Below are 56,580 nucleotides of genomic sequence, written 5' to 3' on the forward strand. Positions count from 1 at the left end.
CGGCACGCCGGGAACCGGGTTCAGCTCGGCACGCAGACGGCGGTAGGTCTCAGCCTGCAGGATTGCCTCGAAATCCTCCGGCAGGGTCAGGCCGTAATGGGTGCGCACATGCTCGAAGCAGCTCGGCAGGCTCAAGCCTGTGAGGTCGCGCGCGATGGTCGCTTCATCGAAGTAGGGATCGAGCCCCAGCGCGACCAGCTTTTCGAAGAAGACGCGGTTCGCCACCGGCTCGCTGTCCACCAGCGTGCCGTCCATGTCGAAGATGATGAGGTCGAATGCCATGACGAGGGGATAGCGCAAAAGGAGCGGCCTGGCATCCCTCGGGCGCGTAGCGACGAGAGGGTGAGGAGGCTTACATGAACAGCTTCTCGCCGCTCTTGTCCTTGTAGAGATCGGCGACGAATTCGCCGTAGCCGTTGTAAAGCAGGGTCGGCACGCGCTTGCCGGTGCCGATCACTTCCTCGGTCGCCTGGCTCCAGCGCGGATGCGGCACCTCGGGATTGACGTTGGCCCAGAAGCCGTATTCGGTGGGGCCAAGCGCTTCCCAGAAGGTTTTCGGCCGCTGATCGGTGAAGGTGAAGCGCACGATCGACTTCACGGATTTGAAGCCGTATTTCCACGGCACGGCGAGCCGCAGCGGCGCACCCATCTGCTTGGGCAGCGGTTTGCCATAGACACCGATGGCGATGAAGGCGAGGTCGTTGCTGGCTTCTTCCATCGTCAGGCCTTCGGTATAGGGCCAGGGATACCAGAATTGCCGCTGGCCGCCCGCCTCGGCGGGGCGCTGGAAGGTTTCCATGCGCACATATTTGGCGCCGGATTGCGGCTCGGCGAAAGCGAGCAGCGCCTTGAGCGGAAATCCGGTCCAGGGTACCGCCATCGACCAGGCCTCGACGCAGCGATGGCGATAAAGCCGCTCTTCGACCGGCATCTTGCGGATCAGGTCTTCGGCGTCGATGGTGATCTCCTTGGCCACCATGCCGTCGATCTTCACCTGCCAGGGCTGGATCGTCAGCTTCTGCGCCGCATTGGCGATCTGCTTATGCGGGCCGAATTCATAGAAATTATTGTAGGTGGTGGCGACCTTCTCGGCAGTGATGTCGCGGTCGAGCGTGAAGGACGGATTGCGCTTGGCGGGATAGAGCTCAGGAGCCACCTCGGCTCGTGCGAAACGCGCGGCGCCGAGCGCGAGGCCTGCTGCGCCGATGCCAAGCAGCAGCTTGCGGCGGTTGAAGAACACAGCCTCGGGCGTTGCCATCGATTCCGGCAATTCCCAACCCTTCTTGCGCTTGATCAGCATAACCGCCTCCACATGACGACAACCGGGCGACAACGAACTGGCGCAAAAAGAAAAGCGCCCAGCCATGACCCTAGCGGGCCAGCGGCTGGGCGCCAATCAAGCCTTGGTGAGGCGTAAGCCGCTCAGATCACTTCTTCTCCAGCAGGCTGCGCAGCATCCACGCGGTCTTTTCATGGATCTGCATGCGCTGCGTCAGCAGATCGGCGGTCGGCTCGTCAGCAGCCTTCTCGACGACCGGGAAGATTTGGCGCGCCGTCTTGGTCACGGCTTCGTTACCTTTCACCAGATTCTTGATCATCTCCTGCGCGGTCGGCACGCCGTTCTCCTCCTTGATCGAGGAGAGCTTGGCATATTGCGCGTAGGAACCCGGCGCATAATGGCCGAGCGCGCGGATGCGCTCCGCAATCAGGTCCACCGCCAGCGCGAGTTCGGTGTACTGCGTCTCGAACATCGTATGCAGCGTCTGGAACATCGGGCCTTCGACGTTCCAGTGATAGTTATGCGTCTTCAAATACAGCGTGTAGGTGTCGGCCAGAAGGCGGGACAAACCTTCAACAATTTTCTTGCGATCCTTTTCCGCAATGCCGATGTCGATGGCGACAGACATGGGACAACTCCTTTTGGTTTTCTTTTCCAGTTTTTGACGTCGATATTTACTCTAGAACGGTTCTACAAAACTGCAACCGGCTTAAACGAAAGGCTAGCATGCCGTTACTGCAACATGGTTGCAGTGAGGCAAATCAATTCTCCGGCCATAATAAGACGATGGTATGGCACGCAAAGAAGAATCGGTGCGGGGAACACGAAATGGCCTGGCGCCACCGCGCCTATTCGGCGGCCGGCTCCAGAGTGGCGCCTTCGCCTGAGAGCAGCTTTTGCTTGCGCGGCAGGCCCCAGCGATAGCCGCCCAGCCCGCCATCGCTGCGCAGTGCGCGGTGACAGGGCACCAGCACGCCGATGATGTTGTTGGCGCAGGCCGAGCCCACGGCGCGGGCCGCTTTCGGCATGCCCAGGGCCTGGGCGATTTCCAGATAGGTACGGGTCTCGCCCGGCGGGATCGCCTGCAGTGCCGTCCAGACACGGATCTGGAAGGGCGTGCCGCGCAGATCCAGCCGCAGGCCGCGCGGCAGCGGCCGGCCTTCAAGCATGGCTTCCAGTGCTGTGAAAGCCTGTTCGCCCGCTTTGTCGTCCAGCTTCAATTGTGCGGCGGGGAATTCGCTGCGCAGCTCATCGAGCAAAGCGGCTTTGCTCTCGCCAAACAGAAGGGCGGCGATACCGCGCGGGCTTTCGGCGACCAGCGTCAGGCCCAGCGGCGTGCGTCGGATGGCCACTGTCAGGGTCAAACCCTCGCCGCCGCGCCGGTAGTCGGCAGGCGTCATGCCAAGCCAGCGGTCGGCCTTTTCATAGACGCGGCTGGCGGCCCCGAAGCCGGCGCCGTAGATCGCATCGGCCACGCCGTTGCCGGTGCGCAGACCGCGTTTCAGCGCCGCGACACGCTGTGCCTCGGCATAGGCGCGCGGGCTCAGGCCATAGGCAGCGGCAAAGCGGCGCTGCAAATGGGTCGCGCCCATATGCACCACGCGGGCGAGCTGAGCCAGCGTCGGCACAGGTTCACCGGCGGCAACGCGCTGGTCGATCAGCAGGCGCGCGCGTTCCAGCCGCGCATCGGCTGCGGGTGCCTTGTCGGGCCTGCAGCGCTTGCAGGGCCGGAAGCCGGCGGCGATTGCCTCATCGGCGGACGAGAAGATGCGAATATTGTCACGTTTTGGAACGCGGCTGACACAGGAGGGCCGGCAAAAGATCTTTGTGCTGCTGACCGCATAGAGGAACTGGCCGTCGGCCGCGCTGTCATTGGCGCGGATGGCGGCGAATTCGGCATCGGTCGGGCGGCGGGCGCCGGACAGAGGCTTTGCAATGGCCGGCTTTGCGACGGTCGGCTTGGTGATGGTCTTGGCCAGGGTCTGTGTCATGGTCTGAAAGATAGGACCAGGACGGCCACCCCGCTATCCGGCTTTTGCGCAGCGATTGAAGAATTCGGTCAAAGACTCCAGGAAACCGGCACCGGAACCGGGAAATCCAGCAACATCTGCGCATAGGCCTTGCCCTGCGGATCGTTGCGCAAGGAGGCGATGCCGCCGCCGCAAAGGGCCTGATGCAGCAGGAAATTCAGGCCATGGATGCCCGGCCATTCGAAGCGTTCGACCGGGCCCTCGATCAGATGGGCGAAGTAGTTTCGGACGGCCTCTTCGGTCAGTGCAGCGCGGATCGCCGGCAGGTACTCGGGCTTGCGCGCAATCACGCCGATATTGCTGTCATCGCCCTTGTCGCCCGAGCGCGCATAGGCCAGGCGGATCAGCGGCACGGTCTGGCGCGGACCATCGGCAAGCGGCGTCAAATCGGGCTTGCCGGCCGGCGCGCCAGTCGTGTCGCCTGCGATGAGCGGGATATCGAGCGGCTGCGGCTTGCCGTCGAGATCGAGCGCGAGCTTCAGCGCCGTCTTGTCGATGAAGCAGGAGAAGAGCCGCACGATGGGCTGCGGCGTCGGGCGGCCGCCGAAGAAGCCGGTGGTGCCCGGCGAAAACGACGTGCCGGCAGGCGCGATTTCGCGCGCGAAGATGTCCAGCGCGGCCTTCTCGGCATGGCTGACAGAGAGTTTCAACACGACTTCACGGCTGGCGCACGCACCTTCTGTGGCATGCGGACCATACATCGATTCGGCGCCAAGCACTTCAATTGAAGTGGCGCGGTAATCGCCGAGATTGAGCATGGTGAACAGCCGCCGGGTGCGTTTCAGGATCGCTTCCGCCGTGCGCTCGGCTTTTCCGCGCGCCTCGATGCCGCCGATGGTCAGATGCGCCACCGCGCGATAGCCGTCGAGATAGGTGGCCGAAACCTTGTAACGATCCGAGGGCGGCCGGCCTTTGGCGCCGGCGACGCGCACGCGATGCTCGCCGATCTCTTCGATCTTCACGGCCGTGAAGTCGCAAGTGACATCCGGCAGACGATAGCAGGCAGGATCGCCGATCTCGTAGACGAGCTGCTCGGCGACAGTGCCGAAGCTGACCAGGCCGCCGGTATTCTTTGGCTTGGTGACGATGAAGCTGCCGTCTTCGGAAATCTCGGCGATGGGGTAGCCGATATTGTCCCAGTCAGGCACGTCGCGCCAATCGGTGAACAGGCCGCCGCTCGCCTGCGCGCCACATTCGATGATGTGGCCGGCAAGGCTGCCAGCCGCGAGGCGGTCGAAGTCCCGCATGTCCCAGCCGAATTCATGGATCAGCGGGCCGAGGCAGAGCGCGCTGTCGACGCAGCGGCCGGTGATCACGATATCGGCTCCGGCCTTCAAGGCGGCGGCAATCGGCGCTGCACCAAGGTAAGCATTGGCCGACATGAAACGCTCTGGCGCCGTCTCATTGGCATTCATCGGCTGCAATTGCGGCTTCAGCCGGTCGATCTCAGGGATGAGGTCATCACCCAGCACGACGCCGACTTTCAGATCGAGATTGGCCTGCGCGATCAGCTCGCGGATCGCCACCGCGCAGGAGGCGGGGTTTACACCGCCGGCATTGGCGACGATCTTCACCTTGCGTTGCGCAATCTCGGGCAGCAGGCGTTTCATCGTCACCGCGACGAAATCGGTGGCATAGCCCTGGGACGGATCTTTCGCCCGCATGCGGGCCATGATCGACATGGTGATCTCGGCCAGATAGTCGAAGATCAGGTAGTCGACTTCGCCCAAGTGCAGAAGCTGCGGCGCCGCCACCATGGAATCGCCCCAGAAGGCCGATGCGCCGCCGATCCGTACGGTCTTGCCGCTCATACTGCCGTTTCCTCCGTCATCGTTTTCAGCCACCATAGCGGCGCGCAGGCGGCCCGTCATGCGTTCCCATCGCCTGCTGCATGCTGCCGTTGCGTCATTCGTCGCTTAGTTCTTTTCCTGCGTTGCAGTGAAGACATGTCGGAAACCGGAGCATCCCTGGGATTGCTCCTGCGCGCGGCGCGGCTTAACTGGCGCGGCTTCGTCGCCTCGCTGCCGCAATACATACTCTGTCATGCAGAGACCGACGATCCCGGCTGGCTTTATGCCGAGTGCATCTCCGAGCCTTACTGCCTAAGTTGCGGCGCGCCTTACATGGTCCGGTGCCGGCGGGTCTGGTCTGCGGCGCCTGCCTGCGCCAGCCGCTGCGCTTCAGCCGTGCGTGTTCGGCTTTCACTTACGGCGGCAATGGCTGCCAACCGGTGCTGCACTTCGAGCGTGGCGACCGCACCGATCTGATGCCGGGACTGGCGGCGATGCTGCGGGTGGCAGGGGCGGAGCTGCTGAAGGATTGCGGCATGATTGTGCCGGTGCCGCTGCATCGCTGGCGGCTGTGGTGGCGGCGGTTCAACCAGGCCGTCATGCTGGCGCAGGCGCTGGGGCGGCTGACGGGAAAACCGGCAATGCTTAAGTTTCTGGAACGGCGGCGGCCGACGCAAAGCCTGGGGTGTTCGGTGCGCGTCGAGCGGCGGCGGATTTCTGGCCGGCGCGCTGCGGGTTAGCTGGGCCGGGAGGCGGAGGTTGCCGGCCGGCGCATCCTGCTGGTCGATGACGTGCTGACCACCGGCGGCACCGCCAATGCCGGCACCCGGATTTATTGCAGGCCGGGGCCTCCGCGGTGGACGTGTTGACCCCGGCGCGGGTTGTTCGGCTCGATTAGCGCCCAATATAATGGGGCGAGGGGCCTCCCAACCCATAAAGGCGATTTATGACCGACATCGTGATTTATACGACTTTCATGTGTCCGTATTGCGCGCGTGCCAAGGCGCTGCTGGAAAAGAAGGGCCAGACCTATACCGAGATCGATGTCTCCTACGACGCGGCCAAGCGCGAAGAGATGACCCAGAAGGCCGGTGGCCGCCGGACAGTGCCGCAGATATGGATTAACGGCCAGCATGTGGGCGGCTGCGACGATCTTTATGCGCTGGATCGAGAGGGCAAGCTCGATCAGATGCTGGCGGCTTGAGCACGATGGCGCGGCGGGTCAAGATCGGACTGGTTCAGCCGAATGTCTGGGACGACATGGCGGCCAATATCGGCCATGTTTCAGCGCTCGTGCGCAAGGCGAAAGCCGACGGCGCGGAATTCATCGCCACGCCGGAGAATTCCGGCTTCATGGGCGCGAATGCGGCAGCCAGCGTCGCCGCCGGCCAGCCGGAAGAGCGCCATCCCGCGCTGCAGGCCTATCGCGATGTCGCCAAGGAACTGAGCTGTTGGCTGCTGGTCGGGTCGCTGGGCATCAAGCCGGAAGGCGCCAACCGCAACTTCAACCGCTCATATCTCGTGGCGCCCGATGGCGGCATCGCTGCGCGCTACGACAAGATCCATCTTTTCGATGTTGATCTGCCGAGCGGCGAAACCTATCGCGAGTCCAATTCCATCGCGCCGGGCAGCGAAGGTGTGGTCACAGACATGCCGTTTGCCAGGCTGGGCATGTCGATCTGTTACGACCTGCGTTTCCCGGGCCTCTATCGCGGCCTGGCGCAGGCGGGCGCTGAGATCATCTCGATCCCGGCGGCATTCACGCGCACGACGGGGCAGGCGCATTGGCATGTGCTGCTGCGCGCGCGGGCCATCGAGACCGGCGCCTTCGTCATCGCGCCGGCGATGTGGGGCGATCATCCGGGCAACCGACAGACCTACGGCCATTCGCTGGTGGTCGATCCCTGGGGCAAGGTGCTGGCCGATGCCGGCGAGGGCGTCGGCGTCGTCACCGCCGAAATCGATCTGGATGAAGTGGCCAAGGCGCGGGCGCAGATTCCGGCCTGGCGGCACGATCCGAATTATACCTTGCCGGCCCGCGCCGGATAGGCGACCGCGCTGGCGGGCGTGAACATCGGCAGCGTGACGCCGGTGGCGGCCGAGAAGGGCGCCCATAGCGCGGGCGTGAGCCCCAGCACCGGCTCGGCCCGCATGAAGCCGTCCAGCCCTTCGTAATCGTTGGTCACACCGCCAGCCTCGCGGATCAGCAGCAATCCGGCCAAGGCATCCCACGGCTTCATGCGCGCTTCGTAAAAGCCGTCCAGCGATCCATCGGCAACCAGCGCCAGCAGCAGCAATCCGCTGCCTAGGCGGCGATACTGGCAATGCGCATCAAGCAGATGCTCGATCAATGCCGCATGCGGCGCGCCGGCTTCGCCATGGCCCAGCCCCAGGCCGATGCAGGCGCGGTTCAACTGTGCCGTGCCGCTGACTGAAATCGGCTTGCCGTTGCAGAAAGCGCCATAGCCGCGCCGGGCGGTGTAGAGCCGGTCACCCGTCACGTCATAGATCAGGCCAAGCTCCAGCGTACCGCCAACCACCAGTGCAATGGCGGTGCACCAGTAAGGCAGGCCGCGCACGAAATTCGCCGTGCCGTCGATCGGATCGATCACCCAGAGCGCGTCTGTTTCGCCGCCGCGCCGGCCGCGTTCCTCGCCGAGGATGCCGTCATGCGGAAATGACGCCAGCAGCCGCGAGGTGATCAGATCCTCCGTTTCCGCATCGGCCTGGCTGACGAAATCCTGCACACCTTTCAGCTTGACGACAAGATCGCCGCGATTGTCGAAAAAGCCGCGCGCCAGTTTGCCCGCTTCGCGGATCACCTGTTCTGCATGGCGCAGACGTTGCTCGATATCGACGGTCATGGACATACTCGTGAACGGATGAGAACGGAGATGAAGCAGGAAAGAAATTAGCGCTGCCCGCGTACTCCGCCCAGAAAAAACGAAGCAGGTCGGGAGAGGCCTAAAGCATCAGCCGGCGGCGGGCCGCCATTGCTCGCGCGGCAGGGTGAACCAGCAGACGATGCGCTCCCATAGCGGGCCTTCGCCGGTGTAATCGAAGCCGAGCTTGCCAAGCACGCGCTGCGACGCTTTGTTCTCAGGCGCAGTCAGCGCGATCAATGCGTTCAATCCGGCGGAGCCGAAGGCGAAATCGAGCGCTGCCCGTCCGGCCTCGGTGGCGAGGCCCCGGCCCCAGACTGTCTTGGTCAACAAATACAGCAATTCGGTCTGTTCCGCTTCCGGAATCCAGCGCAGGCCGCATTGCCCCAGCAGGCGGCCGGTGGCCCGGTCAGTCACTGCCCAGACGCCGTAGCCGCGGCGATCCCAGTGGTCGTTGAAATTGTGAATGTTACTTTTGGCCCGCTCGGCGGCGGCTTTGCGCTCCAGGCCGCGGCCGGGCAGCATATGGCGCATGACGGTATCGTCGGCATAGAGCCGGGCTAGGTTTTCCCAATCCCCTCCGGCGAAGCGGCGCAGCACCAGACGTTCGGTCTCTATCTCGCTCATCGTTTGATCGCGCAAATACGTTGCCGCATGGCGGGGCTGGGGGTGTTGTCCTCGCCCTGCTCGAAGGCGCGGATGTCGAAGGCGTCCTTGCAGCGTTCGAAGAGTTCGTCCGGCGCCAGCAGGAAATCCGGATTGCCGGGCTTTCCGAAGCGCTCGTTGCCGCGCATGAAGGTTTCGTAGAGCAGCAATCCGCCGGGCGCGACCGCGCCGATCAGGGCAGGAAGCAGCGGCCGCCACAGATAGTTGGTAACCACCACGGCGGCGAAACGCCGGCCGGGCAGGGGCCAGGGGCTGCCATCTTCCAGGTCAGCCTGGACGAGGGTGGCATCGGGTTGGCTGGCTAAATCGGCAAGGCCGGAAAGGTCGCGGTCCAGGAAGGTGACCGGGTGCTGGCGGGCCAGGAACAGCCGGCCGTGGCGCCCCCCACCGCAGGCAAGGTCCAGGACGGGCCCGCCCGCCGGCACCAGCGGAGCGAACCGCGAAACCCATGGCGAGGGCGCGGGGCTAGAGCCGGGATGGTGTTCCATACCGGTTCCCCGCCACTGTCTGCCCCTTGTTGCACCTGCCTAACAGCACCATGTATAAGAGAAATTCTTAGTATAAGAGAAATTCTTACTCTACTGGGGTTTGAGCAAAACCGAATCGTCGCCGCGCATGATCAAGTACGAATTGAAATGCCGCAAGGACCATGTCTTCGAAGCGTGGTTTTATGACAGCGCCACCTACGACAAGCAGGCGGCAGGCGGAAAGGTGGTTTGCCCGGTTTGCGGTTCCCGCAAGGTGACCAAGGCGCCGATGGCGCCCCGCATCGGACGCTCCAAGGCCGATCAGGCCGCCGAGGAGGTCAAGCGCGCGGCTGCGGCCCGCAGGCTGCTGGCCGAGCTGCGCGACCATGTCGAAAAGAACGCCGATTACGTCGGCGACCGGTTTGCCGAGGAAGCGCGGCGCATCCATTACGGCGAAACCGATCCGCGCAGCATCTATGGCGAAGCCAGCCCCGACGAGGCCAGGGAACTGGTCGAAGAGGGCGTCGATGTCGCCATTATCCCCTGGCTGCCGCGCGGGGATGCGTAAAGCTTCTCAGTCTTCATCATAAAAACCTCACCCTTCCATAGCTGACGTGATGGACCCCTTCGGCTTGCGGGAGGGTGAGGGTTTCTACGCCGCCTGAATCTTGCCCTTCGCCGCCTTCGCATCGCGCACCGGCGGCAAGCCGAAGAGGCGGCTATATTCGCGCGTGAACTGCGACACGCTTTCATAGCCCACGGCATAAGCGGCGTTGCTGGCGCTCATGTCTTCGGTCAGCATCAGTCGCCGCGCCTCGATCAGCCGCAGGTGCTTCTGGAACTGCAGCGGCGACAGCGACGTCACCGCGCGGAAATGCTGATGGAAGGAGGACGGGCTCATACCCGCCGCATCGGCGAGTTCCTCGACCGGGATCCTGCGAGCGTAATCGTGGCGCAGAATCGCAACCGCGCGCGCGATGCGCTGCACAGGGCTGTCGGGCCAGCCAAGCCGCCTGATGGCAGAACCATGGCGTCCAGCCATCAGCCAGTAATGCATCTCGCGCAAAAGCTGGTTTTTGAGCACGGGCAGCGATGCCGGGCGATCCAGCAATCGCAGAAGGCGCAGCGCGGCATCAGCCACTTCGGCATCGGTCGGATCGATGCGTACCGGCGCATCGTCGCTGACCAGCATGGCCCTTACCTCCGCCGCCAGTTCCGCGATGATCGCAAGATCGAGTTCCAGGACGAACGACAGATACGGCGCAGCGGTGCTGGCGCGCGTGATCTGACTCATGATCGGCACATCCGCGGTGATCAGCAATGAATCTCCCGCGCTGAAAGAATACTCCTGCAAACCCATCGTCACACGCTTGCTGCCCTGCAGGAGCAGGCAAGCCATCGGCCGTGATACCGTGTGCACGATATCGCTGGGGGCGGTGGCGTACACCAGCATCAGACCGGGGATCGGCATCCGCACCAGGCCATGCGCATCGGCATGAGCTTCGGCGTAACGGCGTGCGGCGTTCAGGAGCGTGGTCATGACGTAAGCCTATAGGGGCGTGACAGGGCATGCACACGGTTTCGGAGGATCAGGCAAAAAACCTCCAGCTTCGGGCAACAAAGCCCCGGTTTTGAGGCCGATATTGCGGTCGTCAGAAACGTTATCAGCCACCCAGGAGACCGACCATGACCAAGATCACCCTCATTACCGGCGCCAGCCGCGGCTTGGGCCGCAATACTGCTCTCAGCATCGCCCGCCGCGGCGGCGATGTGATCATCACCTATCAAAGCCGCGCCGATGAGGCGAAAGCTGTCGTCGCCGAGATCGAGAAAATGGGGCGCAAGACGCTGGCTTTCCGGCTCGACAGCGGCAACGTATCCGCCTTCGCGCCATTCGCCGAGCAGTTGCGCACAGCGCTGCACGAGACGTGGTCGCGCGACACGTTCGATCATCTCGTCAATAATGCTGGCCATGGCGATACGGCCCGGATCGGCGAAACCACCGAAGCGCAGTTCGACGGATTGGTGAATGTCCATTTCAAGGGCGTTTATTTTCTGACCCAGACACTGCTGCCGCTGATCGTCAATGGCGGCCGCATCGTGAATATTTCCTCGGGTCTGACGCGGATGGCCTTCCCCGGCTACGCCGCCTATGCGTCGGCGAAGGCCGCCGTCGAGACGCTGTCGGTCTACATGGCCAAGGAGCTGGGATCGCGCGGCATCGCGGTGAATACCGTAGCACCGGGCGCGATCGAGACCGATTTCGGCGGCGGTGCCGTGCGCGACAACGCTGACTTCAACAAGGCCATCGCGGGCATGACGGCGCTTGGCCGTGTTGGCCTGCCAGACGATGTCGGGCCGGTGATCGCCAATCTCCTGTTGGAGGATAGCCGCTGGATCAACGCGCAGCGGATCGAGGTCTCCGGCGGCCAGGGGATCTGATCAGACGGCCAGAGCAGCCTTCGAGAGGGCGGCGGCAGTCAGGGATTTGCGGAAGCTATCTGGCGATTCCTGACTGCCGCTGTTTCATTTGCTGCTGGCGGTTAAGCCTTCATCGCCACCATCATGTAATTCACATCGGTGTCGCGGCTGAGGCTCCAGCGGTCGGCCAGCGGGTCGTAGCTGATGCCCGCGATGTCGCGCACGGTCAGGCCCGCATGGCGCAGGCCCGCGGCAAGCTCATGCGGTCTGACGAATTTCTTCCAGTCATGGGTTCCGCGCGGCAGCCAGCGCAGGATGTATTCCGCCGCCACGATGCCAAGTGCGTAGGACTTAATCGTGCGGTTCAGCGTGGCCGCAATCAGCAGGCCGCCCGGCTTGACCATCTGGCCACAGGCAGCGAGGAAGCCTTCCAGGTCGGCGACATGCTCGACCACTTCCAGGGTCAGCACGACGTCGAACTGCTCGCCGGCGGCCGCCAGGGCCTCGGCGCTGGTGCAGCGGTAGTCCACCGCCACCCCGGCATCCCGCGCATGGGTGCTGGCGACCCCGATATTCTGTTCGGAGGCGTCGACGCCGACCACCGAGGCTCCCAGGCGGGCCACCGGCTCGGCCACCAGGCCGCCGCCGCAGCCGATATCGAGCAGTCGCAGGCCGGAAAGCGGGGCTGGCGCCGCCGAATCGCGGCCGAAATGGCCGGCGATGCAGTCGCGGATGAAACCGAGTCGCACCGGATTAAACTTATGGAGGGGGCGGAACTTGCCCACCGGATTCCACCATTCCGCCGCCATGGCGGAAAAGCGGGCGATTTCAGCCGGATCGATACTGGCGGCGGTTTGCGTCATGGTGTCCAACAATGCCCTGGCGGAAGCTGGAAAAGGGGTATTTTCCCGACCGGTCGGCTTGCCTTCCGGACGGCGCAAAGAGTATTAAGTACCCGCCTTCTACCGGCAAGTTCCGGCCGGTCAGCTTACGACAACGGATAGTAAAATAGGATCGAGCGACATGGCGCGCTTGGTGATGAAATTCGGCGGCACGTCGGTCGGTTCGGTCGAGCGGATCAAGAATGTCGCGGCAAAGGTGAAGCGCGAGGTCGAGGCCGGCAACCAGGTTGCCGTCGTCGTCTCGGCGATGTCGGGCGAAACCAACCGCCTGGTGGACCTTTGCAAGCAGATCGACCCGATGCACGACCAGCGCGAGTACGATACCGTGGTCGCCTCGGGCGAGCAGGTGACGACCGGTCTTGTCTCGATCGCGCTGCAGGCTGTGGGCGTCAAAGCGCGCTCCTGGCAGGGCTGGCAGGTGCCGATCCGCACCAATGACATGCATGGCAAGGCCCGCATCGAGACCATCGAAGGCGACGCCATGCTCAAGGACATGGAAGCCGGCGTGGTGCCGGTGGTGGCGGGCTTCCAGGGCATCGCGCCTGGCGACCGCATCGCGACCCTGGGCCGCGGCGGCTCGGACACCTCGGCGGTGGCGCTGGCGGCTGCCCTGAAGGCGGACCGCTGCGACATCTACACCGACGTGGACGGCGTATACACGGCCGATCCGCGCATCGTGAAAAAAGCCCGCAAGCTGGATAAGATCACCTACGAGGAGATGCTGGAACTCGCCTCGCTGGGTGCCAAGGTGCTGCAGACCCGCTCGGTCGAGATGGCGATGAACCATCGCGTGCGGACGCAAGTATTGTCGAGCTTCGCCGATACGCCCGGCACGCTCGTTGTCGATGAGGATGAGATCGTGGAAAAGCAGATCGTTTCCGGCGTCACTTATTCGGCCGACGAGGCCAAGGTCACCCTGATCGGCGTGGCCGACCGTCCCGGCATCGCCGCCAGCATCTTCGGTCCGCTGTCGGACGCCGGCATCAACGTCGACATGATCGTCCAGAACATCTCCGAGGACGGCAAGAAGACCGACCTGACCTTCACCATGGGCCGCGGCGATCTCGACCGCGCCGTGAAGATCCTCGAGCAGCAGGAAAAGAGCCTGGGCTGGGCCAAGCTGGTCCCCGACAAGAACGTCGTCAAAGTCTCGGTCGTCGGCGTGGGCATGCGCAGCCATGCGGGCGTGGCGCATACCATGTTCAAGGCGCTGGCCGAGAAGGGCATCAACATCCTCGCCATCACCACGTCGGAGATCAAGGTGAGCGTGTTGATCAGCGCGGACTACACCGAACTCGCGGTGCGTGCCCTGCATACCGCCTTCGGACTCGACGCCGAATGATCGCGGGGGGCCGATGCACGGAGGGCGCGCCAGATCAGCCGCTCCGATAGTTAGCGGAGATAGGCCGTGACGCCGGGCCGGGCACCGCCGCCCGGACCGCGCGGCCTGTTGCGCCGCCTTCGCGAAGTGATGGCGGAGGCCGGCACCGTCGATGAACGGCTGGGCCGGGTGGTGCGCAACATCGCCGCCAACATGGTGGCGGAAGTCTGCTCCGTCTATCTGCTGCGCCGCGACGAGCTCGAACTCTACGCCACCGAAGGTCTGAACCCCGATGCCGTGCACAAGACGCGGCTGAAAGTGGGCGAGGGTCTTGTGGGCGACATCGCCGCCCATGCACGGCCGCTGGCGCTGGCAGATGCGCAGAACCATCCGCAATTCGCCTACCGCCCGGAGACAGGCGAAGAAATCTATCACTCGCTGCTGGGCGTGCCGATCCTGCGCGACAATCGCGTGATCGGCGTACTGGTGGTGCAGAACCAGACCCGCCGCCAATATGCCGACGAGGAGGTCGAGGCGCTGGAGACCATCGCCATGGTGCTGGCGGAGATGGTCGCCTCGGGCCAACTCAGCGGCGGCGAGGATCTGGCGGTGTCCTCGCGCGCCTCCACGGCGCCGTTCCGCGCCGATGGCCGCATGCTGGCGGAAGGTCTGGCGATTGGCGTCGCCGTGCTGCACGAGCCACGCGTGCATGTCGAAAAGACGATTGCCGACGACATTCCTTATGAGAAGGAGCGCCTTGATGCGGCGGTGACCTCGATGCGCGATCAGGTCAACCGCATGCTGGAGGCGCCCGATAGCGACATCGTCGGCGAGAGCCGCGAGGTGCTCGAAACCTACAAGATGTTCGCGCATGACACCGGCTGGCTGGCCAAGCTGCACCAGGCGGTGGAATCCGGCCTGACAGCGGAGGCAGCCGTGCTGCGTGTGCAGGGCGATACGCGCCACCGCATGCAGGCGATCACCGATCCCTATCTGCGCGAGCGGCTGGCGGACCTGGACGATCTCGCCAACCGGCTGCTGCTGCATCTGGCGGGCAAGCCGGCGCATTCGGCGGCCGAAAACCTGCCCGACAATGCGATCCTACTGGCGCGCACGATGGGGCCGGCGGAATTGCTCGATTACGATAGGCGCAAGCTGCAGGGCGTGATCCTGGAGGAAGGCTCCAGCGTCAGCCATGTCGCCATTGTCGCGCGCGCGCTGTCGATCCCGGTGATCGGCGGCGTCGAAGGCGTGATCGACCGCGTCGAGCCGGGCGATCCGGTCGTGGTGGACGGCGATCATGCGCAGGTCTTCGTGCGTCCGGCGCCCGATGTCGTCACCGCCTTCCAGCAGGCTCTGAGCCTGCGCAAGGCGCGGCTGGCGAAATACGCCGCCCAGCGTGACGATCCGGCGGTGACCAAGGACGGCGTGCCGATCTCGCTGCTGATCAATGCCGGCCTGCTGATCGATCTCAATCATCTGGACGAGACCAATGCCGAAGGCATCGGGCTTTATCGCACCGAGCTGCAATTCATGGTGCGGCCGACCCTGCCGAAGGCGGAGGCGCAGACCGCAATCTACCGCCGCGTGATTGAGCATGCCGGCGACCGACCGGTGGTGTTCCGTACGCTGGATATCGGCGGCGACAAGGTGCTCCCTTATCTGGTGAAGCATCCGGAAGAGAATCCGGCGATGGGCTGGCGCGCGATCCGTCTGGCGCTGGATCGTCCGGCCCTGCTCAAGGTGCAGCTCCGCGCGCTGCTGGAAGCGGCGGCGGGCCGCAGCCTGCATGTCATGTTCCCGATGATCGCCGAGGTGGACGAGTTCCGCCGCGCGCGCCGTCTGCTGGACAAGGAGATCCAGCGTCTGGTTGCCTTGAAGAAGCCGGTGCCGATCAAGGTGTCGGTGGGCACCATGCTGGAAGTGCCGGCGCTGGCCTGGCAGCTGCATGCGTTGCTGCCGCTGGTGGATTTCATCTCGGTCGGCTCGAACGACCTGATGCAGTTCCTGTTCGCGTCCGACCGCGGCAATCCGAAGCTGGCGGACCGTTACGATCCGCTCAGCCCGGCCATGCTGAACTTCCTGCATTGGGTGGTGCAGCAATGCGATGCGGCTGGCAAGCCGATCACCTTGTGCGGCGAAATGGGCAGCCGCCCGCTGGAAGCAATGGCGCTGATCGGGCTTGGTTTCCGGCGGCTTTCCATGCCCGCCAATGCCGTGGGCCCGGTGAAGGAAATGCTGCGCAGCCTAGACGTTCAACGGCTGCATGAATTCATGTCTACGCTTTACCAGTCATCCGAGCGAAGCCTGCGCGCGCCGCTTGAAGAATTCGCTCGCGAAAACGGTGTAATTGTTTGAAAAGGCTGACCCCGCCTCATCTTTCCCTTAAGATGGGCCAGCATGGCAGACATGCCAATGAGGGGTGGGTGGAAGATCATGACAACGCAGTCTGCGAACCAGCTAACTGCTGCAGGCGCGGCTCCTGAAGAGCGCTACGAGGGGGTTGGTCATAGCCTGAAGGTGGTGCGTGAACGGCGCGGTCTTGCCTTGACCGATGTCTCGTCGCGTCTGCGTATCCGCCGGCCTTATCTCGAGGCCATTGAAGAAGGCCGTTTCTCCGAATTGCCCGGCGCCGTCTATATCAGCGGTTTCCTCCGTCAGTATGCGGAGTTTCTTGGCCTCGACCCCGAGCAGGTGCTGAAGACCTATCAGGCCGAAGCCAGCGACGCGCCGCACCGCCCGGTGCTGAATTTCCCGATGCCGCGGCCGGAAGAGCGCACGCCGCGGCTGTGGCTGGTAATGGGTGCGCTGGTGCTGGCCGGCATCGTCTATACGTTGTGGTACCGGCATCAGGAGGCGCTGCGTTTCGGCCATGAGCTGATCCAGGCGGTGCCGGCTCATTTGGCCGATCTGATCCCCGCCTCGCAGCCGATCGCGCCGGCGACGCTGCCGCAGCCTGCGCCTGCCGCGCCGTTGACTGCGCCTGCCGTTGCGCCGTCGCCTGAACCGCCGGTTGCCGCCGTGCCGCAGGCTTCCGTGGCGCCGCCGCCGGCTGCCGCCACCGATGCTCCGTCGCTGCCGGCTGCATCGGCCGTTGTGGCGCCATCGCCGGCGCCCGCCGCGCCGCCGGCAGAATCATCGGAGCAGCCGCAGACGGAAACCGCATCTGCAACCGACGCGGCCCCGGCGCCAGAGGCTGAGGCCACTGCGTCGACTGAGACGGCGGCGGTGAGCGACCCCCCGGCCACGGAGGCTGCTGCATCGGCTACCGACCCGGCCAGCAGTGCCCCGGCCAGCTATGGTGTATCGGAAAGCGAGGCGCGTATCCGCGTCGAGGCCACGGCGCCATCCTGGATTCAGGTCCGCGGCCCCAATAACGAGCAGATCTTCACCCGGCTGCTGAATACCGGCGAACGCTATCTGGTGCCGAACCGCGAGGGGCTGACGCTGCTGACCGGCAATGCCGGCGGCGTGCGGATCGTGGTGGACGGCCAGGCCCTGCCGGCTTTGGGGGCGAGCGGCGAGGTCAAGCGCGGCATCGTGCTGGACCCGGAGCGGCTGAAAACCGCCATGACTGAACAGCAGGGCTGAGGCTGGGCTAAAGCAAGGGCGGACGGCCACTGCACTTGCCACGGCAGGACAAAGAGGCCATGTTACGCGCGCCGCGCAGGCCGACGGGGCCTCGCGGACTGAGCCCATGAGCATTCGACCCTATCGCGATATCCAGCGCCGCAAATCGCGGAAAATCTTCGTCGGTTCCGTACCGGTGGGCGGCGATTCGCCGATCACCGTGCAGACGATGACGAATACGCCGACGCCCGACGTGAAGGCGACGGTGGAGCAGATTCGCCGTTGTGAGGAGGCCGGTGCCGATATCGTGCGCGTCTCCTGCCCCGACGAGGATTCGACTAGGGCGCTGAAGCAGATCGTGCGCGAAGCTCGCGTGCCGATCGTCGCCGACATCCATTTTCACTACAAGCGCGCCATTGAGGCAGCCGAGGCGGGCGCAGCCTGCCTGCGTATCAATCCCGGCAATATTGGCAGCGCTGAGCGCGTACGCGAAGTGGTGAAGGCCGCCAAGGACCACGGCTGCTCGATGCGCATCGGCGTCAATGCCGGTTCGCTGGAGAAGCATCTGCTGGAGAAATACGGCGAGCCCTGCCCGGAAGCGATGGTGGAAAGCGCGCTGGATCATGCGCGCATCCTGGAAGACCACGACTTCCGCGAATTCAAGATCAGCGTCAAAGCGTCCGACGTGTTTCTCGCCGTTGCCGCTTATCAGGGACTGGCGGAGGCTTGCGACTATCCGCTGCATATCGGGGTGACTGAAGCGGGCGGCCCGCGCGCGGGCACGGTGAAGTCGTCGGTCGGCCTTGGCATGCTGTTGTGGTCGGGCATCGGCGATACCTTGCGGGTGTCGCTGTCGGCGCCGCCGGAGGAAGAGGTCAAGGTCGGCTTCGATCTTCTGAAGTCGCTCAACCTGCGGCATCGCGGTGTCAACGTGATTTCCTGTCCGTCCTGCGCGCGGCAGAATTTCGACGTCATCAAGACAGTTGAAGTGCTGGAGAAGCGTTTGAGCCATATCACTACGCCGATGACCTTGAGCGTGATCGGCTGCGTGGTGAACGGCCCGGGTGAGGCGCGCGAAACCGATATCGGCTTCACCGGCGGCGGCAAGAACACGCATCAGGTCTATCTCGCCGGCCAGCCGGCGCACCGGTTGCAGAACGAGGATATCGTCGAGCATCTGGTCAAGCTGGTCGAAGCCAAGGCAAAGGCCATCGAGGCCGCTAAGGCAGCAGCCCAAGATTCTGATCAGGCGGCCGACGCCGCCTCTTAGCCACTTACCAACCCATCGGAGACACGCCGTGGCCCAGTTGCAGCCCGTGCGCGGCACGCACGACATTCTGCCCGACGAATATGCCCGCTTCCGCCATGTGGTGGATACCGCGCGGCACGCCGCGATGCTGTTCGGCTATCGCGAGATGGCGACGCCGATCATCGAATTCACCGATGTCTTTGCCCGCTCGATGGGCGAGACGTCGGATGTTGTGTCCAAGGAGATGTATTCCTTTACCGACAAGGGCGGCGAGGAGCTGACGCTGCGGCCGGAATACACCGCCGGTATTTGCCGCGCCTTCATCTCCAACGGCCTGCAGCAGCATGTGCCGTTCAAGGCCTTCGGCTGGGGCCCGATGTTTCGCTTCGAGCGGCCGCAGAAAGGCCGCCAGCGCCAGTTCCACCAGATCGACGTCGAGGTGATCGGCGCCGCCGAGCCAGAGGCCGATGTGGAGGTGATTTCGGTGGCTGCCGAAATCCTGCGCCGTTTGGGCATTCTCGACAAATGCGTGCTGGAGCTGAACACGCTGGGCGATCCGGAAAGCCGCGTCGGATACCGAAAGGCTCTGGTCGATTACTTCAGCGCTCATGTCGACAAGCTGTCGGAAGACAGCCGCCGCCGCCTGGAGAAGAACCCCCTGCGCATCCTCGATTCCAAGGATGAGGGCGACAAGAAGCTGGTTGCCAATGCACCGCTGATTGAGGAATTCCTCACCCCCACGGCGCGCGATTTCTTCAACGCCGTAAAGGACGGCCTTGGCAATGCCGGCGTGGAATTCACTGTCAGCCCGCGTCTGGTGCGCGGCCTGGATTACTACACGCATACGGCGTTCGAATTCACCACCACGATGCTGGGGGCGCAGGGCACCGTTCTCGCCGGCGGGCGATACGATGGCCTGATCGAGCAGCTTGGCGGACCGCCGACCCCCGGCATCGGCTGGGCCGGCGGCATCGAGCGTCTGGTGTTGCTGAGCAATCCGCTGCCGGTGCCGCCGCGGGTGATCGCTGTGGTTCCGATCGGCGCCGAAGCGGAAGCTGAAGCGTTGAAGATCGCCACCGAACTGCGCCGCAACGATATTCCGGTCGAGCTGGCCTATAAGGGCAATGCCGGCAAACGCTTCAAGCGCGCCGACAAGCTCGGTTGCTTTGCCGCGGTGGTGATCGGCGGCGATGAGATGGCGAAGAATGTCGTCGTGCTGCGCGATCTTGCCAGCGGCGCGCAGACTGAAGTGCCGCGTGACATGCTGGTTGGACAATTGAAGCGTCTGCAGGCTTGATCATGGAAAATTCCGGCCTGCCGGAAGCCAAGCTCGACAAGGTGATCGAGCGTTACGAGATGCTGCAGGCGCAGATGGCCGCCGGCGGCCAGGATGCCGACACCTTCGTCAAGCTGTCGAAGGAATATGCCGAGATCGAGCCGCTGGTGCAGGCCATCCGCGACTGGCGAAAGATGCGTCAGGATGTCGCCGAATTGGTGGCGATGCGCGACGATCCCTCCGCCGATCCGGAGATGCGCGAGCTGGCTGAAGCCGAATGGAAGGAAGCGCAGGCGGCGCTGCCGGAACTTGAAAAGCGGGTGAAGATCCTGCTGCTGCCCAAAGACGCAGCCGACGAGAAGAACGCCATTCTGGAAGTGCGCGCCGGCACCGGCGGCGACGAGGCGGCGCTGTTTGCGCGCGATCTGTTCGAGATGTATCGCGGCTATGCCGCACAGCATGGTTGGCGTTTCGAGGTGGAGAATATCGCCGAGACCGAACTGGGCGGCTTTCGCGAAGCGGTAGCGACGATCTCGGGTCGCGGCGTGTTCGCACGGCTGAAATTCGAATCCGGCGTCCATCGCGTGCAGCGCGTGCCGGAAACCGAGGCCTCGGGTCGCATTCACACCTCGGCGGCAACCGTCGCCGTGCTGCCGGAAGCCGAGGATGTCGATATCGAGATCAATGAAAGCGATCTGCGCATTGATGTCTATCGTTCGTCCGGCGCCGGCGGCCAGCATGTGAACACCACCGATTCCGCCGTGCGCATCACACATATTCCGACCGGTATCGTGGTGGCGCAGCAGACCGAGCGCTCGCAGCACAAGAACAAAGCCAAGGCGATGAAGATCCTGCGTGCCAAGCTTTATGAGGCCGAGCGCGAGAAGACGGAAAGCGCCCGCGCCGCGCAGCGCAAGGGGCAGGTCGGCTCGGGCGACCGGTCGGAGCGCATCCGCACCTACAACTTTCCGCAGGGCCGTGTCACCGATCATCGCATCAACCTGACGCTCTATAAGATCGAGCAGGTGATGACGGGCGAGGCACTGGACGAGATCATCGAGGCGCTGATCAACGAGGATCAGGCCAGCCGGCTCGCCGAGCTCAACGCATAAATGGCAACAATCGGTGAGGTCCTGACCGAGGCGACCGCGCAATTGAAGGCGGCGGGCATCGACGGGCCGCGCCAGGATGCCGTGCTGCTGCTGGCAGAAGCCGCAGGCCTGGATGCCAACAGAATCCGCATCGAGCTGGATCGCGAGATTGCGCCTGAAGTCCAGGCGAGTTTTGCGCAGATGCTGGCTCGCCGCCTTCAGCGTGAGCCGGTATCGCATATCCTGGGACGGCGCGAATTCTGGAGCCTGGAATTCTGTGTCAATTCCGATGTGCTCGATCCCAGGCCGGATAGCGAAACGCTGATCGAAGCCATACTTGCGCAGATTGCGGATCGTTCGGCCCGCTTGCGGCTTGTGGATTTCGGCACCGGGTCGGGCTGTCTGCTGCTGGCCCTGCTGCATGAATTGCCGGAGGCGACGGGACTGGGTATCGACCGTTCGGCTGCTGCTTTGGCGGTGGCGCAGAAGAATGCGCAGCGTTTAGGGCTGGTGCATCGCGCACAGTTTCAGGAAGGCGACTGGGGCAGTGGCCTGCATGAGTCTTTTGACATTCTGCTCAGCAATCCGCCATATATCGAGGCGGCGGCTATCGCCAAACTTGCGCCGGAAGTGGCATTGCACGAGCCGAGGCTGGCTCTGGATGGCGGCGCCGATGGCTTGGATGCCTATCGCCGACTGATCCCCGATATCGTTCGTCTGGCCAATCCCGGCGCGATCGTCGCGCTGGAAGTGGGACAGGGACAAGATGTCGCAGTCAGCGGCCTGCTGCAGGCAGCAGGTCTGGTGGAAATCGCGGTCAAGCCCGACTTGGCCGGGATCGGACGTACGGTGACGGCGCGCAAAGTGGTCTAGATTCCTGACAAAAAAGGGTTGGCAGCCGCCCCGGCGGCGCTTATCTTGGGGCTGTGGGATGACGCGGCCCCAAGGAATCACGCCCAAGAGCAGTGACCGGGGGGTGCATAAGGCAGGCGGCGTCATCGCCTCTTCACATCGTGTGATGTGTCGGATCGGCAAGGAACCGATCTCAAGAGGCCGTCCGCTTCGCGCGCGAGTTATGCGCTGCGATGCGTGTGCGCAATCCGCCTGAATGCGCTATTTGCTGAAAAAAGCGAGATGAACCTGTGAACAAGAATCGTCAACGTGGCGGCCGCCCCCAGGGCCGTCGGCCACACGGTAACGGTGGTATGAATGGGGCCCATCGGAATTTCGATTCCAACGGCCCCGATGTGAAGATTCGCGGCACCGCCAACACCATTTTCGAGCGGTATTGCCAGTTGGCCCGCGATGCCAATTCCGCCGGGGACCGGATTGCAGCGGAGAATTACCTCCAGCATGCCGAGCATTACTACCGGATCATGCTGGCACAGGGTATCGCTCCGATTCAGCGCGCTGCCAATGGCGGCGGCGGCAACAACAACCAGCAGCCCCAGCAACAGCAGCCGCAGCAGGCGCAGGCGCAAGCCTCCGGCGATGGCGAGCAGCCGAGCCTGGAGATGGAGCTTGAGGCTGCGTTGGAAACGCCAGCCGAAGGCGGAGCCAGCGAACGTGACGAAGCCACGGCCGCCTAAGGCCGACCTTCAAGCCTGTTTCAATCCTGAAATGGAAAGGCCGCCGAGACGATCGGCGGCCCCCATCTTTTAATCTGTTTTTTGCTAGGTCAGTTACTCGGGGCAGCCTGACGTTCGCCCCGCGCCCAGAGCATTTCATCCGCAATGGTGAGTTCGCGGATCGGCAGGCTTTCGCTTTCGGCCACCACCGGCGCCAGCGCGATATCAAGCTCCAGTTCCTTGTCCAGGAGGCCGCGGTCGGTGCCGAGATACTTCTCGAAGAAGTCGACCGTGCGGGTAATGCTGTCTTCCCGCGCATCGCCGCGGAAGGTGTGCCCTTGGCCCTTGTAGATCATCACCTCATGCTCGGCGCCGATCCGATCCAGCAGACTGGCCAGCTCATAGGCACGGCGCACCGGCACGGTGGCGTCCTTGTCTCCATGCAGCACCAGCGTTGGCGGCATGTGATGCACGCCGCGGCGCTGCACCTCCGCCGGCATCGCGCCGACGACATTCACCACGGCCTGGATGCGTGGATCGCGGCTGCCCAGGCTGAGCGCATGGAAGCCGCCCAGCGACAGGCCGAACACGCCGATCCGGTCCGGGTCGATGTAATCCTGCTGGGAGACGTAAGAGACGGCCTCGGCAATAACGCGCTCACGCTCGTCATGCAGGGTGGGCGCCGCCTTGTGGCTGTGTGGAATGCCGTCGAAATAATGCACCACGAAAGCCGAGATGCCGCGTTCGGCCAAAGCCTTGGCCTGCGGGTAGAACAGTGTGCCGTCGCCTAAGCCCCGGGCGCCATGCAGGATCAGCACGGCCGGCGTCTTCTCGACTTCGGACGCATTTTCTGCTTTCACGACGTCGATGCGTACCCGGCGGCCGTCGATGCTGAAATCGATATTCTCGGCATTCACGGCGCGGCGCGCCGGCTCGGCGGATTTCTGCTTGCGCGGGGCGGCGGCGGGCTTGGCGCCCGGCACCGGCGCGGCCGATTTCTTGCCGGATTGGCTTTTGCCCGGCTGGTTGCCGGTGGCGCGGGGCTGGGCCTGGACAACGGGCGCCCATGCCACCGCCATGCTGGCGCTGAGCGCCAGAGCCAAGGCAGAAGCAAGCGCGACCTTACGGCCAAAAGCCAGCAGATTGCGGGTTGGCCCCCCGGCCATCAAACCCCCTGACGGCGCGCCCTCCGCGCCGGTTAAGACCTTCACAAGCTATTTCCGTTTGTAACAACCCGGCAGAGCCGAGTCCAGCCCATTTTTCCGAAATTTTCCAAATCTACACAATAAATCAAATATTTATCCTATGCTTGACGGTGTGGAGTGCGGTTCTTACCTTTACTGCCATCGCCGGATTCGATCCGGCCATTTCATTCAACGAGGAATTCCGCATGTCCGCACCGACCAAAGTTACCGATGCCTCTTTCGAAAGCGATGTGCTGAAGTCCTCCCAACCGGTCCTGGTCGACTTCTGGGCCGAGTGGTGTGGTCCGTGCCGTCAGATTGCGCCTGCGCTGGACGAGATCGCCGGCGAGATGGCCGGCAAGCTGACAGTTGCCAAGGTCAATATCGACGAGAACCCGATGACGCCGTCGAAATTCGGCGTGCGCGGCATCCCGACCATGATCCTGTTCAAGGACGGCAAGCCGGTGTCCACCAAGGTCGGCTCGATGCCGAAAAGCCGCATCGTCGAGTGGCTGAATTCGACGATCTAGGAATTCTCGGCCAGCACCCGGCCTGCCAGATAGAGCGAGCCGGTGATGACAACCCGAGTATGAGTATCCAGAGCATGATTATCACGGGCCGGGGTGGCGGAAGCTGCATCGGCCCGAATGCTGTCTGACACAGCCTGCATGGCGGCCAGCAGGCTCGCCGCCGGCTGAGCATCGAGGCCGGCCGCCAGCGCTGCCCTGGTCAGGTCGTCTGCTGGCAGGCTGTTGGCTTCGCCGGGAATGGCGATGCAGAAGGCCTGGCGCATTAGCGGCGCCAGCGGGCGCAGCAGACCGGTGGCATCCTTGGTGTTCAGCACGCCGGCCACCAGCCAGGTCGGCTTGGGCGACAGTTCCCGCAGGGCTTCGGCCAGAGCCTCGCCTGCCATCGCATTATGCGCGCCATCCAGCCACAATTCGGTGCCGGCGGGCAGCGCCTCGATCAGCGGGCCTTTGGTCAGGCGCTGCATGCGCGCTGGCCATTCGACACAGCGCAGGCCTGTCGCAAGCGCAGTTTCGGGGATGCTGAAGCCATCTAGCTGCTGCGCGCAGGCGATGGCGACGCCGGCATTGCCGATCTGATACGGGCCCGGAAGAGCCGGGCGCGGCAGGCGGAAGGCATGCGCGCGATCCTCCCATAGCAAGCTGTCGTCGCTGGCCTGCACCAGCCATTCGCGGCCATGGCGGTAAAGCGGTGCATGACATTCGGCCGCTCTCGCCTCGATCACGGCCTCTGCTTCCTCGGGCTGCGGCCCGACCACGCAGGGTACATTGGGCTTGATGATGCCGGCCTTGGCGATGGCGATCTCGCCTACCGTGGAGCCCAGAAACTGCACATGGTCGATGCCGATTGGCGTGATCGCTGTCAGCAGGGGCCGCGGCACGACGTTGGTGGTATCCGCAATGCCGCCAAGCCCGGTTTCCAGCAGTACCAGATCGGCAGGCGTTTCGGCAAAGGCGAGGAAAGCCGCTGCCGTCGTGATCTCGAAGAAGGTGATCGGGTTGCCGGCATTGACGCGTTCGCAATGCTCCAGCAGCACGATCAGCCGGGCATCGTCGATCAGGCTGCCGTTCAGGCGGATGCGCTCATTGAAGCGCACCAGATGCGGCGAGGTATAGACATGAACGCGATAACCCGCGGCTTCGGCGAAGGCGCGCAGGAAGGCAGTGGTCGAGCCCTTGCCCTTGCTGCCGGCGACATGGAAGACCGGCGGCAGATGCAGATGCGGATCGCCGAGCTTGGCCAGCAGCGCAAGGATGCGGTCGAGCGAGAGATCGATCGCCTTGGGATGCAGCGCCATCAGGCGCTGCAGGATCGCATCGAGCGCGGCGCTGCTATCAGCGGCGGCGTCGGCCGGGGGCGCCATGCGGAATCTCCCCGGTTGGCGGAATCTCCAGGCCCGGCCGCGGCAGGGAAACGACATCCGCCTTCGGCGCCGGATCGAGCAGCAGGCTGACGATGCGGCCCAAGGTCTCGCGCAACTGGTGGCGATGCACGACCATGTCGAGCATGCCATGCTCAAGCAGATATTCGGCGCGCTGGAAGCCTTCCGGCAGCGTTTCACGGATGGTCTGCTCGATGACGCGCGGGCCGGCAAAGCCGATCAGCGCGCCCGGCTCGGCGATCTGGATGTCGCCCAGCATGGCATAGGAGGCGGTGACGCCGCCGGTGGTGGGGTCGGTCAGCACGACAATGAAGGGCAGATGCGCTTCGCGCAGGCGCTGCACCGCAATTACAGTGCGCGGCATCTGCATCAGGCTGAGGATGCCTTCCTGCATGCGTGCGCCGCCGGCAGCCGAGAACACGATCAGCGCCGCGCGCTGGGTGATCGCCAGATTGGCAGCGGCGATCAGCGCCTCGCCCGTTGCCATGCCCATCGAGCCGCCCATGAAGGCGAAGTTCTGGACGGCGATGACGACATCCTGCTGCTGCAGCGTGCCATGAGCGACAGCGAAGGCATCCTTCATGCCGGTCTTGGCGCGGGCATCCTTCAGGCGGTCGGGATACTTCTTGGAATCACGGAAATGCAGCGGGTCCTGCACGACGTCGGGCAATTCGATGGTCTGGTATTCGCCATTGTCGAACAGAGCGGCGAAACGCTCCTTCGGCCCGATGCGCATGTGATGGTCGCATTTCGGGCAGACGCGCTGGTTCTCCTCCAGCTCTTTGGCATAGATCATCTGCCCGCAGTTCGGGCATTTGGTCCACAGATTGTCTGGCGTGTCCTTCTTGGTGGTGAATTCGCGGATCTTCGGAAGGACGGTGCGGGTGAGCCAGTTCATCGCAAAAACTCCTTACTTCAGGCCGCGGCCTTGACGACGCCGCGGACGGCGGCGCTCAACTCGCGCACCAGCTCCAGCACATGCTCGGCCGGATCGATATTCTTTTGCAGCGCCTCGGCGACGCGGTCGACCAAAGCGGTGCCGACGACGGCCGCATCGGCAACGCGGGCAATTGCAGCTGCACGGGCGCCGTCGCGGATGCCGAAGCCGACCGCGACCGGAATTTTGGTGTGCTGCTTGATCTTTGCCACGGCCTTGCCGACGGCATCCGGGTCCGGCGCCGCCGCGCCGGTGATGCCAGCGATCGAGACGTAATAGAGGAAGCCAGAGGTGTTGTTCAGCACCGCAGGCAGACGTGCCTCGTCAGTGGTCGGCGTGGCAAGCCGGATGAAGTTGAGGCCGGCTTTCATCGCCGGGATGCACAATTCGTCGTCTTCCTCGGGCGGCAGGTCTACGACGATCAGGCCATCGACGCCGGCCGCCTTGGCATCGCTCAGGAAGGCGTCGACGCCATAGGCCGAGATCGGATTGAAATAGCCCATCAGCACGATCGGCGTGTCGTTATCCTGCTTGCGGAAGTTGCGCACCAGCTGCAGCGTCGTCTTCATGCTGGCGCCGTTCGCCAGCGCGCGCAGACCGGCGGCCTGAATCGACGGGCCGTCCGCCATCGGATCGGAAAACGGCATGCCGAGCTCGATGACATCGGCGCCGGCTGCCGGCAGTTGCGCCAGCAGGCGCGCGCAAGTGGGCAGATCGGGATCGCCGGCCGTGATGAAGGTCACCAGTCCGGCGCGGCCTTCGGCCTGCAACGCAGCGAAACGCTTGTCGATCCGGCTCACAGCTGCACCCCCAATGCCTTTGCCACAGTGTAGATGTCCTTGTCGCCGCGGCCCGAAAGGCAGACCGCCATCAGGTGGTCCTTCGGCAGTTTCGGCGCCAGCTTGATCACATGCGCCAGCGCATGGCTGGATTCCAGCGCCGGGATGATGCCCTCCAGCCGCGACAGCAGCTGGAACGCTTCCAGCGCTTCCTTGTCGGTGGCGGAAACGTAGTTCACGCGGCCGATATCGTGCAGCCAGGCATGCTCGGGGCCGATGCCGGGATAATCGAGGCCAGCGGAAATCGTGTGCGCTTCCTGGATTTGCCCGTCGGCATCCTGCAGCAGGAAGGTGCGGTTGCCGTGCAGCACGCCGGGTACGCCCTTGGCCAGCGACGCTGCATGGCGGGTCGTATCCAGACCTTCGCCGGCGGCTTCGACGGCATAAATCTGCACGTCGCGGTCATCGAGGAAGGGATGGAACAGGCCCATGGCATTCGAGCCGCCGCCGATGCAGGCGACGAGGCTGTCGGGGATGCGGCCTTCCTTCTCGATCATCTGGGCGCGGGTTTCCTCGCCGATAACGCATTGGAAGTCGCGCACCAGCATCGGATAGGGATGTGGGCCGGCGACGGTGCCGATGATGTAGAAGGTGTCGTGCACGTTGGTGACCCAATCGCGCAGCGCTTCGTTCATCGCATCCTTGAGCGTGCGCGAGCCGGATTTCACGGCGCGTACCTCGGCGCCGAGCAGACGCATGCGGAAGACGTTGGGCTGCTGCCGCTCGATATCGACTTCACCCATATAGATCACGCAGGGCAGGCCGAAGCGTGCGGCAACGGTGGCAGTGGCGACGCCATGCTGGCCGGCACCGGTCTCGGCGATGATCCGCTTCTTGCCCATTCTTTTGGCGAGCAGGATCTGGCCGATGCAATTGTTGATCTTATGCGCGCCGGTATGGTTCAGCTCTTCGCGCTTCAGATAGATCTTGGCGCCGCCTAGATGTTTGGTCAGCGGCTCGGCGTAGTAGAGCGGGCTGGGACGGCCGACATAATCCTTCAGCAGGTAATCCATTTCGGCCTTGAAGGACGGATCGGCCTTCGCTGCCTTGTAATGCTTCTCCAGGTCGAGGATCAGCGGCATCAGCGTCTCGGCCACGAAGCGGCCGCCGAATTTGCCGAAATGGCCGCGTTCATCGGGGCCGGAACGATAGGAGTTGAGCGCCGTCATCGTTTAAGGTCCTTGGTCACACCGCGGGATGTCACAAGCGCTTCGCCGCCTGCAGGAACGCGGCGATCTTCGCCGGATCCTTCTTGCCGGGCGCGCTTTCCACGCCGGAAGACACGTCCACCGCCTTGGCGCCGGACAGCTTCACGGCCGTGTTCAAATTCTCAGGCGTCAGGCCGCCGGACAGGAGCCAAGGCCGGCTGAACTGCGCGCCCTGCATGATGGTCCAGTCGAAGCTGACGGCATTGCCGCCCGGCCGCGTCGCATCCTTGGGCGGACGGGCGTCGAACATCAGCCAGTCGACCACGTCCTGGTATTCCTCCGCCAGCTTCAGATCGGCGGGCGTTGCAACCTTGATCGCCTTGATGATCGGCAGGCCGAAATAGATGCTGATGGCGCGGCAGCGATCCGGGGATTCGTCGCCGTGAAGCTGCAGCAGATCGAGCCGCGCTTTGGCGAGAATCTTGTCGAGGAAATCGGTCTCGGGATCGACGAAGACGCCGACGCGATCGGTGCCGGTCGGCATCGCGCGCAAAAGATCTTCCGCCTGCTCGGCGCTCAGGTTGCGCGGGGAGGGCGGATAGAAGACGAAGCCGCACATATCGGCGCCGTTCTCCAGCGCCGCTTCAAGCGCCGCATGATCGGTGATGCCGCAGATCTTGGTGAAGGTGCCCATGTCACGCCACCTCGACCAGTTCCTGCGCGATGGCCAGAGCTGCGGCTTCTGGATCGGGCGCCTCGGTGATGGGGCGGCCGATTACCAGATGATCGGCGCCGAGCCGGAATGCTTCGCCCGGAGTCATCACGCGTTTCTGGTCGCCGGCGGCTGTGCCTTTCGGGCGGATACCGGGCACGACCAGCTTGAAATCGGGTCCGCAGGCCTCGCGCAGCATGGCGATCTCGGTCGCCGCGCAGACCACGCCATCGGCGCCGTTATCCTGCGCCAGCCTGGCCAGCCGCAGGACTTGGGTGCTGGTGTCGTCCTCGATGCCGGTCGCCTTCAGGTCGGCGTCGTCCAAAGAGGTCAGCACGGTGACGGCCAGGATCATCGGCCGCACTTTGCTGGCCTTGGCGGCCTCGACGGCGGCGCGGATCATCGCCGGGCCGCCGGAGGCATGGATGGTCAACATCATCGGCCCCATGGCGGCGGCGGCGGAACGCACCGCGCCAGCCACCGTATTGGGAATGTCGTGAAATTTCAGGTCGAGAAACAGCGGCGTGCCGACCGGCAAGATGGCGCGGACTTCGGCCGGGCCATGGAAGGTGAAGAACTCCTTGCCGAGCTTGACCCCGAATCCGGCCGCGGCGGCGGCGCGGGCGCAACGGCTGGCAAAGGGCAGTTCGACGGTGTCGATGCCGCAGAAGACCGGTGCAACACGTTTATTTTGCGCAATTTTACCCATGGGCGGGGCTTATAACGGAATTGGCTGGCCAAGTCTCCCCCCGGACTGCCATTCGGGCTACACTCAGGGGTATGAAAAACCGCCTTTTCGCCCTGTTAACTGGCCTATTTTTGGGCAGTCTCGTCAGCAATCCGGGGGCTGCGCCCGCCATGGCGGCCGACCATGCGGCGATCCTGATGTATCACCGCTTCGGCGAAGACAGTATCCCGAGCACCAATATCCGGCTGGAGCAGTTCGACGCCCATATCGCGGAGCTGACCTCGGGCGGCTACAGCGTGCTGCCGCTGCCCGAGATCATGGCCCGGATGCGCAAGGGTGAAAACCTTCCCGACCGTACGGTGGCGCTGACCGCCGACGACGCCTATCTCTCGGCCTTCACCAAAGGCTGGCCGCGGATGAAGAAGGCCGGGCTGCCGTTCACGCTGTTCGTCGCCACCGAGCCGGTGGAAAGCAAGCTGAAGGGCTATCTGACCTGGGACCAGATCCGGCAGATGAAGCGGGAAGGTGTGACCATCGGCGCGCATTCGCACCGCCATCCCAGCCTGCCGGCGCTGTCGCCCGAGGCGGCCAAGGAGGATCTGGAGACCTCGCTGCGCATCTTCAAGCGCGAACTGGGCGAGAAGCCGGATCTCTTCGCCTATCCCTTCGGCGAATGGGATGCGCCGAGCCTTGCGCTGGTGAAATCGCTCGGACATAGCGCCGCGTTTGGCCAGCATTCCGGCATCGCCCATGCCAAGCATGACATGTTCTGGCTGCCGCGCTTTCCGATGAACGAGACATTCGGCAGTGTTGAGCGGCTGCGTCAGGCGGTAAATGCCCTGCCGCTGGCAGTGACCGAAATTGAGCCGGCCGATGTGCTGATCAGGCTCGGCCAGACGCCGAACCCGCCGGTGCTGCGTTTCACTGTCGCCGACGACGTCGAGCGGTTGCATCAGATGGTCTGCTATACGGGCCAGGGCAGGGCAATCACGCCCAGCCGGCTTGGCGACAACCGCTTTGAGGCCACGCCGCCCGACGCCTTTTCGCCGCCGCGCGACCGCATCTCCTGCACTGTGCCGACCCGCGAAACGGGCCGGTTCCGGTGGTTTGGGATTCAGTTCACGGTGCAGAAGTAGGCGCTACAGCCCCTCACCCACCCCCATTGCTGACGCATGGGCCCCTCCCTCTCCCGCTTCCTCCCACTACGTGGGCAAGGGAAGGATGCTTTTTCCTTACCCTCTCCGCTTGAGCGGGAGGGGAAGGGAGCCGGCCTGCGGGGACGGGGGGTAAGGGGAAGCTAAGCTTTGCCATTTCCGCAAGATTTATCAAATGGCCCGGTGCTAGCGTCCGGCCGTCGAAAGCAAGCGAAGGTCCCCATGAACCAATCCTTCCCGCCGCCTGAGCCGCCGGCCGATACGGCCAGCCAGGCTGGCTATATCCGCCGCTTTACCCGGGTGATCGAGTATATCTACGCCCATCTGGATGAGGCGCCGGACCTGAATACGCTCGCTGATGTGGCGGCGTTATCGCCCTGGCATTGGCATCGCATCTGGCAATCGGTCTATGGCGAAAGCGTCATTGAGACGGTGAAGCGTCTGCGCCTGCAGCGTGCCGCCGCCGATCTTGCCCATACCGATATGCCGGTGGACGCGATCTGGCCGCGCGCGGGTTATGGCAGCCTCGCTGCCTTCAGCCGCAGCTTCAAGGATGCCTATGGCATGCCACCCACCGAATACCGCAAATCCGGCAGCCATAAGCGCTATGCCGCCATGCCCGTGATGAAAGAAGGAGATGCCGCCATGCGCGCGGTTGAAATCAAAACGCTTGCCCCTGCTATGCTCGCGGTAATCCCGCATCGCGGTTCATATATGGAGATCGGCAAGGCGTTCGAAACGCTGTTCGGCACGCTGGCGGCACGCGGCCTGCTGCGGCCGGATCTGCGCATGACGGGTTTGTTCTATTCCGATCCGACTTCGGTGCCGGAGACGGAGCTGCGTTCGGCCGCCGGCGTGATCGTACCGCAAGATTTTCCCATCGCTGCGCCGCTGGAGCGCGCGGAACTGCGCGGCGGCGATTACGCCGTGCTTCGTCACAAGGGGCCATATTCCGACATGAAGGCGGCTTACGACTGGCTCTATGGCGAATGGCTGGTGCAGTCGGGCCGCGAGGCTGCCGACGCGCCGGTATTTGAAGAATACCTCAACAATCCGCGTGAAGTGCCGCCGACCAAATTGATGACGGATATCTGTCTGCCGTTGAGGTGAGGGACAGGACAGGAAGAAATTTTCTCATTTGTCATAACGCAGGAGGAACAACAGAGTTGAGCGTCATGACGTCTTGGGCCGATACGCTGCGCGCAGGCAAACCGCATCAGGTCAAGCCGGTGCATCAGGTCAAGCCGGTGCATCAGGTCAAGCCGGTGCATCAGATCAAGCCGGTGCCGCCTGCCGCATCTTTCATGCGGCAGCAGCGTCAGCATGAAGCGTCGCAATAAGAAAGACCTAGAATAGGAACGGCGATGGCGATCACCCGGCGCGATTTCGGAACCTTGGCTGCTGCTGCGGCCGGCAGCGCCAGCATGCTATGGACGCCAGCGCGAGCCAATCTGCTGCGTGACAGTCGGGCGACGGGGAGGAGTTCGAACATGGAATACCGCACGGCCACGGCATGGCTGCAGGATTTGCGGGCGCGCAAAATCTCCGCCCTGGAACTGACCGATCAGGCGATTGCACGCATCGAGGCGCTGGATGGCAAGCTCAATGCCATGGCGGTCCGCGATTTCGAACGCGCGCGCGTGGCCGCCAGCCAGGCCGATGCCGCGCTGGCGCGCGGCGAGATGCGGCCTTTGCTGGGCCTGCCGATGACGGTGAAGGAATCCTTCAATATAGCTGGCCTGCCGACGACCTGGGGCATTCCCGGCACGCAGAATATCAAGGTGCAGCAGGATGCGGTCGCAGTGTCACGGCTGAAGGCGGCCGGTGCGGTTATTCTTGGCAAGACGAATGTGGCGATGCTGCTGGCCGACTGGCAATCGACCAATCCAGTCTATGGCACGACGAACAATCCCTGGGATGTCGCGCGCACACCAGGCGGCTCCTCGGGCGGTTCGGCGGCCGCGCTGGCTGCGGGTTATGTGCCGCTGGAACTCGGCTCGGACCTGGCGGGATCGCTGCGTGTGCCTGCGCATTTCTGCGGCGTCTACGCCCATAAGCCGACACTCGATCTCATTCCCGACCGCGGCCAGTCGCCGCCGGGGGCGCCAGTATTTTCCGTCTCGTCGCGTTTCGATCTGCCGGTCATCGGTCCGATGGCGCGTTCGGCCGAGGATCTGATGCTGGCGCTGGATGTTCTGGCTGGACCGGATGACGACATGGCGACGGCCTACAAGCTGCAACTGCCGGCGCCGCGCCATGCAGCCCTGAAGGATTTCCGCGTGCTGGTGATTGACAGCCATCCGCAATTGCCGATCGATGCGGCCGTGCGCGACGCCATTGCCGCTCTGGCCTCCAAGCTGGAGCAGACGGGCTGCAAGATCGGCCACACTTCGCCGCTCTTGCCCGATCTCAGCCTGATCGGCAGCATTTATCTGCGCAAGCTGATGGCCTTTGTCGGCAGTACCATGCCGCAGCCGGAATATGATCAGGCCAAGGCGCGTGCCGCTGCCATTCTGCCGTCAGCCAGCGATCTGCAGAGCCTTTCGGCTTTGAGCCTGGTGTCGAGCTATCGCGACTGGATGCAGGCCGATTTCGTGCGTGTGGGTCTGGCGCATCAATGGCGCAATTTCTTCCGCGAGTGGGACATCCTGCTTTGTCCGGTGATGCCTACGCCTGCCTTCAAGCACGATCACAGTCCGATGGAGCGTCGCGTCGTCAGCGTAGACGGCAAGCCGGTCGCCTATGCCGACCAGTTCCTCTGGCCGGGCATTGCCACCTTGTGCGGCTTGCCGGCAACTGCGTTTCCGGCGGGTTTGAGCAAGGAGGGCCTGCCGGTCGGCGTTCAGGTGATCGGGCCTTATCTGGAGGATCGCACGCCGATTGCCTTCGCCGCCCTGGTCGAGCAGGCTTTCGGCGGTTTCGTGGCGCCGCCGCCATTGTAAATCCGGCAACTGAAAAATAATGAGATCCCGGGTCTCACTGCGTTCGCCAGGGATGACGGGCTTTTGTGATCGTCATCACGACCAGGCGAAGCGTCAGCGGGGATCCCATTATCGTATTTTTGTATTGCGACATTTTCGTGCTTGACGCCTTTCGGCCCGCTGTTTAGCGTGAACGGCACCATGCAGAACGTCATTCTCACCGTCGTTACGATTAAGGTAGCCGCCGCAGGCGGGGGCCGAGGTCGTTGCGCGTGTTGAGGAGACGCAGATAGCAAAGACCCAGAGGCCCCGCCGGCGACGGACGGGGCCTTGGTCTTTCTGGGCTCCGTCTTTTCCCGGCGAAACACCGGAGACCAGTCATGCACAGCCTACACGCCTTAAATGCCGCCAGCGGCCTGGACGGATCGATCGGCCAGGACGCCTCTGATCACCGCGTGCTCGGCACCAAGCTCGACCTCTTCCACCAGCAGGAAGAAGGCCCGGGCATGGTGTTCTGGCATCCCCGCGGCATGGCGCTGTACCGCGTCATTGAGGATTACATCCGCCGCCGCATGCGCGAGGCCGGTTTTGCGGAAATCCGCACTCCGCAGCTGCTTTCCATGTCGCTGTGGGAGCAGAGCGGCCATGCCGACAAATTCGCCAACGAGATGTTCCGCCTAAGCGGCACCCATATGGGCAGGCGCAGTTCAGCCTTCGCCTTGAAGCCGATGAGCTGTCCCGGCCATATCCAGGTATTCAACAAGCGCCTGCGCTCGGTGCATGAACTGCCGCTGCGCTACTGCGAATTCGGCGTCTGCCACCGCGACGAGCCTTCGGGGGCATTGCAGGGCCTGATGCGCGCCCGCGCCTTCACCCAGGACGATGCCCATATCTTCTGCACCGAGGAGCAGGTGGAAGGCGAGGTGCAGCGTTTCTGCGAATTGCTGCGCAGTATCTACAGGGATTTCGGTTTCGGCTCGCTGCTGGTCTTCTTCTCGACGAGGCCGGCCAAGCGCGCCGGTGACAACGCCACCTGGGACCGCGCCGAGGCTGCCCTCGTGATGGCAGCCCGCAAGGCGGGGCTCGATTTCGCGATCAAGCAGGGCGACGGCGCCTTCTACGGCCCGAAGCTGGAATTCCATCTGCGCGACAATCATGGCCGCGCCTGGCAATGCGGCACCGTTCAGCTCGATTTCGTGTTGCCCGAGCGATTGGGTGCGGAATACGTCACCAGCGACAATGGCCGGGCGCATCCGGTGATGATCCATCATGCCGTGCTGGGAAGCCTGGAGCGCTTCATCGGCATGCTGCTGGAGCATCATCAGGGCGCTCTGCCGCTCTGGCTGGCGCCGGAACAGATCCTGGTGGCTAATGTCGCGGCGGCGCATGAAGCCTATGCCCGCAAGGCGGCGGCGGCTCTGGGCCGCGAGGGCTATCGCGTAGTGGTGGATGCGCGCGGCGAGCGGCTGACGCGCAAGATCGCCGAAGCGCATGAACAGGGTGTGCCGCTGGTGGCTGTGGCAGGCGAGCGCGAGGCTGAGCGCGGCTCGCTCAGCTTCCGTTGGCGCGACGGCCGTCAGGAGGAATTGTCGCTGCAGGAGGCGGCACGGCGGTTCCGCGCTGAGGCCTTCCGGTAGGGCCTTGATGGAACAGTGTCATGAAGCTGTCAGGCCGCGACTAGGCATGGATGCCTGGCCGCGGCATGACGGATTCGCCTCTCGCGGGAGGAGGCATGATCCATGACACGGTGAGGCCGATGAAAGATGTGTGATTATCGATACTTTACGATACTTTAACGCCGCTTCGGGTTGATTACCCGGGTCCATGGCCATATTTTGGCCGCCTATTCCGCGAATTCCAGCTCTCCCCGGAGGACACCCGAAGGATGCCCCATCATACGCCGCTGATTGCGATGATCGTCATGGGCCTTGTCCTGGCCTTTCTGTTCGGCGCCATCGCAACCCGGCTGCGGGTCTCTCCGCTGGTGGGCTATCTCTTGGCCGGTGTGGTGGTCGGGCCATTCACGCCGGGTTTCGTCGGCGATCAGAATCTGGCGAACGAACTGGCCGAGATCGGGGTGATCCTCCTGATGTTCGGCGTCGGCCTGCATTTCTCACTCAAGGATCTGCTGTCGGTGCGCGCCATCGCCATTCCGGGTGCGATCGCGCAGATCGCCCTGGCGACCATCCTGGGCATGGGTTTGGCGCTTGGATTGGGCTGGTCGGTTGCCGGCGGCGTGGTGTTCGGCCTTGCGCTTTCGGTGGCGTCTACCGTGGTCTTGCTGCGCGCGATGCAGGAGCGCCGTCTGGTTGAGACCGAGCGCGGCCGCATCGCGGTCGGCTGGCTGATCGTCGAGGATCTGGCGATGGTGCTGGCGCTGGTGCTGCTGCCGGCGATGGGTGAAATTTTCGCGCCGGCAGAAGGCGCGGCCACCGCCAGCCAGCCTTCAATCGAAATTCTCACGGCCCTGGGCATTACCCTGGGCAAGGTGGCGATCTTCATCGGCCTGATGCTGCTGGTCGGCCGCCGCGTCATTCCCTGGGCTCTGCATTACGTGGTGCATACGGGATCGCGCGAGCTGTTCCGCCTGTCGGTGCTGGCAATCGCGCTTGGCATTGCCTTCGGCGCCGCCAAGCTGTTCGGCGTATCCTTTGCGCTGGGTGCCTTCTTCGCCGGCATGGTGATGAGCGAGTCGCCGCTCAGCCATGAAGCGGCCAACGAGACGCTGCCGCTGCGCGACGCCTTCGCGGTGCTGTTCTTCGTCTCGGTCGGCATGCTGGTCGATCCGATGATCATCCTGCGCGAGCCATTCCCGGTCTTTGCCACGCTGTTCATCATCGTGATCGGCAAATCTCTGGCCGCCTTCCTGATCGTTCTGGCCTTCCGCCATCCGGTCGGCACCGCCTTGCTGATCTCTGCCAGCCTTGCACAGATCGGTGAGTTCTCCTTCATCCTGGTGGCGCTGGGCCTTTCGTTGGGAATGCTGCCGGAAGAAGGCCGCGATCTCGTTCTGGCCGGTGCTATCCTGTCGATCATGCTCAATCCGCTGGTCTTCACTGCGGCGGACCGCCTGCGGCCCTGGATCGAGCGGCGGCTTGGCCGCGAATCCGGCGAAATCCCGAGTCAGGCCGCGGAATCGCCGGAGGCTGGCGTGACGGCTGAAGCTGCGTTGGAGATGAAGGCAAAGCCGAAGCCGACGGGCTTGAGCGGCCATGTGGTGCTGGTGGGCTATGGCCGTGTCGGACATCTGGTGGGCGACGCGCTGACAGCGCGGGGGCAACCCTTCCTGGTGATCGAGGATGTCGACAAGCGCGTGGCCGAGCTGCGCGAGAAGGGGATCGAGGTGATCGACGGCAACGCCACCCGTCCCGATCTGCTGGCGGCGGCTGGCCTGGACCGCGCGGCGCAGCTCATCATCGCCATCCCCAATGTGTTCGAGGCCGGCGGCATCGTCGACATTGCCCGCCGCATCAATCCCAACCTGGATATCGTCGCCCGCGCCCATGCCGATGCGGAGGTCGATCACCTGCTCAAGCATGGCGCCAATATGGTGATCATGGGCGAGCGCGAGATCGCCCGCGGCATGATCGAGCGTATTCCCGGCCCGGCGGTCGAAACCGCCTCGCCGCTGGCGAGCTAGGCGCAGCAGTTAGAACGTATAGTTCAAGGTCACTGCGCCGAGATACATGGTGTCATCGGCATCGCTGGCACCGATTTCGGCCGCCAGCTGCTGCTTGCGGCCTGTGTCTGCCTTGGCCGCGCCGAGCACGAAGGTCAGCTCAAGGCCCGGCAGCGGCGTTTCCCATTCGGCATAGAGATTGAGCTCGCGCGTCAGCTTGTCAGAGGTGATGCCACTGGCGATGTCGGACTTATCAAAGCGGTGGCGGTAATAGACCACGCCGATGGCGAGATCATCCGCGGGCTTGGCGAGCAAATGGACCATATGGGTGTTGAGGTTGCTGTTCGCGCCGATATATTGGGCGAAGATCTCGCCCTGATCCCAACTGCCAAAGCCGCGCGGACCGCCGCCGGTAAACAGCGGGTCCCAGGCCTTGCCGGTGGTGTCAGTGGCATCGGCATCGCCGCTGAAATGGGCGTAGCGGTAGGCGAGCATCGGCTGCCAGGGCAGGCCGGAGAAAGTGTATTGCGGCTCAATGTACCAAGCATGGGCGCGATGCTTATTGCCGGCGTCGCTGTTGCGCTGGATCCCATATTCGGAATAGAGCGCAAAATCCTTCAGCGCATCACTGACCTGGCTGAGGATCGCGCCGCCGGTGCGGATTGCATAGACGTTGAGGCCATCGCGCTGCGGCGCCAGATCGCGGTCGGAATCGTAAAGCCGTAAGACCGTGGCGCCGACATACCAGGCGCGCTCCTCATACTCGAAGCGGCCATGATCCTCATGGTTGGACCCGAACCATTCGATATTGGCGCCATAGAGTTTGGCGGCAGGCGCATCTTCGCCCCGCATGAAGTCCTGATCGGTGACGCTTTCGAGATGGAAGATGTCTGCCCGCACCGGCTGGGTATTCAGCTTCAAAATCGCAGTGCGCTCGAAGGCTTCGCGGGGGCCGAGCACTTTGGCCGCGCGCCGGCCGCCATTGCCGGTCCCTTCCAGGATCAGGAAGCCGTCGCCCACCGAGAAGGCTTGCCGGCCGAGGGAAAGATCGATGGCATCTTCGCCCAGGGCGGCAAATGCGATGCCGGATTTCCAGCCGATGAAAAGCTCCTCAAGGCCAAGCGCTTCGGGCCGGTTGCTGGTGGTGGATTGCAATTCGGCATCTCCGCTGCCGCGGGTGAGCGCGCCGGTCACCTTGACGCCGCCATACAGACTGCTGTCGCCGAGATTATAGTCGAGTTGCAATCCCGGAGCGACGAAGCCTTCGGCCAGTCGCGACGGCTCGCCCGGCTGCCATGCGGCGAAAAGCTTCCGGCGCCGTTTTGCGCATTGGGAACGGTGAAAAAGCCAAGGCCGGCATCGAGGCTGAACGTCAGCTCAAGATCGCCCGCCACATAGGACAGGCCGCCGGAATCGTGGCCGTTCTCGGCGCGGGCCGCTGTGACGGTCAAAGCAAGAGGGGGCAGGGTCAGGAAGGTGGTGAGGCAGGCGAGGGTCGTAATCCGCAAGGTGAGGGTCCTAGCTGTCCATGATGAACGTCATGTTTGTTATGATATAACATTGCGGTACAGTTTTCTAGCCGGTTGTTCCTGCCGATACTATCGACTAGAACCGCAATCGTTTCATACGCTTGTTTCGAGGAGACCATCATGCGCCCGAGCGGACGCTCCGCCGACCAGTTGCGCCCGATCCGCCTGGAGCCGGGTTTCGCGAAATATGCCGAGGGTTCCTGCCTCGTGAAATTCGGCGAAACCCATGTGCTTTGCGCCGCCACTGTCGAAGACAAGGTGCCGCCCTTCCTGCGCAATACCGGCCGCGGCTGGGTGACGGCGGAATACGGCATGCTGCCGCGCTCCACTCATAGCCGCACCGAACGCGAGGCTTCGCGGGGCAAACAGTCGGGCCGCACACAGGAGATCCAGCGCCTGGTGGGCCGCAGCCTGCGCGCCGTCACCAATCTGGAAGGCTTCGGCGAGCGGCAGATCCGTCTCGACTGCGACGTGCTGCAGGCCGATGGCGGTACGCGCACGGCGGCGATCACCGGTTCCTGGGTGGCGCTGTATCTGGCCTTCGCCAAGCTGGTAAAGGAGGGCGCCATTCCGGCGATTCCGCTAACCGGCCAGGTGGCGGCGGTAAGCTGCGGCCTGTGCGATGGTCAGCCGGTGCTCGATCTCGATTATGCGGAGGATTCCACCGCGCAGGCCGATGCCAATTTCGTGCTGACCGATACCGGCGCGATCGTGGAAGTGCAGGGCACGGCGGAGAAGCATGCCTTCCAGGAAAGCGAATTCCTTGCCATGCTGGCCCTGGCCAAGCATGGCATCGGCCAGCTGATGGTGCTGCAGCGTCAGGCGGTGGGTAAGTAGTCATGACCGGGCGCCGTCGTTTCAGCGGCGATACCTTGGTGATCGCCAGCCACAATCCCGGCAAGCTGCGTGAAATCGCCGATCTCCTGGCGCCTTACAAGGTGCACATTGTCTCGGCCGGCGAACTCGGCCTGCCCGAGCCGGAAGAGACCGGCGACACCTTCACCGCAAATGCCGAACTGAAGGCCTTGGCCTCTGCGCGCGGTGCTAATCTGCCGGCTTTAGCCGACGATTCCGGACTTGCGGTGGATGCACTGGACGGCGTGCCGGGCATTTACTCGGCGCGCTGGGCCGGGGCGAAGAAGGATTTTAACCACGCCATGGAGAAGGTGTGGCGTGCGGTGGAAGACAAGGGCGCCGAGCCGCCGATCCGCGCGCGCTTTGTCTCCGTGCTGTCGCTGGCCTGGCCGGACGGGCATGTCGAAAGCTTCGAAGGCATCGTCGAAGGCCGGCTGACCTGGCCGCCGCGCGGCGGCTACGGGTTTGGCTACGATCCGATGTTCATCCCCGAGGAGGAGGTGATGAATGGCCGCTTGCGGACCTTCGGCGAGCTGTTGCCGGAGGAGAAGCACGCGATCAGCCACCGCGCCCGCGCTTTCAAGCTGTTGATCGATGCCTGTTTCGGCTGAGGCCGTCGCAGCAACAATTCCGCCACGACGTGGTTTTGGCCTTTATGTGCATTGGCCTTTCTGCGTCTCGAAATGTCCCTATTGCGACTTCAATTCGCATGTGCGCGAGCGCGTCGATGCTGCGCAATGGCAGCGGGCTTACCTCGCCGAGCTGCGGCATTACGCCGAAGCGGGGATCGGGAAGGGGGAGGCAATCACCTCGGTATTCTTCGGCGGCGGCACGCCCTCGCTGATGCCGCCCGAGACGACGGCGGCAATCCTGGAGGTGGCCCGGCAATACTGGAGCCTCACGCCGGATGTCGAAATCACGCTGGAAGCCAATCCGAATTCGGCCGAAGCGCAGAAGTTCGCTGCTTTCGCCGCCGCCGGCGTGAACCGGCTATCCATCGGCGTACAGAGTTTTCGCGAGGATGTGCTGCGTTTCCTTGGCCGCGCTCATGACGCGGGCGAGGCATGCCGCGCCATCGAAGCCGCAGCCAAGGCCGTGCCGCGCTATTCCTTCGACCTCATCTATGCGCGGCCCGGGCAATCGGCCGAGGATTGGCGGGCAGAGCTGAGCGAGGCGCTGATGCTGGCTGGCGATCATCTGTCGCTCTACACTCTGACCATCGAGCCAAATACGGGGTTTGCCGGCGCCGTCGCACGCGGCGCGCTGCATCCCATGCCCTCCGACGATCAGGCTGCGCTTTACGAGCTGACGCAGGATATGATGGAGTCGGCTGGCATGCCGGCTTATGAAATCTCCAATCACGCCAAGCTTGGCGGCGAAAGCCGGCATAATCTCGTTTATTGGCGCTCGGGTGCCTATCTGGGGATCGGGCCGGGGGCGCATGGTCGCATCCTGCGCGGCGATACGTGGCTTGCCACACAGAACCGCAGGAAACCCGAAGCCTGGCTGGGGCAGGTGAGTTCGCAAGGCGAGGGCCGTGAAAGCGAGACGTCGGTCTCGCCGCAGGAGCGCGCAGAAGAAGCGCTGATGATGGGACTGCGTCTCAGCGAGGGTATCTATGCGGAGAATTTCCGCGCCGCGACGGGGCTGGCATTGGATGAGGTGGTGTCGCCGGAGCGCAGCGCGCCGATGGAGGCCGCAGGATTGCTGATCCGCACGCCGGAGAAGATCGTTGCGACCAAAGAGGGCCGCGCGGTGCTGGACGGATTGCTGGCCAAGCTGCTGGCATAACACCCTCACCTTTCCGGCCTCCCTCTCCCACAAGCGGGAGGGGCCCGCCGCGTAGCGGTGGGGGAAGGGTGAGGGGCTCAAGGGCGACGTCATCCCCGGGCTTGACCTGGGCATCTCGTGCAGGATGGCAAAAGACGCGCGGGTCAAGCCCACGGGTGACGATTGCTGTGTCTTACTCCGCCGCCTGCTTGATCGGCGCTTCCGGTTCCGGCTCATCCTCCGGGGCCTTCGGCAGGAAGCGCTTCACGAAATGGCCGAGATCGTCGAGATAGGTGAAGATCACCGGCGTGACGATCAGAGTGAGCAGCGTAGACGAGATCAGGCCACCGATCACCGCATGCGCCATGGCGGAGGTCTGCTTGGCGCCTTCGCCCAGGGCAAGTGCCAGCGGAATCATGCCGAAGATCATCGCCAGAGTAGTCATGATGATCGGCCGCAGACGGATCTCGCCGGCTTCCAGGATCGCATCGAAACGGCTCAAGCCATCGCGCCGCGCATGGTTGACGAAGTCGATCAACAGGATCGCGTTCTTGGTGACCAGGCCCATCAGCATGATGAAGCCGATCATCGAGAAGATGTTGAGCGTCGAGCCCCAGGCCCAGAGGCCGACGATCACGCCGATCAGCGACAGCGGCAGCGAGGCCATAATGGCGAAGGGCTGCAGGAAGCTGGCGAATTGTGAGGCGAGGATCAGATAGATGAAGATCACCGCCAGCAGCAAAGCCGCCATCGCATAGCCGAAAGATTCCTTCATGTCCTTGGAGGCGCCGCCGAACCAGAAGCGGTAGCCGGGCGGCATTTTCATCTGCTCCAGCTTGGCCTGGATTTCGCGGCTGGCCTCGCCGACCGTGCGGCCCGAGGTAGCGGCCGTCAAAAGCACTTCGCGGGCAAGGTCGCGGCGGTTGATCTGGGTCGAGCCGGCGCTGGGCGCGATCTTCACCACCTGCGACAGTGCGACCATCTTCGGATTGCCATCGGCATTGACCTGCGTCGAGGCCACATAGATGCGCTCCAGATCGGGCATGCCGGTGCGGTCGTCCTGTGGCAGGCGGACAAAGACGTCGTAATCCTCGCTGTCCGGCGCCTTCCAGGTGCCGGCTTCCTCGCCGGCCAGCAGCGGCCGCAGGGTCGCGGCGATGGAAGCAAGGCTGACGCCAAGATCGGCAGCCAGCTGCCGGTCGATCTCGATGGCCACCGTCGGCTTGTTGGCTTTCAGGCTCGATTCCAGATCGACCACGCCAGGCACGGTGCGGATGATGTCCATCGCCTCGCGCGACAGGCGGTCAAGCTCCGCGATGTCCTGTCCTTGAATGCTGATCATGATCGGCTTGTTCAGGCCGCCGCCCAGATTGGGCAGGCCGATATTGATGTTGTCGATGCCGGCGATCTGCCACAGCCTGTCGCGGATCGGCTGCGCCATCTCCATTGGCGTGCGGGTGCGCTGCTCCAGTGGCACGAAACGCACATAGACGGTGCCGACGTTGCGGCGGGCGAAGCCGCCGGCATTGATCGCCGCAACGGAATATTCCACCTCAGGCAATTCCTTCAGGGCAGCCTGCACCTGCTGCATTTTCGCCTTGGTGTAATCGAGCGAAGAGCCCGGTGGCGTGGTGACCTCGACGAGGATTTCCGAAAGATCGGGATCGGGCAGGAACTCGGTGCCGATCTTGCCGCTAGCGAGGATGCCGAAGCTGCCTACAAAGCTGACGAAGGCAATCACCAGCACGGCCCAGCGCCAGCGCAGGCTCCAGTGCAGCACTGCGCGATAAATCTTCGCCAGCCGCTCCATGCCCTTGTCGACCAGGCCGACGACGCGGCCGATGGGGCCGCGCTTGGCATTCGGTAAGCTGTCCGGATCGTGCCAGACGCTGGAGAGCATCGGATCGAGCGTGAAGCTGACGAACAGCGAGATCAGCACCGCCACAGTGACGGTGATGCCGAATTGCAGGAAGAAGCGGCCGATGATGCCTTCCATGAAGGCGACCGGCAGGAAGACGGCGACGATGGTGAAGGTCGTGGCCAGTACCGCTAGGCCGATCTCGCTGGTGCCCTCGAGGGCTGCGCGGCGATGGCCTTTGCCCATGGCGGCATGGCGGGTGATGTTCTCGCGCACCACAATGGCATCGTCGATCAGGATGCCGATGGCCAGCGACAGGGCCATCAGGGTCAGTTTGTTCAGAGTGAAGCCGGCGGCCCAGACGGCGGCCAGCGTGCCGATCACAGCAATCGGCAGCGTCAGACCAGTGATGATGGTGCTGCGCCAGGAATTCAGGAACAGATAGATAATCAGGATGGTCAGGATCGCGCCTTCGATCAGCGTCCGCTGGGTACCATTGACCGAAATCAGGATCGAACGGCTGTCATCCCGCAGAAATTGCAGCTTGATGTCGGAGGGCAGGTCGCGCTCGAGCTCCGCGGTGGCTTCCTTCAGACCTTCGATCACCTGCAGCGTATTGGCGCCCTGTACCTTGATGAATTCGATGATCAGAAGCTGCTCGCCGTTGTAGAGCGCTATAGCTTCCTGTTCCTCGCTGCCATCCTGGACCTCGGCGACATCGCCGAGATAGACCGGTGCGCCGCCGCGGCGCGCCACGATCAGTTCGGACAGCTTCGCGGGATCGGCCACGCGGCCTTCGATCTGCACGACATATTCGGAGCGTGCCTGGGTGAGGGTGCCGACCGGCAACTGCTGGTTTTCTGTCTCCAGCGTCTCGATGAGCTGGTTCATGTCGATCCCGTAGGCCTGCATCTTCTCAGGGTTCGGCAAGATGTTGATGCGCCGTTTGAGGCCGCCGACGATATAGGCGCGGCCAACGCCGCGCACGGTCTGCAGGCGCTTGAGGATCACTTGGTCGGCCAGCGTGGTCAGCGTGCGCAGATCGCGGCGGTCACTGCGCACCGCGATGGACGCAATGGGCTGGCTGTCAGGGCTGAAACGGCTGATCTCCGGATCTTTCACCTCATCGCGGAATTTCGGCGTCACGGTGGCAACTTTCTCGCGCACATCCTGGACGGCTTCGATCGGGTCGACAGTCAGCTCGAACTCGATGATGACGAGCGAGCTGCCTTCCAGCGAGCGCGAGGTGAGGCTGCGCACGCCGCTGATCGTGTTAACAGCATCTTCGATGGGGCGGGTGACCTCGCTTTCGACGCTTTCCGGCGTGGCGCCGGGATAGCTGGTGCTGATCACCACGATGGGGAATTCGACGTCGGGGAACTGCTCGATGCTGAGCTTGAAATAAGCGAACAGGCCAACGACCAGAAGCGACGCCATCATCATCGTGGCGAAGACCGGGTTGTTGACGCTGATACGGGTCAGCCACATGGCTGTCTCCCTTTTGTAAAGATGGTCAGCGGCCAGCGATCCGGGCCGGCAACCCGTCGCTCAGGCGCAGGCCGGGCGTGGCGACCGCGATCTCGCCGGGCTTCAGTCCCTCGGCGATGGCCACGCGGCCATCGGTGGTGCCAGTGAGCGCGATGGTCACCTTACGGCGCTCCAGCCTGTCGCCGGCAAAGACATAGACCACAGTCTCGCCCGCTTCATCGCGCAGTGCATCGGCGGGAATGGCGGCGGCATTTTGGACCTCGGCCAGCACGGCCTCGCCGCTGCCAAACATCCCACCACGCAGGACGTGTTCGGGATTGGGCAGCAGGATGAAGACAGGGATGGAGCGCGAGCCGCTTTGCGCGGTCGGATTGATGCGCTCGATATGGCCGGTGAAGATGCGGTCGCCGAAGCCTTCGACGCGCAGAGCAACCGGCTGGCCGACTTTCAACTGCGGCACGTCGCGTGCCGGAACCAGCGCTTCGACCTCCATCACGTCGAGATCGGCAATCGCAAACAGTTTCGCATCGACGGCGACGCGTTCGCCGGGGTTGACCATGCGGTCGGCCACCAGGCCGTCGATCGGCGCGTAGATAGCGGCATCATTCAGCGCCTTCTTGGCCATCGTCACCTGCTGTTCCAGCGCGGCGACATTGGCGCGGGCGGTGCGCCAGGCATTTTCGGCTTCATCCAGCGCAGTTTGGGATTTCACGCCGCGCTGGGTCAGCGTTACTGCCTTGTTGCGGTTGATCTCAGCGAGGTTAAGTGCTGAGCGGGCGCTGTCGAGGTTGCTTTGTTTTTCGCGCAGCCTGGCCGCCAGATCGGCGGTATCGAGCCTGGCCAGCAATTGTCCCTTCCTCACGCGCTCGCCACGGCGCACGGTGATCTCCTGTACCACGGCGGCGACCTCGGCGCGTACGACGCTTTGATTAAAGGGCTGCAAGGTGCCGCTGAGGCGGACGGCTTGGCGAAGATCGGCAGCTTTCACCTCCGCGAGATCGGCGAGGGAGAATTCAAGGCCAGTGAAGCGGCCCTGGGGCTGCGGCGCGGCCTCTTCGGCAGTGGCGACGGCCTTGGCGGCCTGGCGCGCCTTCATTGCATAAAGGCCGCCTCCGGCAATGACAGCCAAAGCCAGCACGGACACCCCGATTTTGGTAATACGCGTCATAACTGAGAATCCCCGCCCCGCGGCGCGATATGCCGGGGTTAAGCGCCGGCTATTTCCCGGCCGCGCCCGTGTATATCCCCACGGTTGAAAGTCGTCTATCCTGCTCAATGACTTCGCAAAATTCGGAAATAATTCTTCACACGCGTTTCATCCGCCGTCCCGGCGGGAGTTGGCGGCCTGCACATATTCAACAAAAGCTGATTGACGCAGGATTTGACCCGGGTAATTTTTATGGATCTATGACGGACATGCCGCAATCCAGCACCGATTTTTCCGGCACCCAGGAGGCCTCGCCACGCCGGCGCGGCCGGCCGAAACTGGGTGTGGTCGCCCGCGAGGTGACGTTGCTGCCGCAGCATTGGGATTGGCTGGCGGCGCAGCCCGGCGGCGCCTCCCATGCTCTACGCCGTTTGGTGGACGACGCCATGCGCGCCAATTCCGGCCAGATTGATTCGCGCCAAGCACAGCATGCCGCGGAGGATGCGGCCGAGGCTCAGGCATGACCGGTGTCATCTTTACCATCGGTCACTCCAATCATCCTGCTGAACGCTTTCTGGCTTTGCTGAACCAGCACGGGATACGGCAACTGGCCGATATCCGATCACAGCCCGCCTCACGCTTCACGCCGCATTTCAATCGGCAGACGCTTGCCGCGCTGTTGGGCAAATGCGGCATTGCCTATCGCTGGATGGGTGAAGCGTTGGGCGGACGCCCGCGCGACAGGCAAGCCTATGATGCCGTAGGGCATGTCGATTACGCAAAACTCGCGGCCCTGCCGATTTTCCAGGCAGGCGTCGCAGAGCTGATATCCTGGGCAGCCGAACAGCCGACGGCGATCATGTGCGCCGAACGTGATCCCCGGCAATGCCACCGCACTCATCTGGTTACCCCGGCCTTACTGGGATGCCATGTAGATGTGCAGCACATCCTTGTCGATGGCGCGGTCATGCCGCATGCCGCGTTGCAGCGTCCGGCGGAGCCGCAAATGGATTTGTTCGAAGACGGATTAATCTGACTTGACGTCCCATCCTGCGCTGCCGCACACTCCAGGTTGAAGTATACATCGGGAGGAAGATGATGATTCAGCGCAACAAACGCGTGGTGGGTGCGGTTGCCGCTATGGCTGCAGGCATCCTGGTCGCCAGCTTCGGCGGCGATGCTTCGGCTCAGACCTACAAACTGATGACCGGCCCGCAAGGCGGTGTGTGGGTGCCGCTGGGCGGCACGCTCAAGGCAATGTTTGAAAAGGCGATCCCTGGCGCGACCGTGCAGACCCTGCCCGGCGCCGGCATTGCCAACGTCAAGGGTGTGCAGGAAGGCAAGGCCGATTTCGGTTTCGGCAACTCGATCTCGACCGTTGACGCGATCAATGGCGAGCCGCCGTTCACTGAAAAGGCGACGAATGTCTGCCAGATCGCCAACCTGTATCCGCAGTATTTCCAAGTCGTTGTGCTGGCCGATGCCGGCATCAACAAGATCGAGGATATCAAGGGCAAGGCGATCGCCGTGCAGACCCGCGGCAACACCGCCGAGGTGATCTCGCAGCACATCCTGAAAGCCCACGGCCTGTCTTACGAGGCGATGAGCAAGGTCAACTTCATGGCCTCGTATAACGACGCCGCGGCACTGCTGAAGGACGGCCATGCGCAGGTCTTCACGCTCGGCACCACCATCCCCGCCTCGTCGGTGATGGATCTGGCGACCGGTCGCGATATCAAGCTGATCCCGATCACCGATGAAGGCCTGGCAGCGATGAAGAAGATCAACGCCGGCTATAACAAGGTGATCGTCCCGGCGAACACCTATCCGAAGCAGGATAAGGATCTGCCGGTGATCGGCTACTCGACGCACTTCATCACGTCGTGCAAGCTGCCTGAAGACAAGATCTACGCCGTCACCAAGGCGATGGCGACGCAGGTCGCCGACCTGGCGGCCGTGAACAAGGCGATGGCCAAGCTCACCCCGAAGGAGATGGCCGAGGATATCGGCGTGCCGCTGCATCCGGGCGCGGCCAAGTACTATAAGGAAGTTGGTGCTCTCTAATGAGGCGCCTCGGCCGGTGCCGCTAAGGACGGGCGGCACCGGTCCTTTTTTTTCCAAATAAAGTAGCGTAATCGATCCGGGAGGGGCGGACGATGGATGGTAAAACCCTGGTCGCGCGCATAGCGGCGCCGATCGGCGTAGTGATGGCCGTGTATCATATGTGGGCTATTGCTATTGCCCCGCCGGAAGCGATGATTTTCCGTGCGGTTCATCTTGCTTTCGCGATGACGCTGATTCTTCTGCTGCATCCATTTTCGCAGAAGGACGGAAAGCGCCGTTTCATTTGGTATGATGCATTGCTGTTCGCGGGCACGGCCGTCGCGCTGGGCCATCTGTTCGTCAATTACGACTATTTCGTCAATCGCATCATCTATATCGACGATCTGCAGCCGCTCGATATCGGTGCGGCGATCATTCTCGTCTGGGCGGTACTCGACTGCACGCGCCGGGTGATCGGCTGGGCGCTGCCCATCACCGCCCTTCTGTTCATGGGGCATGCGCTGTTCGTCACCCAGGTCAATCCGCTGACCCTGCTGGATCAGCTTTACATGACCACCGAGGGCATTTTCGGCTCCACGCTGGGCGTCTCGGCGGCCTATGTGATGATCTTTGTGCTGTTTGGCAGCTTCATGGAGCGGACCGGCACGGGCAAGCTGTTCATGGATTTCGCACTGTCGCTGACCGGCCGTTCCGCGGGCGGCCCAGGTAAGGTGGCGGTGGTGTCGTCGTCACTGTTCGGCACGATCTCGGGCAGTGCGGTCGCCAACGTCATGGTTGACGGCCCGATCACCATTCCGCTGATGAAGCGCACCGGCTTCCGGCCGGCCTTTGCGGCTGCGGTTGAATCGGTGGCCTCGACCGGTGGTCAGATCATGCCGCCGATCATGGGTGCCGCCGCTTTCGTGATGGCGGAGTTCCTGGCGGTGCCGTACGCCACCGTGGCGCTGTGGGCGCTGATCCCGTCGCTGCTTTATTACATCGCCTGCTTTGGCGCAGTGCATTTCGAAGCCAAACGGCAGGGCCTCGAGGGCCTGCCGGCGAACGAGGTACCACTGCTTGTGCGGGTGCTGTCCGAGCGCGGGCATCTCTTCGTGCCGGTGGCGATCATCCTGACCGGCATGTTCATGGGGTATTCGGCGCCGCTTTGCGCGCTGGCCGGCACCTTGGCCTGCTTCCCTGTCGCGCTGTTGCGTGCCACCTCGCGCGGTGAGCTGAAATGGAAGCTGATCTGGGAGGCGCTGGAAGACGGCGCCCGCAACACGCTGTCGGTTGCCATGGCCTGCGCCTGCGCGGGCCTCGTGATCGGCTCGATCACGCTGACCGGCCTGGGCATCACCTTCACCAATGTGGTGGTCACCCTGGCGCAGGATAGCCTGATCCTGGCGTTGCTGCTGACGGCAGTGGCTGGCATTATTCTCGGCATGGGCATGCCGACGACGCCGGCTTACATCGTCATGGTTTCGCTGATGGTGCCGGCGCTGATGAAGCTCGGCGTCATCGAGCCGGCGGCGCATATGTTTGCCTTCTACTTTGCGATCCTGTCGGCGATCACGCCGCCGGTGGCCCTGGCGGTCTACGCTGCTGCCAGCTTGGCGAAGGCGAATATCTGGGAGGCGGGATGGGCGGCCGTGCGCACCGGTGCAGCGGGCTTCATCGTGCCGTTCATGTTCGTCTATGACCCCGCGCTGCTGGCCATCGGGGAATGGCCCGACATTCTGCATGCCGCGGCCTCGGCGACGGTCGGCTGTCTTGCGCTGGCGGCCGGCTTGTATGGCTATCTGATCCGCCCGGCTCTGATGTGGGAGCGTGTGGTTCTGGTGGCCGCCGCGCTCTGCCTGATCAAGCCCGGCGTGACGACCGATCTGATTGGCGCTGCGCTGATCGTGGGTGTTGCGGTGGCGCAGAAGGCAATCGCCCGCGAGCTCAAGCCGCGGTCGAGCTGATCAAGGCCAGAAACCCGATCAAGGCTGGTAGATCAGTTTTTCACCACGCCTTAGGTCAGGGCTTCACTCTCCTGCCGCCGCAGCGTCATATTGCGACGCTGCGGCGGCAGGAGCGGGAGCCTTCGCCGATCAGCACCGGAATGACGTAGAGCTCGAACCTGTCGAGCGCCTCGACATCGAGAAAACCCAGCCAAAGCTGCCACCACCCAGAAGCCAGACATCGCCGTCCTGGTGCTGCCGCAACTCGGCGGCCAGTGCCGTGAAATCCGCCGGCCGGATTTCCGTCTGCGGCGGCAGATCCGGCAGAGCCTGCAACGTCACCATATAGCTGCGCTTGCCCGCATAGGGCCAGTCACCGCCCATGGCGCGGACGACCTCATAGGTGGTGCGGCCCATCACAACGCTGCTAATCCCGGCAAAGAAATCGGCATCCGAATTGCGCCGGATCGTAATCGTGCAGTCAGTATATGGCGTCGTTCGGCCGCGCAATGAAGCCGTCGATGCCGATTGCCAGATAGGCGCGGAATAAAGGCTTTCGCATTAAATTACGGGCGGATGACTTTGCCGGGATTCATGATGTTGTCAGGATCGAAGGCGCGCTTGATCTTGCGCATCAGTTCGATCTCGACTGGCGATTTGTATTGGGTGATTTCGTCGATCTTCATGCGGCCGACGCCATGCTCGGCTGAGATCGAGCCATTCATCTTGTGCGCGATGTCGTGCACGATCTGGTGCACCTGGTCCCAGTAGGCCATGAATTTCGCCGGTTCCCAGCCCACTGGCTGAGACGGATTGAAATGCACGTTGCCGTCGCCGATATGGCCGAAAGCGACGATGCGCACGCCAGGGATCAGGTCTTCCACCGCTTTCGAGGCCTGCTCGATGAAATCCGGCATCAGAGAGACAGGCACCGAAATATCGGTCTTGATCGAACCGCCTTCCGGCTTCTGTGCGCTGGACATGGCTTCGCGGATCTTCCAGAACGCCGTGCGCTGGGCCTCCGATTGCGCGATGGCGGCATCCAGCACCAGGCCCTTTTCGAAGCCGTCGGCAAGCACGGTTTCCAGCGTCGTGCCGATGCTGCCATCGTCACGGCCGGACGAGAATTCCATCAGCACATACCACGGATACCGTTCGGCCAGCGGATCGGATGTCGCCGGCGTGTGACGCAGCACGTAGTCCAGACCGATGCGCGGCAGCAATTCGAAGCCGGTGACCTGTCCGCCGGAAGCGGTCTTGGCCATTGACAGCAATTCAATGGCGGCTCTGGGGTTCGGCACGGCGCTAAACGCGGTCGCCACCGCCGCCGGTGCCGGATAGAGCTTCAGCACGGCCGCAGTGATGATCCCCAGCGTGCCTTCGCCGCCGATGAACAGATGCTTCAGATCGTAACCGGTATTGTCCTTGCGCAGGCCACGCAGACCGTCCCAGATCTGGCCGTCGGGCAGCACCACCTCCAGGCCAAGGGTGAGATCGCGGGTATTGCCATAGCGCAGCACGGCGTTGCCGCCAGCATTGGTGGAGAGATTGCCGCCGATAGTGCAGCTGCCTTCCGAGCCAATGGACAGCGGGAAGAGCTTGCCCGCTTCACGGGCGGCCTGCTGGATATTCTGCAGAATGCAGCCGGCCTCCACCGTGATCGTGTCGTTCAGCGGATCGATGGCGCGAATGCGGTTCATGCGCTGCAGCGAGACGACGATCTCGTCGCCGCTATCGAAGGGAATGCCGCCGCCCACAAGGCCGGTATTGCCGCCCTGCGGCACCAGCTTGGTCTTGGTGGCACGCGCCAGCTTGACGATGGCAGCCACCTCTTCGGTACTGGCAGGCTTGAGCACCAGCGGCGTACGGCTGGTATAGAGGTCGCGCATCTCGCGCGTATGCAGCGCAAGGGCGTCCGGATCGGAGCTCCAGCCCTTTGGGCCAACGATGTTGCGGAAACGGTCCAGCAGATCGGGTGCAAGTGCGTTCATAGTGACACCAGCTTAATGTTTTCCGCCTCAACGTCCACAGGCGGCGCGGGTAAGGCGATCGTTTATCGCCGCGCCAAGGCCCTGCGAAGGGATCGGCATCACGGCAATGCCTTCAAGGTTCGGGGTCTGATCCAGCGCATGAAGCCCGGCATAAAGCCGCGCGGCGGCTTCGGCCAGATCGCCGGTCTCGCTTAACGGATAGACAGCGGCAAAACCAGGCAGCGCCGGGCCGAAGCTGAGCAGCCCTTCTTTGCCCTGGGCCGCTGTCGCGTTGAGCCGCACCGGCAGGCGGGGGGCATAATGCTTCAGCAGCATGCCGGGCGATTCCAGCTTGGCATTCTGCGGCAGGCCCAGGGGCTCGCCCAGCACGGCCTCGATCTCTTCGGCGGCCAGGCCGCCCGGGCGGAGCAGCAGAGGCTGCGCCCCGGTCAGGCCTATGACGGTGGATTCCAGGCCCACGGGGCAGGGACCGCCATCGAGGATGGCGATCTCCGGCCCGAGGCTGTGGCGCACATGCTGCGCCGTGGTGGGCGAGACATGGCCCGAGCGGTTAGCGGACGGCGCCGCCACGGGGCGGCCGACAAGGCGCAGCAGCTCGCGCGCGACTGGATGCGCTGGCATGCGCAAGGCCAGCGAGGGCAGGCCGGCGGAAACGGCCTCGGCTACCGGGCAGCCCGGCTTGCGGGGCAGGACAAGGGTCAGCGCGCCGGGCCAGAAGGCTTTGGCCAGCTTGTGGGCCCGTTCGTCCGTGAGCACGAGATCGTTTAATTGGCCAATATCGGCGATATGGCTGATCAGCGGATTGAAGCTGGGCCGGCCCTTGGCGCGGAAGATCTTTGCCACTGCCGCCGCGTTGGTCGCATCGGCGGCCAGCCCATAGACCGTCTCGGTCGGGATCGCCACCACCTCGCCGGCCAGGAGCAGCTTCGCGGCCTCTGAAATCGTTACGTCAACCATGGCGGGAAGTCATAACCCGCGCCGCTTGGCCTTGCTAGGCATGCCGGGCCATATTATGCCAAACGCCATTGCAGTGCTTACCGCGTCCAGGGAGACCGAGATGGATTACACCGCCCCCGTCAAGGATATGCGTTTCACGCTCGAGCAGATTGCCGGGCTGGCCGAGCTGAGCGAGCTGCCGGGCCTGGATCATGCCGATGGGGATACCGTGGCGGCCGTGCTGGAAGAGGCGGCGAAGTTCGCCGGTGGCGTGCTGGCGCCGCTCAATCGCGGCGGCGACCAGCAGGGCGCCAAGCTGGACAATGGCGTGGTGCGCACGGCGCCTGGCTTCAAGGATGCCTACAAGCAGTTCTGCGAAGCCGGCTGGAACGGCATGCCCTTCGCCGAGGAATACGGCGGCGGCAACCTGCCCTGGGCCGTCACCATGGCGGCGCAGGAGATGGTGCAGTCGGCCAATCTCGCTTTCTCGCTCTGCCCGCTGCTGACCCAGGGCGCCATCGATGCCATTGAGGCCCATGGCACGGAGGAGCAGAAGAAGCTGTATCTGCCGAAGCTGGTCAGCGGCGAATGGACTGCGACGATGAACCTGACAGAGCCGCATGCGGGTTCGGATGTCGGTGCGCTGAAGTCCAAGGCCGTGCCGGTGGGCGACGGCACCTACAAGATCACCGGCAGCAAGATCTTCATCACCTATGGCGAGCACGACATGACGGAGAATATCGTCCATCTCGTGCTGGCCCGCCTGCCGGACGCGCCGGCCGGCACCAAGGGCATTTCACTGTTCATCGTGCCGAAATTCATCCCCGATGCCGATGGCAAGCCGGGCAAGCGCAACGATCTGCGCTGCGTGTCGCTGGAGCATAAGCTCGGCATCCATGCCAGCCCGACGGCGGTGATGTCCTATGGCGACAACGGCGAATGCATCGGCTGGCTGCTGGGCGCGGAGAACCAGGGCATGCGCTGCATGTTCACCATGATGAACAATGCGCGCCTCAGCGTCGGCTGCCAGGGCCTGGCGATTGCCGAACGCGCCTATCAGCAGGCGCTGGCTTATGCCGAGCAGCGCAAGCAGGGCCGTCATCCCGGCCAGAGCGCCGATCAGCATGTCTCGATCATCGAGCATGCCGATGTGCGCCGCATGTTGATCCTGATGCGCAGCCTGACCGAGGCGGCGCGCGGCCTCATCTATCTGAATGCAGCGGCCATCGACCGCGCGCATCGCCTGCCGGACGAGGCCAAGCGCAAGGAATGGAAGTCGCTGGTCGAGCTGCTCACGCCGCTGAGCAAGGCCTGGGCGACCGATATCGGCTGCGAGGTCGCGTCGCTGGGCGTGCAGATTCATGGCGGCATGGGCTTCATTGAGGAAACCGGCGCGGCGCAGTATTACCGCGATGCACGTATCCTGCCGATCTATGAGGGCACCAACGGTATCCAGGCGATCGATCTCGTTACCCGCAAATTGCCGCTCAATGGCGGCGAAACGGTGAAGGCGCTGTTCGGCCAGATCGGTGCTACCGTGGCCGAGCTGGCCAAGGCCGGCGAAGGTTTTGCTGCTATCCATGGCAATCTGGATGGGGCGCTGAAGTCGCTGACGAAGGCCTCATCCTGGATGGGCCAGCAGCTCGGCGGCAATGTCAATGCCGCGTTGTCGGGCGCCACGCCTTACCTGCGCGCCTTTGCTTCCGTGGTCGGCGGCTGGCTGCTGGCGCGCCAGGCTCTGGCGGCGAAGGCCGAGATCGCCGGAGGCGCGACGGACCCGTATTTCGCCGCGAAGATCGTCTCCGCACGCATCTTCGCCGAGCAGGTGCTGACCGGCGTCGACGGCCTGTGCCGCGCCGCCACCGAGGGCAGCGCCGGTCTGGCGGAAGTGACGCCGGAATTGCTGCGGGCCTAATTTCGCTGAAAACCGGTATCTTCGCCATGCCACGCTTGAAAGCGTGGCATGGCGACGGAACTTTTATTTTCCCCGGCGGCAGGTGACAAAGCCGCCGGACCTACGGCATTTGACCCTTACGTGAACGTCACACTAGACTTTCACTGCTTCCCCAGCCAATCAGGTCAAACAAAGTGTCCGAAGCTTCTGAGAATACCATGGCTGCGCCCGGCATCGACGGCACGCCGACCGCCGATAATGGTGCAAGCCTGCTTTATCCCTTCGCCGATCGCGGCCAGGGCGGCCGGCCCGGCGACGGCGAGACGATGGAAATGCTGCCAGGCGTGTTGTGGCTGCGCATGCCGGTGCCGATTCCGGGCCTCGATTACATCAATCTCTATCTGATCGAGGATGGCGATGGCTGGACGCTGATCGATACCGGCTTCAAATCCTCCAAGCTGCAGACGGTCTGGGAAGAGGTTTTCGCGCGCCATCTGAACGGCAAGCCGATCACCCGCATCCTCTGCACACATTTCCATCCCGATCATCTGGGGCTGGCTGGCTGGCTGCAGGAGCGCTGGAAGGCGCCGCTGTGGATGACGCTTGGCGAATGGAGCTTCGGCCGCATGCTGGAGCTGGAAGCGATCCCCGAGGTGCCCGCCGATGTGATCGAATTCTATCGCCGGCTTGGCTTCACGCCTGAACAGCTGGACGCGATCCGCGCCCGCGGCTTCGGCAATTTCTCCAAGGCGGTGACGCCGATCCCGCGCAGTTTCCGCCGCATCACGGAGGGCGACTGCATCCGCATCGGCACCCATGACTGGCAGGTGATCGTCGGCCGCGGTCATTCGCCCGAGCATGCCTGTCTTTATTCGTCCGGTCTTCAGGTGCTGATTTCCGGCGATCAGGTGCTGCCGCGCATTTCGCCGCATATTGGCGTCTATCCGGGCGAGCCGGAAGCGGCGCCACTGACGCTCTATCTCAGCTCATTGGACAAGTTCGGCCATTTGCCGGCGGAAACGCTGGTACTGCCTTCCCATGGCGATCCCTTCATCGGGCTGCATACCCGCATCGCCATGTTGAGGCGGCACCACCAGGTGCGGCTGGATGCGCTGCTGGGCGCGCTGCACACACCACACACGGCGACCGCGACCTTGCCACTTTTGTTCAAGCGCGACATTGCCGATCATATGACGCTGGCGGCTGGCGAAGCAGTGGCGCATTTGCATCACCTGATGCATGAAGGGCTGGTGACGCGGCGGTTGAACGGCGACGGTGTCTACGAGTATAGCCGCAACGATGTGGCGATGGCCGCGCAATAGGCCATCCAAGGGAGGAATAAAATGACAAGCCTGAAGGGCAAGACGCTTTTCATCACCGGTGCCAGCCGCGGAATCGGTCTGGCGATTGCCAAACGCGCGGCCGCCGATGGTGCCAATATCGCCATTGCGGCGAAGACCACCGAGCCGCATCCGAAGCTGGCCGGTACGATCTACTCGGCGG

The 56,580-nt window shown here is 63.6% G+C and carries 53 protein-coding genes and 1 pseudogene (2 of these 54 cut by a window edge); 30 read left to right on the top strand and 24 right to left on the bottom strand.

All coding sequences use genetic code 11. The features are described from left to right. The 5 genes from Q0603_RS06530 to Q0603_RS06550 form a co-directional block, all read right to left on the bottom strand. Positions 1–282: the 5' end (the start) of an HAD family hydrolase gene (locus tag Q0603_RS06530; protein ID WP_298723812.1), read on the bottom strand. The gene continues 378 nt to the left of window position 1, outside the view; the window shows 282 of its 660 coding nt (coding positions 1–282); the start codon lies at positions 280–282; the stop codon falls past the left edge of the window. 70 nt (positions 283–352) lie between these two features. Further along, positions 353–1,300: a protein-methionine-sulfoxide reductase catalytic subunit MsrP gene (msrP, locus tag Q0603_RS06535; RefSeq protein WP_298723814.1), complete on the bottom strand. Its 948-nt coding sequence runs from the start codon at positions 1,298–1,300 to the stop codon at positions 353–355. Positions 1,301–1,427: 127 nt separating this feature from the next. Continuing rightward, a complete protein-coding gene (locus Q0603_RS06540) occupies positions 1,428–1,907 on the bottom strand; it encodes a Dps family protein (protein ID WP_298723816.1) in 480 nt (159 codons plus the stop codon). 220 nt (positions 1,908–2,127) lie between these two features. Next, positions 2,128–3,270 carry a bifunctional DNA-binding transcriptional regulator/O6-methylguanine-DNA methyltransferase Ada gene (gene ada, locus Q0603_RS06545; RefSeq protein ID WP_298723818.1) on the bottom strand — a complete coding sequence of 381 codons (1,143 nt, stop codon included), beginning with the start codon at positions 3,268–3,270 and terminating at the stop codon, positions 2,128–2,130. A 68-nt stretch (positions 3,271–3,338) separates the two neighbouring features. Beyond that, a complete protein-coding gene (locus tag Q0603_RS06550; RefSeq protein ID WP_298723820.1) occupies positions 3,339–5,120 on the bottom strand; it encodes an acyclic terpene utilization AtuA family protein in 1,782 nt (593 codons plus the stop codon). Between the two features lie 320 nt (positions 5,121–5,440). Between Q0603_RS06550 and Q0603_RS06555 the strand changes: the two genes are divergently transcribed. The 3 genes from Q0603_RS06555 (at position 5,441) to Q0603_RS06565 (ending at position 7,148) form a co-directional block, all read left to right on the top strand. Beyond that, positions 5,441–5,839 (top strand): hypothetical protein, encoded by a 399-nt coding sequence (locus Q0603_RS06555; RefSeq protein ID WP_298723822.1) that lies wholly within the window; start codon positions 5,441–5,443, stop codon positions 5,837–5,839. Between the two features lie 206 nt (positions 5,840–6,045). Beyond that, positions 6,046–6,303 carry a glutaredoxin 3 gene (gene grxC / locus Q0603_RS06560; RefSeq protein WP_298723824.1) on the top strand — a complete coding sequence of 86 codons (258 nt, stop codon included), beginning with the start codon at positions 6,046–6,048 and terminating at the stop codon, positions 6,301–6,303. Positions 6,304–6,308: 5 nt separating this feature from the next. Next, positions 6,309–7,148, top strand: a complete 840-nt coding sequence (locus Q0603_RS06565; protein ID WP_298723826.1) for a carbon-nitrogen hydrolase family protein — start codon at positions 6,309–6,311, stop codon at positions 7,146–7,148. Here Q0603_RS06565 and Q0603_RS06570 read toward each other — a convergent pair. The 3 genes from Q0603_RS06570 to Q0603_RS06580 form a co-directional block, all read right to left on the bottom strand. Continuing rightward, on the bottom strand, positions 7,121–7,963 hold the full coding sequence (locus Q0603_RS06570; RefSeq protein WP_298723828.1) for an inositol monophosphatase family protein: 843 nt from the start codon (positions 7,961–7,963) through the stop codon (positions 7,121–7,123). The two genes, Q0603_RS06565 and Q0603_RS06570, sit on opposite strands and share 28 nt — an antisense overlap. A 108-nt stretch (positions 7,964–8,071) precedes the next feature. Further along, on the bottom strand, positions 8,072–8,608 hold the full coding sequence (locus tag Q0603_RS06575; RefSeq protein ID WP_298723830.1) for a GNAT family N-acetyltransferase: 537 nt from the start codon (positions 8,606–8,608) through the stop codon (positions 8,072–8,074). Then, the gene (locus tag Q0603_RS06580) at positions 8,605–9,135 is read right to left on the bottom strand and encodes a class I SAM-dependent methyltransferase (RefSeq protein ID WP_298723832.1); all 531 of its coding nucleotides are present in this window, start codon (positions 9,133–9,135) and stop codon (positions 8,605–8,607) included. Before Q0603_RS06580 ends, Q0603_RS06575 begins: the two co-directional genes overlap by 4 nt. A gap of 127 nt (positions 9,136–9,262) precedes the next feature. On the opposite strand from Q0603_RS06580, the gene Q0603_RS06585 reads away from it, so the two are divergent. Then, the gene (locus Q0603_RS06585; RefSeq protein WP_298723833.1) at positions 9,263–9,682 is read left to right on the top strand and encodes a DUF1178 family protein; all 420 of its coding nucleotides are present in this window, start codon (positions 9,263–9,265) and stop codon (positions 9,680–9,682) included. A gap of 84 nt (positions 9,683–9,766) precedes the next feature. On the opposite strand, the gene Q0603_RS06590 is transcribed toward Q0603_RS06585, so the two are convergent. Further along, positions 9,767–10,654: an AraC family transcriptional regulator gene (locus Q0603_RS06590; RefSeq protein WP_298723835.1), complete on the bottom strand. Its 888-nt coding sequence runs from the start codon at positions 10,652–10,654 to the stop codon at positions 9,767–9,769. Between the two features lie 146 nt (positions 10,655–10,800). On the opposite strand from Q0603_RS06590, the gene Q0603_RS06595 reads away from it, so the two are divergent. Then, a complete protein-coding gene (locus Q0603_RS06595) occupies positions 10,801–11,556 on the top strand; it encodes an SDR family oxidoreductase (RefSeq protein ID WP_298723836.1) in 756 nt (251 codons plus the stop codon). 101 nt (positions 11,557–11,657) lie between these two features. Here Q0603_RS06595 and ubiG read toward each other — a convergent pair whose 3' ends face one another. Beyond that, complete coding sequence (ubiG, locus tag Q0603_RS06600) at positions 11,658–12,398, bottom strand: bifunctional 2-polyprenyl-6-hydroxyphenol methylase/3-demethylubiquinol 3-O-methyltransferase UbiG (RefSeq protein WP_298723838.1); 741 nt, start codon at positions 12,396–12,398, stop codon at positions 11,658–11,660. Positions 12,399–12,558: 160 nt separating this feature from the next. On the opposite strand from ubiG, the gene Q0603_RS06605 reads away from it, so the two are divergent. From Q0603_RS06605 to Q0603_RS06640, 8 genes are all read left to right on the top strand, one after another. Further along, positions 12,559–13,779 carry an aspartate kinase gene (locus tag Q0603_RS06605; protein ID WP_298723840.1) on the top strand — a complete coding sequence of 407 codons (1,221 nt, stop codon included), beginning with the start codon at positions 12,559–12,561 and terminating at the stop codon, positions 13,777–13,779. A 66-nt stretch (positions 13,780–13,845) separates the two neighbouring features. Beyond that, complete coding sequence (gene ptsP, locus Q0603_RS06610) at positions 13,846–16,116, top strand: phosphoenolpyruvate--protein phosphotransferase (RefSeq protein WP_366132454.1); 2,271 nt, start codon at positions 13,846–13,848, stop codon at positions 16,114–16,116. 78 nt (positions 16,117–16,194) lie between these two features. Then, positions 16,195–17,349: a helix-turn-helix domain-containing protein gene (locus Q0603_RS06615; RefSeq protein WP_298723842.1), complete on the top strand. Its 1,155-nt coding sequence runs from the start codon at positions 16,195–16,197 to the stop codon at positions 17,347–17,349. 106 nt (positions 17,350–17,455) lie between these two features. Next, positions 17,456–18,598, top strand: coding sequence for a flavodoxin-dependent (E)-4-hydroxy-3-methylbut-2-enyl-diphosphate synthase (gene ispG / locus Q0603_RS06620; protein ID WP_298723844.1), 1,143 nt, complete (start codon positions 17,456–17,458; stop codon positions 18,596–18,598). Between the two features lie 28 nt (positions 18,599–18,626). Continuing rightward, positions 18,627–19,874 carry a histidine--tRNA ligase gene (hisS, locus tag Q0603_RS06625; protein ID WP_298723846.1) on the top strand — a complete coding sequence of 416 codons (1,248 nt, stop codon included), beginning with the start codon at positions 18,627–18,629 and terminating at the stop codon, positions 19,872–19,874. Between the two features lie 2 nt (positions 19,875–19,876). Continuing rightward, entirely contained in the window at positions 19,877–20,965 is a 1,089-nt protein-coding gene (gene prfA, locus Q0603_RS06630) for a peptide chain release factor 1 (protein WP_298723848.1), read from the top strand. Then, a complete protein-coding gene (gene prmC, locus Q0603_RS06635; RefSeq protein WP_298723850.1) occupies positions 20,966–21,817 on the top strand; it encodes a peptide chain release factor N(5)-glutamine methyltransferase in 852 nt (283 codons plus the stop codon). A gap of 269 nt (positions 21,818–22,086) precedes the next feature. Then, the gene (locus Q0603_RS06640) at positions 22,087–22,533 is read left to right on the top strand and encodes a DUF4167 domain-containing protein (RefSeq protein WP_298723852.1); all 447 of its coding nucleotides are present in this window, start codon (positions 22,087–22,089) and stop codon (positions 22,531–22,533) included. 89 nt (positions 22,534–22,622) lie between these two features. Here the strand turns inward: Q0603_RS06640 and Q0603_RS06645 are convergent, their stop codons facing one another. Next, entirely contained in the window at positions 22,623–23,678 is a 1,056-nt protein-coding gene (locus Q0603_RS06645; protein WP_298723854.1) for an alpha/beta fold hydrolase, read from the bottom strand. 224 nt (positions 23,679–23,902) lie between these two features. Here Q0603_RS06645 and trxA point away from each other — a divergent pair, with 224 nt between their 5' ends. Continuing rightward, positions 23,903–24,226, top strand: a complete 324-nt coding sequence (trxA, locus tag Q0603_RS06650) for a thioredoxin TrxA (protein WP_298723856.1) — start codon at positions 23,903–23,905, stop codon at positions 24,224–24,226. Here trxA and Q0603_RS06655 read toward each other — a convergent pair. Genes Q0603_RS06655 through pyrF form a run of 6 tightly spaced genes read right to left on the bottom strand, consistent with a single transcriptional unit; the run spans position 24,223 to position 29,950 of the window. Further along, complete coding sequence (locus Q0603_RS06655) at positions 24,223–25,587, bottom strand: folylpolyglutamate synthase/dihydrofolate synthase family protein (protein WP_298723858.1); 1,365 nt, start codon at positions 25,585–25,587, stop codon at positions 24,223–24,225. The genes trxA and Q0603_RS06655 overlap by 4 nt on opposite strands. Then, on the bottom strand, positions 25,559–26,503 hold the full coding sequence (gene accD / locus Q0603_RS06660; protein WP_298723860.1) for an acetyl-CoA carboxylase, carboxyltransferase subunit beta: 945 nt from the start codon (positions 26,501–26,503) through the stop codon (positions 25,559–25,561). The genes Q0603_RS06655 and accD overlap by 29 nt, the downstream gene beginning before the upstream one ends. A 17-nt stretch (positions 26,504–26,520) precedes the next feature. Next, complete coding sequence (gene trpA, locus Q0603_RS06665) at positions 26,521–27,342, bottom strand: tryptophan synthase subunit alpha (RefSeq protein WP_298723862.1); 822 nt, start codon at positions 27,340–27,342, stop codon at positions 26,521–26,523. Then, positions 27,339–28,550: a tryptophan synthase subunit beta gene (gene trpB, locus Q0603_RS06670; RefSeq protein WP_298723864.1), complete on the bottom strand. Its 1,212-nt coding sequence runs from the start codon at positions 28,548–28,550 to the stop codon at positions 27,339–27,341. The genes trpA and trpB overlap by 4 nt, the downstream gene beginning before the upstream one ends. 31 nt (positions 28,551–28,581) lie before the next feature. Next, positions 28,582–29,223 (bottom strand): phosphoribosylanthranilate isomerase, encoded by a 642-nt coding sequence (locus Q0603_RS06675; protein WP_298723866.1) that lies wholly within the window; start codon positions 29,221–29,223, stop codon positions 28,582–28,584. A gap of 1 nt (position 29,224) precedes the next feature. Continuing rightward, complete coding sequence (gene pyrF, locus Q0603_RS06680; protein WP_298723868.1) at positions 29,225–29,950, bottom strand: orotidine-5'-phosphate decarboxylase; 726 nt, start codon at positions 29,948–29,950, stop codon at positions 29,225–29,227. 149 nt (positions 29,951–30,099) lie between these two features. Between pyrF and Q0603_RS06685 the strand changes: the two genes are divergently transcribed. The 6 genes from Q0603_RS06685 (at position 30,100) to ybaL (ending at position 37,644) form a co-directional block, all read left to right on the top strand. Continuing rightward, the gene (locus Q0603_RS06685) at positions 30,100–31,065 is read left to right on the top strand and encodes a polysaccharide deacetylase family protein (RefSeq protein WP_298723870.1); all 966 of its coding nucleotides are present in this window, start codon (positions 30,100–30,102) and stop codon (positions 31,063–31,065) included. Positions 31,066–31,305: 240 nt separating this feature from the next. After that, entirely contained in the window at positions 31,306–32,193 is an 888-nt protein-coding gene (locus tag Q0603_RS06690; RefSeq protein ID WP_298723872.1) for an AraC family transcriptional regulator, read from the top strand. A gap of 65 nt (positions 32,194–32,258) precedes the next feature. Then, the gene (locus tag Q0603_RS06695; RefSeq protein ID WP_298723873.1) at positions 32,259–32,423 is read left to right on the top strand and encodes a hypothetical protein; all 165 of its coding nucleotides are present in this window, start codon (positions 32,259–32,261) and stop codon (positions 32,421–32,423) included. Positions 32,424–32,447: 24 nt separating this feature from the next. Then, complete coding sequence (locus tag Q0603_RS06700) at positions 32,448–34,025, top strand: amidase (RefSeq protein ID WP_298723875.1); 1,578 nt, start codon at positions 32,448–32,450, stop codon at positions 34,023–34,025. Between the two features lie 359 nt (positions 34,026–34,384). Continuing rightward, a complete protein-coding gene (gene thrS, locus Q0603_RS06705; protein WP_298723877.1) occupies positions 34,385–35,641 on the top strand; it encodes a threonine--tRNA ligase in 1,257 nt (418 codons plus the stop codon). A 248-nt stretch (positions 35,642–35,889) separates the two neighbouring features. Further along, the gene (gene ybaL / locus Q0603_RS06710; RefSeq protein WP_298723879.1) at positions 35,890–37,644 is read left to right on the top strand and encodes a YbaL family putative K(+) efflux transporter; all 1,755 of its coding nucleotides are present in this window, start codon (positions 35,890–35,892) and stop codon (positions 37,642–37,644) included. Between the two features lie 9 nt (positions 37,645–37,653). Here ybaL and Q0603_RS06715 read toward each other — a convergent pair whose 3' ends face one another. Next, a complete protein-coding gene (locus Q0603_RS06715) occupies positions 37,654–38,868 on the bottom strand; it encodes an alginate export family protein (protein ID WP_298723881.1) in 1,215 nt (404 codons plus the stop codon). Continuing rightward, positions 38,814–39,131 carry a hypothetical protein gene (locus Q0603_RS06720; protein ID WP_298723883.1) on the bottom strand — a complete coding sequence of 106 codons (318 nt, stop codon included), beginning with the start codon at positions 39,129–39,131 and terminating at the stop codon, positions 38,814–38,816. Before Q0603_RS06720 ends, Q0603_RS06715 begins: the two co-directional genes overlap by 55 nt. A 141-nt stretch (positions 39,132–39,272) precedes the next feature. Between Q0603_RS06720 and rph the strand changes: the two genes are divergently transcribed. The 3 genes from rph to hemW are packed head-to-tail and all read left to right on the top strand — an operon-like array spanning position 39,273 to position 41,798. After that, entirely contained in the window at positions 39,273–39,989 is a 717-nt protein-coding gene (gene rph / locus Q0603_RS06725; RefSeq protein ID WP_298723885.1) for a ribonuclease PH, read from the top strand. Positions 39,990–39,991: 2 nt separating this feature from the next. Further along, on the top strand, positions 39,992–40,618 hold the full coding sequence (gene rdgB, locus Q0603_RS06730) for an RdgB/HAM1 family non-canonical purine NTP pyrophosphatase (protein WP_298723887.1): 627 nt from the start codon (positions 39,992–39,994) through the stop codon (positions 40,616–40,618). Continuing rightward, entirely contained in the window at positions 40,602–41,798 is a 1,197-nt protein-coding gene (hemW, locus tag Q0603_RS06735; protein ID WP_298723889.1) for a radical SAM family heme chaperone HemW, read from the top strand. The genes rdgB and hemW overlap by 17 nt, the downstream gene beginning before the upstream one ends. A gap of 172 nt (positions 41,799–41,970) precedes the next feature. Here the strand turns inward: hemW and Q0603_RS06740 are convergent, their stop codons facing one another. Both Q0603_RS06740 and Q0603_RS06745 read right to left on the bottom strand, forming a co-directional pair. Next, positions 41,971–45,123: an efflux RND transporter permease subunit gene (locus Q0603_RS06740; protein ID WP_298723891.1), complete on the bottom strand. Its 3,153-nt coding sequence runs from the start codon at positions 45,121–45,123 to the stop codon at positions 41,971–41,973. A gap of 25 nt (positions 45,124–45,148) precedes the next feature. Continuing rightward, positions 45,149–46,291: an efflux RND transporter periplasmic adaptor subunit gene (locus Q0603_RS06745; RefSeq protein WP_298723892.1), complete on the bottom strand. Its 1,143-nt coding sequence runs from the start codon at positions 46,289–46,291 to the stop codon at positions 45,149–45,151. 281 nt (positions 46,292–46,572) lie between these two features. Between Q0603_RS06745 and Q0603_RS06750 the strand changes: the two are divergent. The 4 genes and pseudogenes from Q0603_RS06750 to Q0603_RS06765 form a co-directional block, all read left to right on the top strand. Beyond that, positions 46,573–46,767 (top strand): annotated as a pseudogene (locus Q0603_RS06750) (DUF2239 family protein); the annotation flags it as partial. A gap of 23 nt (positions 46,768–46,790) precedes the next feature. Further along, positions 46,791–47,306 (top strand): DUF488 domain-containing protein, encoded by a 516-nt coding sequence (locus tag Q0603_RS06755; RefSeq protein WP_298723894.1) that lies wholly within the window; start codon positions 46,791–46,793, stop codon positions 47,304–47,306. Between the two features lie 59 nt (positions 47,307–47,365). Continuing rightward, on the top strand, positions 47,366–48,334 hold the full coding sequence (locus Q0603_RS06760; protein ID WP_298723896.1) for a TAXI family TRAP transporter solute-binding subunit: 969 nt from the start codon (positions 47,366–47,368) through the stop codon (positions 48,332–48,334). Between the two features lie 92 nt (positions 48,335–48,426). Then, positions 48,427–50,277 (top strand): TRAP transporter permease, encoded by a 1,851-nt coding sequence (locus Q0603_RS06765; RefSeq protein WP_298723898.1) that lies wholly within the window; start codon positions 48,427–48,429, stop codon positions 50,275–50,277. Positions 50,278–50,406: 129 nt separating this feature from the next. On the opposite strand, the gene Q0603_RS06770 is transcribed toward Q0603_RS06765, so the two are convergent. The 3 genes from Q0603_RS06770 to Q0603_RS06780 form a co-directional block, all read right to left on the bottom strand. Next, a complete protein-coding gene (locus Q0603_RS06770) occupies positions 50,407–50,673 on the bottom strand; it encodes a hypothetical protein (RefSeq protein ID WP_298723900.1) in 267 nt (88 codons plus the stop codon). Between the two features lie 149 nt (positions 50,674–50,822). Then, on the bottom strand, positions 50,823–52,247 hold the full coding sequence (locus Q0603_RS06775; protein WP_298723902.1) for an FAD-binding oxidoreductase: 1,425 nt from the start codon (positions 52,245–52,247) through the stop codon (positions 50,823–50,825). 27 nt (positions 52,248–52,274) lie between these two features. Further along, a complete protein-coding gene (locus Q0603_RS06780; RefSeq protein ID WP_298723903.1) occupies positions 52,275–53,204 on the bottom strand; it encodes an L-threonylcarbamoyladenylate synthase in 930 nt (309 codons plus the stop codon). A 100-nt stretch (positions 53,205–53,304) separates the two neighbouring features. Here Q0603_RS06780 and Q0603_RS06785 point away from each other — a divergent pair, with 100 nt between their 5' ends. The 3 genes from Q0603_RS06785 to Q0603_RS06795 all read left to right on the top strand — a co-directional run. Continuing rightward, positions 53,305–55,098: an acyl-CoA dehydrogenase gene (locus tag Q0603_RS06785; protein WP_298723904.1), complete on the top strand. Its 1,794-nt coding sequence runs from the start codon at positions 53,305–53,307 to the stop codon at positions 55,096–55,098. A gap of 197 nt (positions 55,099–55,295) precedes the next feature. Continuing rightward, a complete protein-coding gene (locus tag Q0603_RS06790; RefSeq protein WP_298723905.1) occupies positions 55,296–56,399 on the top strand; it encodes an MBL fold metallo-hydrolase in 1,104 nt (367 codons plus the stop codon). A gap of 21 nt (positions 56,400–56,420) precedes the next feature. Beyond that, positions 56,421–56,580, top strand: the start of a protein-coding gene (locus tag Q0603_RS06795) for an NAD(P)-dependent oxidoreductase (protein ID WP_298723906.1). 665 nt of this gene lie beyond the right edge of the window; the window shows 160 of its 825 coding nt (coding positions 1–160); it begins with the start codon at positions 56,421–56,423; the stop codon falls past the right edge of the window.

The organism is uncultured Ferrovibrio sp. (assembly GCF_937960835.1).
In the GTDB taxonomy this organism is placed as follows: Bacteria; Pseudomonadota; Alphaproteobacteria; order Ferrovibrionales; family Ferrovibrionaceae; genus Ferrovibrio.

Coding starts and splice junctions, on each gene's coding strand:
- Q0603_RS06790 (WP_298723905.1), top strand. CDS start 55,296: ATGGCTGCGCCCGGCATCGACGGCACGCCGACCGCCGATAATGGTGCA.
- trpB (WP_298723864.1), bottom strand. CDS start 28,550: ATGACGGCGCTCAACTCCTATCGTTCCGGCCCCGATGAACGCGGCCAT.
- Q0603_RS06675 (WP_298723866.1), bottom strand. CDS start 29,223: ATGGGCACCTTCACCAAGATCTGCGGCATCACCGATCATGCGGCGCTT.
- Q0603_RS06755 (WP_298723894.1), top strand. CDS start 46,791: ATGACCGGTGTCATCTTTACCATCGGTCACTCCAATCATCCTGCTGAA.
- Q0603_RS06745 (WP_298723892.1), bottom strand. CDS start 46,291: ATGACGCGTATTACCAAAATCGGGGTGTCCGTGCTGGCTTTGGCTGTC.
- prmC (WP_298723850.1), top strand. CDS start 20,966: ATGGCAACAATCGGTGAGGTCCTGACCGAGGCGACCGCGCAATTGAAG.
- hemW (WP_298723889.1), top strand. CDS start 40,602: ATGCCTGTTTCGGCTGAGGCCGTCGCAGCAACAATTCCGCCACGACGT.
- Q0603_RS06760 (WP_298723896.1), top strand. CDS start 47,366: ATGATGATTCAGCGCAACAAACGCGTGGTGGGTGCGGTTGCCGCTATG.
- Q0603_RS06775 (WP_298723902.1), bottom strand. CDS start 52,247: ATGAACGCACTTGCACCCGATCTGCTGGACCGTTTCCGCAACATCGTT.
- Q0603_RS06570 (WP_298723828.1), bottom strand. CDS start 7,963: ATGACCGTCGATATCGAGCAACGTCTGCGCCATGCAGAACAGGTGATC.
- Q0603_RS06585 (WP_298723833.1), top strand. CDS start 9,263: ATGATCAAGTACGAATTGAAATGCCGCAAGGACCATGTCTTCGAAGCG.
- Q0603_RS06590 (WP_298723835.1), bottom strand. CDS start 10,654: ATGACCACGCTCCTGAACGCCGCACGCCGTTACGCCGAAGCTCATGCC.
- Q0603_RS06575 (WP_298723830.1), bottom strand. CDS start 8,608: ATGAGCGAGATAGAGACCGAACGTCTGGTGCTGCGCCGCTTCGCCGGA.
- Q0603_RS06595 (WP_298723836.1), top strand. CDS start 10,801: ATGACCAAGATCACCCTCATTACCGGCGCCAGCCGCGGCTTGGGCCGC.
- trxA (WP_298723856.1), top strand. CDS start 23,903: ATGTCCGCACCGACCAAAGTTACCGATGCCTCTTTCGAAAGCGATGTG.
- Q0603_RS06685 (WP_298723870.1), top strand. CDS start 30,100: ATGGCGGCCGACCATGCGGCGATCCTGATGTATCACCGCTTCGGCGAA.
- prfA (WP_298723848.1), top strand. CDS start 19,877: ATGGAAAATTCCGGCCTGCCGGAAGCCAAGCTCGACAAGGTGATCGAG.
- ybaL (WP_298723879.1), top strand. CDS start 35,890: ATGCCCCATCATACGCCGCTGATTGCGATGATCGTCATGGGCCTTGTC.
- Q0603_RS06605 (WP_298723840.1), top strand. CDS start 12,559: ATGGCGCGCTTGGTGATGAAATTCGGCGGCACGTCGGTCGGTTCGGTC.
- Q0603_RS06740 (WP_298723891.1), bottom strand. CDS start 45,123: ATGTGGCTGACCCGTATCAGCGTCAACAACCCGGTCTTCGCCACGATG.
- accD (WP_298723860.1), bottom strand. CDS start 26,503: ATGAACTGGCTCACCCGCACCGTCCTTCCGAAGATCCGCGAATTCACC.
- rph (WP_298723885.1), top strand. CDS start 39,273: ATGCGCCCGAGCGGACGCTCCGCCGACCAGTTGCGCCCGATCCGCCTG.
- pyrF (WP_298723868.1), bottom strand. CDS start 29,950: ATGGGTAAAATTGCGCAAAATAAACGTGTTGCACCGGTCTTCTGCGGC.
- Q0603_RS06655 (WP_298723858.1), bottom strand. CDS start 25,587: ATGGCGCCCCCGGCCGACGCCGCCGCTGATAGCAGCGCCGCGCTCGAT.
- Q0603_RS06765 (WP_298723898.1), top strand. CDS start 48,427: ATGGATGGTAAAACCCTGGTCGCGCGCATAGCGGCGCCGATCGGCGTA.
- Q0603_RS06780 (WP_298723903.1), bottom strand. CDS start 53,204: ATGGTTGACGTAACGATTTCAGAGGCCGCGAAGCTGCTCCTGGCCGGC.
- Q0603_RS06700 (WP_298723875.1), top strand. CDS start 32,448: ATGGCGATCACCCGGCGCGATTTCGGAACCTTGGCTGCTGCTGCGGCC.
- Q0603_RS06695 (WP_298723873.1), top strand. CDS start 32,259: ATGACGTCTTGGGCCGATACGCTGCGCGCAGGCAAACCGCATCAGGTC.
- Q0603_RS06540 (WP_298723816.1), bottom strand. CDS start 1,907: ATGTCTGTCGCCATCGACATCGGCATTGCGGAAAAGGATCGCAAGAAA.
- Q0603_RS06615 (WP_298723842.1), top strand. CDS start 16,195: ATGACAACGCAGTCTGCGAACCAGCTAACTGCTGCAGGCGCGGCTCCT.
- Q0603_RS06565 (WP_298723826.1), top strand. CDS start 6,309: ATGGCGCGGCGGGTCAAGATCGGACTGGTTCAGCCGAATGTCTGGGAC.
- Q0603_RS06690 (WP_298723872.1), top strand. CDS start 31,306: ATGAACCAATCCTTCCCGCCGCCTGAGCCGCCGGCCGATACGGCCAGC.
- Q0603_RS06645 (WP_298723854.1), bottom strand. CDS start 23,678: ATGGCCGGGGGGCCAACCCGCAATCTGCTGGCTTTTGGCCGTAAGGTC.
- ubiG (WP_298723838.1), bottom strand. CDS start 12,398: ATGACGCAAACCGCCGCCAGTATCGATCCGGCTGAAATCGCCCGCTTT.
- rdgB (WP_298723887.1), top strand. CDS start 39,992: ATGACCGGGCGCCGTCGTTTCAGCGGCGATACCTTGGTGATCGCCAGC.
- ispG (WP_298723844.1), top strand. CDS start 17,456: ATGAGCATTCGACCCTATCGCGATATCCAGCGCCGCAAATCGCGGAAA.
- msrP (WP_298723814.1), bottom strand. CDS start 1,300: ATGCTGATCAAGCGCAAGAAGGGTTGGGAATTGCCGGAATCGATGGCA.
- ada (WP_298723818.1), bottom strand. CDS start 3,270: ATGACACAGACCCTGGCCAAGACCATCACCAAGCCGACCGTCGCAAAG.
- Q0603_RS06785 (WP_298723904.1), top strand. CDS start 53,305: ATGGATTACACCGCCCCCGTCAAGGATATGCGTTTCACGCTCGAGCAG.
- Q0603_RS06770 (WP_298723900.1), bottom strand. CDS start 50,673: ATGGGCCGCACCACCTATGAGGTCGTCCGCGCCATGGGCGGTGACTGG.
- Q0603_RS06580 (WP_298723832.1), bottom strand. CDS start 9,135: ATGGAACACCATCCCGGCTCTAGCCCCGCGCCCTCGCCATGGGTTTCG.
- Q0603_RS06550 (WP_298723820.1), bottom strand. CDS start 5,120: ATGAGCGGCAAGACCGTACGGATCGGCGGCGCATCGGCCTTCTGGGGC.
- thrS (WP_298723877.1), top strand. CDS start 34,385: ATGCACAGCCTACACGCCTTAAATGCCGCCAGCGGCCTGGACGGATCG.
- grxC (WP_298723824.1), top strand. CDS start 6,046: ATGACCGACATCGTGATTTATACGACTTTCATGTGTCCGTATTGCGCG.